This window comes from Paenibacillus sp. sgz302115 (assembly GCF_056120445.1).
Genome location: NZ_JBVYOK010000015.1, coordinates 113,944 through 171,614, shown reverse-complemented (window position 1 = coordinate 171,614; position 57,671 = coordinate 113,944). Strand labels below are relative to the sequence as shown.

Annotated in this window: 46 protein-coding genes and 2 tRNA genes (1 of these 48 running past the window's edge); 17 read left to right on the top strand and 31 right to left on the bottom strand. The window is 52.2% G+C overall.

Annotated elements, in window-relative coordinates; all coding sequences use genetic code 11:
* Window positions 1-79: 79 nt before the first annotated feature.
* Both AC0LWN_RS24020 and AC0LWN_RS24015 read right to left on the bottom strand, forming a co-directional pair.
* Complete coding sequence (locus AC0LWN_RS24020; RefSeq protein WP_474669813.1) at window positions 80-862, bottom strand: ABC transporter permease; 783 nt, start codon at window positions 860-862, stop codon at window positions 80-82.
* Window positions 859-1,638, bottom strand: a complete 780-nt coding sequence (locus tag AC0LWN_RS24015) for an ABC transporter ATP-binding protein (protein ID WP_474669811.1) — start codon at window positions 1,636-1,638, stop codon at window positions 859-861. The genes AC0LWN_RS24020 and AC0LWN_RS24015 overlap by 4 nt, the downstream gene beginning before the upstream one ends.
* 136 nt (window positions 1,639-1,774) lie before the next feature.
* On the opposite strand from AC0LWN_RS24015, the gene AC0LWN_RS24010 reads away from it, so the two are divergent.
* A complete protein-coding gene (locus AC0LWN_RS24010; RefSeq protein ID WP_474669809.1) occupies window positions 1,775-2,668 on the top strand; it encodes a LysR family transcriptional regulator in 894 nt (297 codons plus the stop codon).
* A gap of 84 nt (window positions 2,669-2,752) precedes the next feature.
* Here AC0LWN_RS24010 and AC0LWN_RS24005 read toward each other — a convergent pair whose 3' ends face one another.
* A complete protein-coding gene (locus AC0LWN_RS24005) occupies window positions 2,753-3,871 on the bottom strand; it encodes a threonine aldolase family protein (RefSeq protein WP_474669807.1) in 1,119 nt (372 codons plus the stop codon).
* Window positions 3,872-4,062: 191 nt separating this feature from the next.
* Here AC0LWN_RS24005 and udk point away from each other — a divergent pair, with 191 nt between their 5' ends.
* The 9 genes from udk (at window position 4,063) to AC0LWN_RS23960 (ending at window position 14,084) form a co-directional block, all read left to right on the top strand.
* A complete protein-coding gene (gene udk / locus AC0LWN_RS24000; protein ID WP_458966450.1) occupies window positions 4,063-4,698 on the top strand; it encodes a uridine kinase in 636 nt (211 codons plus the stop codon).
* A gap of 218 nt (window positions 4,699-4,916) precedes the next feature.
* Window positions 4,917-6,611, top strand: coding sequence for an SWIM zinc finger family protein (locus AC0LWN_RS23995; RefSeq protein ID WP_474669805.1), 1,695 nt, complete (start codon window positions 4,917-4,919; stop codon window positions 6,609-6,611).
* A 62-nt stretch (window positions 6,612-6,673) separates the two neighbouring features.
* Window positions 6,674-6,985, top strand: coding sequence for a hypothetical protein (locus tag AC0LWN_RS23990; RefSeq protein WP_474669803.1), 312 nt, complete (start codon window positions 6,674-6,676; stop codon window positions 6,983-6,985).
* 358 nt (window positions 6,986-7,343) lie between these two features.
* Window positions 7,344-8,201 (top strand): carbohydrate ABC transporter permease, encoded by an 858-nt coding sequence (locus tag AC0LWN_RS23985; RefSeq protein WP_458966495.1) that lies wholly within the window; start codon window positions 7,344-7,346, stop codon window positions 8,199-8,201.
* The gene (locus tag AC0LWN_RS23980; protein WP_474669801.1) at window positions 8,198-9,076 is read left to right on the top strand and encodes a carbohydrate ABC transporter permease; all 879 of its coding nucleotides are present in this window, start codon (window positions 8,198-8,200) and stop codon (window positions 9,074-9,076) included. The genes AC0LWN_RS23985 and AC0LWN_RS23980 overlap by 4 nt, the downstream gene beginning before the upstream one ends.
* Window positions 9,077-9,142: 66 nt before the next feature.
* Window positions 9,143-10,528 (top strand): ABC transporter substrate-binding protein, encoded by a 1,386-nt coding sequence (locus AC0LWN_RS23975; protein WP_474669799.1) that lies wholly within the window; start codon window positions 9,143-9,145, stop codon window positions 10,526-10,528.
* An 88-nt stretch (window positions 10,529-10,616) separates the two neighbouring features.
* Entirely contained in the window at window positions 10,617-11,612 is a 996-nt protein-coding gene (locus tag AC0LWN_RS23970; protein WP_474669797.1) for a LacI family DNA-binding transcriptional regulator, read from the top strand.
* A gap of 135 nt (window positions 11,613-11,747) precedes the next feature.
* Complete coding sequence (locus AC0LWN_RS23965; RefSeq protein ID WP_474669795.1) at window positions 11,748-12,743, top strand: N-acetylglucosamine kinase; 996 nt, start codon at window positions 11,748-11,750, stop codon at window positions 12,741-12,743.
* 6 nt (window positions 12,744-12,749) lie between these two features.
* Complete coding sequence (locus AC0LWN_RS23960; RefSeq protein WP_474669793.1) at window positions 12,750-14,084, top strand: 6-phospho-beta-glucosidase; 1,335 nt, start codon at window positions 12,750-12,752, stop codon at window positions 14,082-14,084.
* A 142-nt stretch (window positions 14,085-14,226) separates the two neighbouring features.
* Here the strand turns inward: AC0LWN_RS23960 and AC0LWN_RS23955 are convergent, their stop codons facing one another.
* The 3 genes from AC0LWN_RS23955 to AC0LWN_RS23945 form a co-directional block, all read right to left on the bottom strand.
* Entirely contained in the window at window positions 14,227-14,460 is a 234-nt protein-coding gene (locus AC0LWN_RS23955; protein WP_474669791.1) for a coiled-coil domain-containing protein, read from the bottom strand.
* A gap of 269 nt (window positions 14,461-14,729) precedes the next feature.
* The gene (locus AC0LWN_RS23950) at window positions 14,730-15,326 is read right to left on the bottom strand and encodes a hypothetical protein (protein WP_474669789.1); all 597 of its coding nucleotides are present in this window, start codon (window positions 15,324-15,326) and stop codon (window positions 14,730-14,732) included.
* An 89-nt stretch (window positions 15,327-15,415) separates the two neighbouring features.
* Window positions 15,416-16,234 carry an AraC family transcriptional regulator gene (locus tag AC0LWN_RS23945; RefSeq protein ID WP_474669787.1) on the bottom strand — a complete coding sequence of 273 codons (819 nt, stop codon included), beginning with the start codon at window positions 16,232-16,234 and terminating at the stop codon, window positions 15,416-15,418.
* Window positions 16,235-16,357: 123 nt separating this feature from the next.
* Here AC0LWN_RS23945 and AC0LWN_RS23940 point away from each other — a divergent pair, with 123 nt between their 5' ends.
* Window positions 16,358-17,644 (top strand): Gfo/Idh/MocA family protein, encoded by a 1,287-nt coding sequence (locus tag AC0LWN_RS23940; RefSeq protein WP_474669785.1) that lies wholly within the window; start codon window positions 16,358-16,360, stop codon window positions 17,642-17,644.
* A gap of 112 nt (window positions 17,645-17,756) precedes the next feature.
* Here AC0LWN_RS23940 and AC0LWN_RS23935 read toward each other — a convergent pair whose 3' ends face one another.
* The gene (locus AC0LWN_RS23935; RefSeq protein ID WP_474669783.1) at window positions 17,757-18,296 is read right to left on the bottom strand and encodes a PadR family transcriptional regulator; all 540 of its coding nucleotides are present in this window, start codon (window positions 18,294-18,296) and stop codon (window positions 17,757-17,759) included.
* 219 nt (window positions 18,297-18,515) lie between these two features.
* On the opposite strand from AC0LWN_RS23935, the gene AC0LWN_RS23930 reads away from it, so the two are divergent.
* Window positions 18,516-19,706, top strand: a complete 1,191-nt coding sequence (locus tag AC0LWN_RS23930) for an MFS transporter (RefSeq protein WP_474669781.1) — start codon at window positions 18,516-18,518, stop codon at window positions 19,704-19,706.
* Window positions 19,707-19,789: 83 nt separating this feature from the next.
* Here the strand turns inward: AC0LWN_RS23930 and AC0LWN_RS23925 are convergent, their stop codons facing one another.
* The 11 genes from AC0LWN_RS23925 to iolC form a co-directional block, all read right to left on the bottom strand.
* Complete coding sequence (locus AC0LWN_RS23925) at window positions 19,790-21,181, bottom strand: MATE family efflux transporter (protein WP_474669779.1); 1,392 nt, start codon at window positions 21,179-21,181, stop codon at window positions 19,790-19,792.
* 61 nt (window positions 21,182-21,242) lie between these two features.
* On the bottom strand, window positions 21,243-22,979 hold the full coding sequence (locus AC0LWN_RS23920; RefSeq protein WP_474669777.1) for a hypothetical protein: 1,737 nt from the start codon (window positions 22,977-22,979) through the stop codon (window positions 21,243-21,245).
* A 49-nt stretch (window positions 22,980-23,028) separates the two neighbouring features.
* Window positions 23,029-23,691: a hypothetical protein gene (locus AC0LWN_RS23915; RefSeq protein ID WP_474669775.1), complete on the bottom strand. Its 663-nt coding sequence runs from the start codon at window positions 23,689-23,691 to the stop codon at window positions 23,029-23,031.
* Window positions 23,692-23,723: 32 nt separating this feature from the next.
* Window positions 23,724-24,596 (bottom strand): carbohydrate ABC transporter permease, encoded by an 873-nt coding sequence (locus AC0LWN_RS23910; RefSeq protein WP_458966468.1) that lies wholly within the window; start codon window positions 24,594-24,596, stop codon window positions 23,724-23,726.
* 24 nt (window positions 24,597-24,620) lie between these two features.
* Window positions 24,621-25,523 carry an ABC transporter permease gene (locus AC0LWN_RS23905; RefSeq protein ID WP_474669772.1) on the bottom strand — a complete coding sequence of 301 codons (903 nt, stop codon included), beginning with the start codon at window positions 25,521-25,523 and terminating at the stop codon, window positions 24,621-24,623.
* Window positions 25,524-25,599: 76 nt separating this feature from the next.
* The gene (locus AC0LWN_RS23900) at window positions 25,600-27,213 is read right to left on the bottom strand and encodes an extracellular solute-binding protein (protein WP_474669770.1); all 1,614 of its coding nucleotides are present in this window, start codon (window positions 27,211-27,213) and stop codon (window positions 25,600-25,602) included.
* Window positions 27,214-27,606: 393 nt separating this feature from the next.
* The gene (locus AC0LWN_RS23895; protein ID WP_474669768.1) at window positions 27,607-29,859 is read right to left on the bottom strand and encodes a helix-turn-helix domain-containing protein; all 2,253 of its coding nucleotides are present in this window, start codon (window positions 29,857-29,859) and stop codon (window positions 27,607-27,609) included.
* Window positions 29,860-30,167: 308 nt separating this feature from the next.
* Window positions 30,168-31,064: a myo-inosose-2 dehydratase gene (iolE, locus tag AC0LWN_RS23890; RefSeq protein WP_474669835.1), complete on the bottom strand. Its 897-nt coding sequence runs from the start codon at window positions 31,062-31,064 to the stop codon at window positions 30,168-30,170.
* 87 nt (window positions 31,065-31,151) lie between these two features.
* The gene (gene iolD / locus AC0LWN_RS23885) at window positions 31,152-33,098 is read right to left on the bottom strand and encodes a 3D-(3,5/4)-trihydroxycyclohexane-1,2-dione acylhydrolase (decyclizing) (RefSeq protein ID WP_474669766.1); all 1,947 of its coding nucleotides are present in this window, start codon (window positions 33,096-33,098) and stop codon (window positions 31,152-31,154) included.
* 20 nt (window positions 33,099-33,118) lie between these two features.
* Window positions 33,119-34,579, bottom strand: a complete 1,461-nt coding sequence (locus AC0LWN_RS23880) for a CoA-acylating methylmalonate-semialdehyde dehydrogenase (protein ID WP_474669764.1) — start codon at window positions 34,577-34,579, stop codon at window positions 33,119-33,121.
* Between the two features lie 45 nt (window positions 34,580-34,624).
* Window positions 34,625-35,635, bottom strand: coding sequence for a 5-dehydro-2-deoxygluconokinase (gene iolC / locus AC0LWN_RS23875; RefSeq protein WP_474669762.1), 1,011 nt, complete (start codon window positions 35,633-35,635; stop codon window positions 34,625-34,627).
* A 474-nt stretch (window positions 35,636-36,109) separates the two neighbouring features.
* Here iolC and AC0LWN_RS23870 point away from each other — a divergent pair, with 474 nt between their 5' ends.
* Entirely contained in the window at window positions 36,110-37,489 is a 1,380-nt protein-coding gene (locus AC0LWN_RS23870; protein ID WP_474669760.1) for a DJ-1/PfpI family protein, read from the top strand.
* 88 nt (window positions 37,490-37,577) lie between these two features.
* Here the strand turns inward: AC0LWN_RS23870 and AC0LWN_RS23865 are convergent, their stop codons facing one another.
* The 5 genes from AC0LWN_RS23865 to AC0LWN_RS23845 form a co-directional block, all read right to left on the bottom strand.
* Complete coding sequence (locus AC0LWN_RS23865; protein WP_474669758.1) at window positions 37,578-38,582, bottom strand: LacI family DNA-binding transcriptional regulator; 1,005 nt, start codon at window positions 38,580-38,582, stop codon at window positions 37,578-37,580.
* 688 nt (window positions 38,583-39,270) lie between these two features.
* Complete coding sequence (gene iolB, locus AC0LWN_RS23860; protein WP_474669756.1) at window positions 39,271-40,101, bottom strand: 5-deoxy-glucuronate isomerase; 831 nt, start codon at window positions 40,099-40,101, stop codon at window positions 39,271-39,273.
* A 67-nt stretch (window positions 40,102-40,168) separates the two neighbouring features.
* Window positions 40,169-41,188 (bottom strand): inositol 2-dehydrogenase, encoded by a 1,020-nt coding sequence (gene iolG / locus AC0LWN_RS23855; protein ID WP_474669754.1) that lies wholly within the window; start codon window positions 41,186-41,188, stop codon window positions 40,169-40,171.
* Window positions 41,189-41,579: 391 nt separating this feature from the next.
* Window positions 41,580-42,695, bottom strand: a complete 1,116-nt coding sequence (locus AC0LWN_RS23850; protein WP_474669752.1) for a glycoside hydrolase family 88/105 protein — start codon at window positions 42,693-42,695, stop codon at window positions 41,580-41,582.
* Window positions 42,696-42,735: 40 nt separating this feature from the next.
* A complete protein-coding gene (locus AC0LWN_RS23845; RefSeq protein WP_474669750.1) occupies window positions 42,736-45,876 on the bottom strand; it encodes an alpha-mannosidase in 3,141 nt (1,046 codons plus the stop codon).
* Window positions 45,877-46,040: 164 nt separating this feature from the next.
* On the opposite strand from AC0LWN_RS23845, the gene AC0LWN_RS23840 reads away from it, so the two are divergent.
* Window positions 46,041-46,952: a helix-turn-helix transcriptional regulator gene (locus AC0LWN_RS23840; protein WP_474669748.1), complete on the top strand. Its 912-nt coding sequence runs from the start codon at window positions 46,041-46,043 to the stop codon at window positions 46,950-46,952.
* Window positions 46,953-47,022: 70 nt separating this feature from the next.
* Here AC0LWN_RS23840 and AC0LWN_RS23835 read toward each other — a convergent pair whose 3' ends face one another.
* From AC0LWN_RS23835 to AC0LWN_RS23815, 5 genes are all read right to left on the bottom strand, one after another.
* Complete coding sequence (locus AC0LWN_RS23835) at window positions 47,023-47,622, bottom strand: permease (protein ID WP_474669746.1); 600 nt, start codon at window positions 47,620-47,622, stop codon at window positions 47,023-47,025.
* A gap of 19 nt (window positions 47,623-47,641) precedes the next feature.
* The gene (locus AC0LWN_RS23830) at window positions 47,642-48,271 is read right to left on the bottom strand and encodes a TetR/AcrR family transcriptional regulator (protein ID WP_474669744.1); all 630 of its coding nucleotides are present in this window, start codon (window positions 48,269-48,271) and stop codon (window positions 47,642-47,644) included.
* Window positions 48,272-48,474: 203 nt separating this feature from the next.
* A tRNA-Leu gene (locus AC0LWN_RS23825) sits at window positions 48,475-48,558 on the bottom strand.
* Window positions 48,559-48,754: 196 nt separating this feature from the next.
* Window positions 48,755-49,411 (bottom strand): response regulator transcription factor, encoded by a 657-nt coding sequence (locus AC0LWN_RS23820; RefSeq protein ID WP_474669742.1) that lies wholly within the window; start codon window positions 49,409-49,411, stop codon window positions 48,755-48,757.
* Window positions 49,389-49,649 carry a sensor histidine kinase gene (locus AC0LWN_RS23815; protein ID WP_474669833.1) on the bottom strand — a complete coding sequence of 87 codons (261 nt, stop codon included), beginning with the start codon at window positions 49,647-49,649 and terminating at the stop codon, window positions 49,389-49,391. The genes AC0LWN_RS23820 and AC0LWN_RS23815 overlap by 23 nt, the downstream gene beginning before the upstream one ends.
* Window positions 49,650-49,787: 138 nt before the next feature.
* Here AC0LWN_RS23815 and AC0LWN_RS23810 point away from each other — a divergent pair, with 138 nt between their 5' ends.
* Window positions 49,788-50,888, top strand: a complete 1,101-nt coding sequence (locus AC0LWN_RS23810) for a site-2 protease family protein (RefSeq protein WP_474669740.1) — start codon at window positions 49,788-49,790, stop codon at window positions 50,886-50,888.
* A 95-nt stretch (window positions 50,889-50,983) separates the two neighbouring features.
* Window positions 50,984-54,238: a type 2 lanthipeptide synthetase LanM family protein gene (locus tag AC0LWN_RS23805; RefSeq protein ID WP_474669738.1), complete on the top strand. Its 3,255-nt coding sequence runs from the start codon at window positions 50,984-50,986 to the stop codon at window positions 54,236-54,238.
* Window positions 54,239-54,403: 165 nt separating this feature from the next.
* On the opposite strand, the gene AC0LWN_RS23800 is transcribed toward AC0LWN_RS23805, so the two are convergent.
* Window positions 54,404-54,487 (bottom strand) — tRNA-Leu (locus AC0LWN_RS23800).
* A 216-nt stretch (window positions 54,488-54,703) separates the two neighbouring features.
* Here AC0LWN_RS23800 and AC0LWN_RS23795 point away from each other — a divergent pair.
* Window positions 54,704-56,491, top strand: a complete 1,788-nt coding sequence (locus tag AC0LWN_RS23795) for a helix-turn-helix domain-containing protein (RefSeq protein ID WP_474669736.1) — start codon at window positions 54,704-54,706, stop codon at window positions 56,489-56,491.
* A gap of 119 nt (window positions 56,492-56,610) precedes the next feature.
* Here AC0LWN_RS23795 and AC0LWN_RS23790 read toward each other — a convergent pair whose 3' ends face one another.
* A complete protein-coding gene (locus AC0LWN_RS23790; protein ID WP_474669734.1) occupies window positions 56,611-57,516 on the bottom strand; it encodes a helix-turn-helix domain-containing protein in 906 nt (301 codons plus the stop codon).
* A 119-nt stretch (window positions 57,517-57,635) separates the two neighbouring features.
* A protein-coding gene (locus AC0LWN_RS23785; protein WP_474669732.1) for an S-layer homology domain-containing protein crosses the window boundary here: on the bottom strand, window positions 57,636-57,671 show its 3' portion. 3,804 nt of this gene lie beyond the right edge of the window; 36 of the gene's 3,840 nt are visible here — the last part of the coding sequence; its start codon lies beyond the right edge, outside the window; the stop codon is at window positions 57,636-57,638.

Sequence of the window (57,671 nt, the reverse complement as noted above, 5' to 3'; positions counted from 1 at the left end):
TCGGAAGATGTGAGAAGCTAAATGGCCGACTCCAACTGAAGACTTGAATTCGCCCGATGCAATGGGTACAGGAGCAGACCTAGCCTTTATAGCTGTCTCTCCAGCCCAGCAATCTACGCTCCAGCAGCCGTACCATTGAATCGGTCAGCTTGCCGACAGCGGCAAAGATGAAGATGCCTACAAAGACAACCCCTGTCCTCATAAAGGAACGGGCATCCTGAATCAGGTAACCCACACCTTGATCAGCACCCATCAGTTCCGCGACCACAAGGCATAGCCACGCCGTGCTGAGTGACAAGCGAAGGCCAAGCAGAATCTGGGGAAGCGCCGATGGAAGGACAAGCCTCCTGATCAAGCTGTAGCGGCTGAACTCCAGCACCTTGGCGACATCGAACAATTTGGAATCCACCGTGCGAACACCAAGGAAGGTATTCACATAGAGCGGGAAGAAGGCCCCCATAGCAATCAGCAGCACTTTGGATAATTCCCCGAAGCCGAACCACAGAATAAAAAGTGGCGTGATGGCTAGCAGAGGAACGGTGCGCAGCATTTGAACTGTAGGATCAAGGTATTCCTCAGCGCGCCGGAATAATCCGACGAATAGTCCGAGCACCAGACCTAACGCTCCCCCGATCAGGAAGCCGAGCAACGCCCGAACGACGCTGACCCGCAAATGATGCAGCAGCTCACCCGAGCGCAGCAGGTCGGCGAAATCCTTAAAGATCGACCAGGGAGAGGGAAAAAGCTGCTCCGACACCCAACCAAGCTGCGACAACAACTGCCAGATGGCGAGAATGAAAACAGGAAGAAACAATCCACGTATAAATAATCTCTGTCTGTTCGTCTTGCGGTCTGTATTCATATTTCCCAGCCGGCCTCCCTGCTGCTGTACGGATGATGCTCCAGTGCCCGCAGCACAAGGGTGCGAAGCTCCTGGAAGGATGTGCTTAGACGATTCCTCGGGTGAGGAAGATCGACTGGCAATACATGCTTGATTCTTCCCGGCTGGGCATCCATCACAACGATACGGTTGGACAGGAATACAGCTTCATCAATGTCATGCGTAACGAGCAGCATCGTTGTCCGGTTGGTATGCCAAATGTCGAGGAGAGCTTCCTGCATATGGGTTCTTGTAAAAGCATCCAGTGCGCCGAAGGGTTCATCCAGCAGCAGTACCTTGGGATTGCGCAGCAGCGTACGGGCAATAGCCACCCGCTGGGCCATACCGCCCGAAATCTGCTTTGGGTATGCCTTTTCGAAGCCCTGAAGCCGTACCAGTTCAATCATGGAATCTACCTTCCGCCTGATCTCCGTCTTCTTCAGCGACAGGTCTGCGGCAATATTCTCTTCAACGGTCTGCCAAGGGAAGAGACGATGCTCCTGAAAGATGACGCCCTTATTCTGGCTCGGCCCTGTGATTGGCTCGCCGCTGAGCAGCAAGGTTCCGGCATCCTTGGATTCTAATCCGGCCACGATTTTAAGCAGAGTGCTTTTACCGCAGCCGCTTGGCCCAATGACCGTGAAGAATTCGCCAGGCTCTACATAAATATTAATATCTGACAGGACAAGCTTAGGCTGTCCCTCATGAACATAGGATTTGTTGACTTTCTGGATGTCGAGAGCTCCTGCTGCTGACATCAACACCACCTTCATTTCTCCGATAAGCTTAGTAGGCAATAAAGTTATTATTATTAACACATATAAAGCGGTGTGATGTAAAATACGTAATATCTATGCTTGCATAAGTGACATTTATCACACCGGAGGGATTGCCGTGCGTCTGGAACAGTTAAAATACATCATCGAGGTCGCTCACTGTGGTTCCATTACGGTAGCTGCCGACAAGCTCCATGTGTCGCAGCCGAATATCAGCCATGCCATCTCTTCATTGGAGCAGGAGCTTGGAGCGGTAATCTTCAATCGGACGCGGGCGGGTAGCGAGCTTACGGAGATTGGCGCAAGTATTATTGAACATGCTGAAGAGATTATGAATCAGGTTGATGCTCTGAAGAATACGGCCCGTAACCACGGTTCACTGATTGAGGGGACAATGACCATCGGAGCCATCTCTGGAATATGCACCAGCTTCCTTCCACGGACGCTGTCAGTCTTCAAGTCAAAATATCCTAATGTGGAGCTGGTCATTCAGGAAGGCCATTCCGGTGAAATTGAGGAGGGAGTTATTCAAGGCAAGCTCGATCTTGGGCTGGTTGGTATTCCTGGCGAGTATGAATTCAAGCATTTGCATGCCCATCAATTCATGGTAGGCAAGATTCTGGCCTGTGTGGGTGCAAGTTCACCCCTGGCCGCGAAGGATAAAGTTTCCTTTCACGACATCGTGAAGCATCCGGTAATTGCATCTTCAGATCATATGCGCAAGGAGCTTCGGAAGTACGGCACACCCAAGGAGGTATATTTGTCCAATTGGTCGGAAGCATCGAAGCATGTTATTGCAGAGGGAATGGCGACTTGCTTTTATCTCGATGTATCCTTGAAGAATGACCCTTACGTGAAAACAGGGCAGATCATCCCCATTCCGGTGAAGGAAGACCCTGAGGTGAAGCTGTACTGGCTGCATTCCCGGAAGAAGCTGTCTGTGGCCGGCGAAGCTTTTATCCGTGAATTCCTGATTCAGGTCAATCAGTTCAACCGGTGGAAATCCATATAGGAACAGCATGCGCCCAGATTTAATGTGTCTGTTAAAAGCTCAAAAAGCGGCACATCCATCGCGCCGCTTCTTGATTCTTCGCGTTCAAGCCTCGCTCAGCAATCTATCCAGCAGCCCGAACGCCGCTTCCAGCTCGGACTTGGCAATACTGCCGTATAAATCGCCAATATTCAATTCATAAGAGCACGAGAACTCGCCGGTCTCCTTCAGCCGCGGGGTCAGCCCTACGCCCGTTTCTTCGGTGACCCGGATTAGAATCGGCTCCACCTGCTGCCTGGGCAGGGCAAAATACACATGGAACATGTTAGACACCGGAACCTCCGGCAGAGTGCTTACGTTAGGACAGCCGTTGAACCGGGACGCAAGCTCCTTGGCCTCCGCATAATATTGCCCCATCTTGCCCGCTCTCATCTGATAATAGTACCGGGCGGGGATAATATATGGATACAGGCTGATCAGGTCGCCGCCGTGCCGTCTTTTCCAAATCTTCGATTCCCCGGTAAAATCCTCGCTCCCCGCAAGAATAGCTCCGGCGATCCCGCCAATGCCTTTATAAAAAGAAACATATACGCTGTCGAACAGGCTGCAGACCTCAGCGGCGGTTTTGCCGTAATACGGCAGCACCTCGAATATACGCGCACCGTCCAGATGCAGCATGATGCCCTGCTCACGGCAATACTCTGAAATCGCTTCAAGCTCCGCATATTCCGGCAGTTGTCCGCCAATCTCGCGCTGCGGCAGCTCCAGCAGGAGACAGGCAACGCCTGTACCCATATTCTTCACATCGTCCAGGGAAATCAGGCTGTCTTTATCGGCAAGCAGGAGCGGCTCCAGATGATGCAGCTCTTTTAGCCCATCCTGCTCGTGGATTTCCAAGTGGCACAAGGGATGGTACGCCACACGCCTGCTGCCCTTGCGGTCACTCCAGATTCTAAGCGCAATCTGCTGCGCCATCGTGCCGCTGGGGAAAAACACCGCCGCTTCCTTGCCCAGCACCTCCGCCATTTCAGCCTGAAACTCCTCGATCAGCTTACCCGTGCCGTACATATCACTGCCTAGGCCGTCCTCTACTCCGGCAAAAGCCTCTTTTAGCACCCTTATGTCCCGTTTACCGTGACCGGCCAGTTGTATAGAAGCAGCACTGTAAGCTTCAGCTAAGGTTTTGCTGTTATCCGTTACTGTCTCTGTTTTCGTCTGATCCATTGGCACAATTCTCCTCTCAAACCAAGCGTTCTCTGAATTAATCTTTACAAATTATATCATTTCGCCCCAAATTCCTGCTTTTTTCTAAAGTTCACGTTTTGTTCCTCTAATCCAAGGTGAAAATAATTGACCGCTGTGCTACAATATTGGAATTGCAAAGGCAATTGCTTAGGGAGGTTTATTACAACACCATGCTTATTATTGGTATCGCCGGCGGGACCGGTTCTGGCAAAACGACAGTAGCACGCTCCGTCATCGACCGTCTGGGAACAGATAAAGTGACGTTCATATCTCAGGATAACTACTATAAAGACCATTCGCATCTCAGCCTGGAGGAACGTGGAGCGATCAATTACGATCACCCGCTTGCTTTTGACACCGAGCTGCTGATTGAGCATTTGAATTGTCTCAAAACCGGACAAGCCGCTTATGCCCCGGTGTATGATTTTACCGTTCATGCCCGCTTTACGGACAAAACGGTGGAGCTTCAGCCCAACAACATCGTCATTGTTGAAGGACTGCATGTCCTCTCCGATGAAATGCTTCGCGCGCAGCTCAATATTAAGGTTTTTGTCGATACCGACCCGGATGTGCGCATCCTGCGGCGTGTGCTGCGGGACATTGAGGAACGCGGACGGACCATCCGGTCGATCCACACGCAATATTTGACTACGGTCAAACCGATGCACGAGGCATTCATTGAACCGTCCAAAAAATACGCAGACCTCATCATCCCTGAAGGCGGACAGAATGAAGTTGGCATTCAGCTATTGTCCGTGCTCACCGAGAAATACTTGTCGGGCGACCAGCAGTGGACTGGAAAGTAAAGGTTAAGATTTATAAAGGCTGCCGGGACTTCTCGGTGGCTTTTTTTGTATGAACCACCTTTGATATAATTGGGGCAAAATATTATCGAAAGAAATGTGCAGAAAAAGCCATTCATGAATGGCTGCAAAAAGAGAATTTGGATTACAGTACCTTGAACGAAAAGTACATCTCTCTGCATCCTTGATTCCCCTTACACGAATAGGAGTGAACGGCTAATATGAACCTCCGTAATCTTGGCAAAAGTATTAGCAGCGTGATCATAAAAAGAGGGCAGGACTACCTGCTCTCCGGCCATGTAGAGTCTGTACGCGAGCTAAAGCCCGGACTCTACCGGGCAAAAGTCGCAGGAAGCGAGCTTTACGAAGTGGTTGTCCAGCTTGGGGAGCAGGATAAGATTCTTTCCTCATCATGTACTTGTCCGTACGATATGGATGCTGTCTGCAAGCATCAGGCGGCGGTGCTGATGTATCTGAGGGATCATATGGCAGAGGACGCTATCCCTGATGCAACCGAATCCGCCCCGGCCGCGAGCCTGCAGCAAATACTGGAAGCGAAGGACAAAAGCGAGCTGATCTCGCTGCTGTTAGCCTTGGCACTGGACTCGGAGCAGACGGAACAGCGAATTCGCATTTACTTTTCTGGTGCGGAGAACAGCGCTGGGCTTGAAGACTATAGGAGTCTGATCCGCTCTTATATTAACCAGTATGCCGGCAGAGACGGGTTTGTTGGTTGGGGAAAAGTAGACAGAGCCGTGCAGGGTGCAGAACTTGCCGCTGCCAAAGCGGTTCAGGCCTTCGAAGAAAATGAGCCGCTCCAGGCGGTTCGAATTAACCTGTGCATTCTCGAAGAAATGCTGGAGTTGCTACAAGCCTCCGATGACTCGGATGGTATCGTGGTCGGCATGATAGAGGACAGCCTGGACCGTATCTATGAGATTGCCCAGCTTGGAGAGGAGTTGTCGCCTAAGGAAGCGGAGAACTTGTTTCAACTGCTGATGGACATGACGCAACACCCGGAAATGGACGGCTGGTCTGACTGGCAGCTTGTCCTACTCCGGTGTTCTGCCGAACTGGCCGTTACGAGCCGCCAGGAGGCAGAGTGGGAAGCATTAGCTGATAAATTGAGCAAAGGGAAGGATTCAAATAGCTGGAGTGCTCAGCATTTTGCGGCCCGTTTGGGGGAAATTCGTTTGGAGCGGCTGCAGAAGCATGCCAGTGAGCAGGAATATCAGGTTTATTTGCACAGTCACCTGCACTTCAAAAGCTTCCGGGAACAGGCCATCACCCAGGCAATGGATGCCGCCCGATATGATGAGGCGATTCGTCTAGCCCAAGAAGGGGAAGCCCAGGATGCAAAGAACCGTTTGCCGGGACTCGTCCACAAGTGGGAGCAGCTGCGATATGAAGCCTATAGGCTGTCAGGAGATACACTGTCCCAGCGTGAACTTGGTCTGGAGCTGCTCTGTGGCGGGGAATTGTCTTACTACCCTGCTGTTAAATCTGCTTATCCTGCTGCGGAGTGGCCACCCATCTATAATGTGATATTGGACAGATTGGAGCAAAACCACAACCCATGGGATAATGTGTACACGAAGCTCTTGATCCAGGAGAAGGAATTCGACCGCCTGCTGCGTTATGTGCAGAAGCACCCTCGTGAAGTCGAAGAATATTATCCGCACCTGGTTCCTGACTATCTGCAGGAGGTGACCGGCATCTTTCTCACCTATATTGAACAGTCGGCTGACCAAGCCTCTGCACGCAAGCAATATCAGCAGGTCTGCCGGACCATCAAAAAACTCCGAAAAGTAGCCGGTTCCGCCGCTGCCGAACCTATCGTACATTCACTGCTGGCCGCATACCCCAAACGGTCAGCTTTTAAGGACGAGCTGACCAAGCTGCTGGAGAGCTTTTAAGCAGCTTGGTGTGCAAGGTTAAAGCGATAACATGCCCTCAGCGCACTCGAAAGCACGGCCACGTGGCGGGAACAACGGCATTTCTGCTTGTTCCCACCACTTCCGGCCTCGATGCTCCTAACAACGGCATTTCTGCCGTTGTTTCCGCCACTTCCGGCCTCGGCGCTCCCAACAACGGCATTTCTGCTGTTGTTTCCGCCACTTCCGACCTCGATGCTCCTAACAACAGCATTTCTGCCGTTGTTTCCGCCACTTCCGGCCTCGATGCTCCTAACAACGGCATTTTTGCCGTTGTTCCCGCCACTTCCGGCCTCAGCGCTCCCAACAACGGCATTTCTGCGGTTGTTGTTCCAGAAGTCCCCTTTAGCGGCTGACAGGATGCTTAAATTCAACGCAAGCTCACGGCACCTATATGGCACATTACATAACACAAAATACCATTTTTCTCTAAATTGTCTTCACAAAAAAACTGCTTTAGTAACAACACGTCATATTTTCTTACTGGTAGCGCTTTATTTTATGAATTTAGGGTTGATTATTTCCTCCCCATCCTCTATGATAATCTCAACAGGTTGCTCATAAAGTTTAAGCGATTAAACTTTAGTTTCCACGAACCCTTATTTTAAGTATCACAAAATATTTGTTTGTCCCAAAAATTAAAGCGCTTATACTTTTAACAAGAAGGGTTGTGTGTCTGTGATTAAGAGTGAAGGCCGGCGGCAGACTTTTTACATGTATATGTTCATTTCTCCTTGGCTAATCGGGTTTCTTATCTTCGCCCTGTACCCCATTCTTTCGTCGCTCTACTACAGCTTCACCGATTATGACATTATCCACCCGCCCAGGTTCATCGGTCTCGCCAATTACACAGAGATGTTTCATAATGAGCTGTTCTGGAAATCGGTCACGGTCACGCTAAAATATACCTTCATCAGTGTACCCATCCAGCTCCTGCTGGCACTTGGCTTCGCACTGCTGCTGCACCAGACCATTCCGCTGAGAGGCTTCTTCCGTACCGCGATGTATTTTCCCAGCATGGTGTCCGGGGTGGCGATGTCGCTCCTCTGGTACTGGATTTTCAACCCGCAGATCGGCCTCTTCAACTACATGCTCTCCTGGTTCGGCATTCACGGCCCGGCCTGGCTGATGAACCCGGATACTGCGCTGTACGCCTTGATCATCATGTCCTTCTGGACCGCCGGTTCAGGCATGATCCTTTTCCTGGCCGGACTGCAGGGTGTGCCTGCAAGTCTAGTCGAAGCCGCCAATCTCGACGGAGCCGGACGGTTCCGGATTTTTCTGAATATCACGCTGCCCATGATCTCGCCTGTGCTGCTGTTCCAGCTCATTATGGGCCTGATCGACTCTTTCCAGGTCTTTACCCAGGCGTTTGTCATGACCCAAGGCGGTCCCAATTACTCCACCTGGTTCTACGTCTACAATCTCTATACCAGCGCCTTTAAGGAATACCGCGCCGGATACTCCTCCGCCCTCGCTTGGGTGCTGCTGATCGTTGTTATGTTATGCACGGCCATTATTATGAAGCTGTCGAACCGTTATGTTCATTACGAAGGAGGCGGACACCGATGAGCACCGTCAAAATGACAAACGTCACTGCTGCCGCTTCCGCACACCGCCGAAAAATGGATCCCGTAAAAGCAGCCAGCTTCATCACCTTGCTGATTACTACCTTCCTTATGCTGCTGCCGCTGTTCTTCATGGTCTCCACCTCGCTGAAATCGAAGCGCGAAATGCTGAAGTTCCCGCCGACCTTTCTGCCGGAGAGCTGGGCGTGGAGCAATTACAGAGATATTTTTGAAACGCTGCAGTTCGGCACTCTGTACAAGAACAGCCTGATTATCGCCGTGTTCACCGTCATTGGCACCCTGATCTCCTCGGCACTGGTCGCTTACGGGTTCGCCCGGTTTAAGGGCAGAGGCAACCGCTTCCTGTTCATCCTGCTGCTGAGCACAATGATGCTGCCCTATCCGGCGATCATGATTCCGCAGTTTGTGCTCTTCTCCCACTTGAACTGGATCGACACCTTCCTGCCGCTGATCGTGCCTGCATTCTTCGGCTCGGCGTACAATATCTTCCTGCTGCGGCAGTTCTTCTCCACCTTGCCCGAAGAATTGTTCGATGCCGGTCGGATCGACGGCTGCGGCGAGCTGCGGATATGGTGGACCATCGCCCTGCCGCTGTCCGGGCCGGCACTGGCGACCGTGGCGATCTTTGCTTTTATCTATAGCTGGAACGACCTGCTTACACCGGTGCTCTACTTAAGCTCATCGGACAAATTCACGCTTCCCGTCGGCATGGCCTCACTTACCTCATCGCGCTTTCGTATTCCGCCGTGGCATCTCTTGATGGTCGCTTCCGTTCTGGCGATGCTTCCTATCGTAACGCTGTTCGCCATCGCCCAGAAGCAGTTCGTGGAAGGCATCGTACTGACAGGCATCAAGTAATATCCGCCCTAATCCGGCGGTTCATTCCAGAAATAATATCACTTGAAATCATGGAGGGATTGACTGATGAACAACAACCGTAAGAGGAAAATATCCGCGCTGCTCCTTGCAGCAAGCCTCACAGTGGCGGCATTATCCGGCTGCAGCGGAGGCAAATCGGCAGGCGACGTCGCCACGGGGAACAATGGGGCTTCCGGAAACAGCGGCTCGGGAGAACCGGTGACGATTACGCACTACACCATTGATTCCGAGGACCGGACCTTCATTGAGAAGCTGATTCCCGACTTCGAGAAGGAGCACCCGAACATCAAGGTGAAGGTGGAAAAAGCGCCCTATGAGCAGTTTGACAGCAAGCTCCAGACCCTGATTGCCGGGGGCAAATCCCCCGATGTGACCAGCCATTACGGGTATGGCGGCTTCGCTGAATATTACAACAAAGGCATGCTGCTGGACTTGACCGACCTGATCAAGGAGGACGGCTTCAAGCCGGAGGACTACCATATCCCGGACAATCTGATGAAAATCTACACCGTCAAGGACCGTACCTACGGCATTCCGGTCAATATGTATGTAACCTTGATGCTGTACAACAAAGACATGTTCGATGCCGCGAAGCTTCCCTATCCGCCAAGCGATTACGAAGACAAGAGCTGGACCTTTGACAAAATGGTGGAAGAGGCCAAGAAAATGACCGTCGTCTCTGACGACATTGCCAAAACCCAGTACGGCGTGGACTTCACCTGGGCCGAGCGCGATATGCGGCCGCTGTATTTTGGAGCTGAGCCTTATTCTGCGGATACCTGGACGAATGGCGGCGTGCCTTCCGAGACCTATTTTGACTCTCCCAAGGTGATTGCCGCTTACCAGAAGCTCTTCGATCTGATCTTCAAGGATAAGGTCTCTCCTACCTCTGAGTGGAGCAAAAGCGTAGCGGGACAGAACGGCGATCCCTTCGTCGCAGGCAAAATCGGCATGTCCATCGGCGGCTCCTGGAACCTTGCGGGCGCTAATGACTTTCCCTTCAACATCGGCGTAGCCGCTGTGCCGTGGGGTGGCAATGACAAGGTGCGCAGCACGCTGTTCGTCGATCCGCTGCTGATTCTGAAGGATTCCAAGCATCCGAAGGAAGCTTTTGAATGGATCAAATATTTGATGACCACTGAGGTTCAGGAGAAATCCATTGATCTGAGCGGCGGCAATCCGCCGGTGAACACCGAAGCTGCAGAGGTCTATTACAAGCATTTTGACGGCATTGATCCGGCAGATGTGAAAAAGGTCTATGAAGGCGCGGTTAAATATGGCTATGAATCCTACAATCACCTGATCACCAACTACTCGCAGATCAATGACATGTTCATCAACGAGCTGCAACCGGTCGAGACCGGACACAAGACGCTGGAAGAGGTGATGCCGGTGATTCAGCAGAAAGTGACCGAGATTATTAAAAGATAAGCCCATACGTTTAGCGGATATCCGGCAAGCCCTGTATACTGAAGGTAGAGTACAAGGTTCGGAAAATCCGACGCAAGGAGCGCCTACGATGAAAGTGAGTATTTTTGATGTAGCCAAAAAATCGGGATTATCCGTTGTCACGGTATCCCGGGTCATAAACGGAGCTGGCTCGGTGCGCGAGAAGAACCGCCAGAAGGTGCTGGAGGCGATAAAAGAGCTGGATTACCGCCCCAACGCGGCGGCCCGCAGCCTGGCCAGCGGCAGGACCGGTATCATCGGCCTGATTGTAACCACGCTGCAGGATTCCTTCTTCGATGCAGTGGTCAAAGAGCTGAATGAGTTGCTTGCGCTGCACGGATATTTCCTGGCGATTTCCGTCTCTACCGGGATCGGCTCGGACGAGAGCCACTATCTGATCCAGGAGGACCGGGTAGACGGCCTGATTCTGCTCTCGCCGATGAAAGAGGACAATTATATCGTGGAGCTGAAGCGGCGCGGCATTCCTTACGTGCTGATCGACAATCAGCAGCCGGGGAATGACAGCTATTCCATTACCGTCGATAATTTCAAGGGCGGGTATGCCGCCGCCAGCCATCTGCTGGAGCTGGGGCATACCTCAATCGCCCATCTCTGCGGTCAGGAGATGTTCCGCAGCACAAGGGAGCGCCGGGGAGGTTTCCTGAAGGCGTTGGAGGAAAAAGGCCTTGCGCCGTTTGAAATCGTTCACGGCGATTTCGAAATCGCCAAAGGCTACGACACCGCGCGGCGCTGGCTGTCAGAGGGCAAGCTGCCCACTGCCGTATTTGCCGGCGATGACAACATCGCCCTCGGCGTGATCAATGCCCTGATGGAGGCCGGAGTACGCGTGCCGGATGATGTGGCCGTCATCGGCTATGACGACCACATCATCGCTTCCCAGCTTCGCCCCCATCTGACGACCCTGCGCCAGCCAGCTGACAAAATCGGTGTGGCCGCCGCCGACATGCTGCTGAAGCGCATCAGCGGAACTATGAAGCGCGGGGGAGGAATCCGGATTGACCCGGAGCTGATTGTGCGTGAGTCCACCACTGCTCGACAGAGCTAAATATTAACTATGAGACTAAGCGCATGCTGTGATACTTGGCGTGAGCTACAAAACTAAGCGTATGCTTTTCGAAGTGAGTTTTGTACGAAGTGACTCAGGATGTGTAAGCTCACAAAACTTTAGGAGTGACGACCATTGACTTACTACTTGGGGCTCGATGGCGGAGGAAGCAAAACCTACGCCCTGCTCTGCGATGAGCACGGCAATGTGCTCGGCAAGGGCAGGAGCGGGAACGGGAACCACCAGACAGGGGCCGTGAATGCCACAGCTAACATCCGAGCCGCCGCCTTCGCGGCGCTGGCGGAAGCCGGACTCCAGCTTGGCGATCTTAGCCATGCTTACCTGGGACTCGCCGGCGCCGACCGCAAGACGGATTACGATATCCTGCATCCGCTGATCCGCGGCATCGGCTTCACCCGGTACACGATCAGCGGCGACCCGATGATCGGCTTGCGGGCGGGGACGGACCGCCCGTACGGCGTGGCCCTGATCTGCGGCACCGGTACGAATGCCGCAGGGCGCAGCCGCGAAGGCCAGCATTACCAATGCGGCGGCTTCGACTACATGTACGGCGATTTCGGCGGCGGCGGGGCGCTGAACATTGAGGTGTTCCGCACCGTGCTCCGGGCCTGGGACGGGCGCGAGGCGCCCACGCTGCTTACTGAGCCGCTGCTGAAGCTGCTCGGCTATGCGCGGGTGGAGGACATGTACAATGATTTCCTTGACCATGGAAAATCCGTGCCGCTGGATGCCGCCCGCCTGCTGTTCCCGGCGGCGGCTGAAGGCGATGCCGCCGCGCTTGCCATTCTGGAGCGCCAGGGCGTGGAGCTGGGCAAGGCCGCAGTGGCAGTCATTCACAGGCTGGGCATGGAGAACGAGACCTTTGACGTGGTTCTTGCCGGAAGCCTGCTTACCCGGGGCGACCGGGGCTGGATCCGCAGCCCCATTGAACAGGCTGTACATAATGCAGCCCCGGGTGCTTCCGTTGTCACCTTGGCTACAGAGCCTGTTGTCGGCGCCGTCTGGTCGGCCCTGGAGCAGGACGGCATCACCGTGACAGCAGATATTCATGAGAAGATGCGTGTGTTTCAGGATTTCGAAGCAATTCCCATCTCAACCAGACAGGAGTGATTTATCTTGGCAGCTAATCAAGGTCTTAAAATCGCCGTAATCGGCGGCGGCTCTTCCTATACCCCGGAGCTTATCGAAGGTTTCATTCTTCATCATAAGGAGCTTCCCGTCCGCGAGCTGTGGCTTGTGGACATCGAGCCTGGCCTGCGCAAGCTGAACATCGTCGGCAGCCTCGCTAAGCGGATGGTCGAGAAATCCGGGCTTCCTATCGAGGTCCACCTCACGACAGACCGCCGCAAGGCTATTGAAGGCGCGGATTTCGTCAGCACGCAGATTCGTGTCGGCATGCTGGATGCCCGCGCGCGCGACGAGTCGATTCCCCTGAAATACGGCGTGATCGGACAAGAAACAACCGGTCCCGGCGGCATGCTGAAGGCGCTACGCACGATTCCTGTAATCCTGGACATTTGTCGGGATATTGAGGAGCTGGCCCCGGATGCCTGGCTGCTCAATTTCACCAATCCGGCGGGCATGGTTACCGAAGCTGTTCTGAGATATTCGAACGTGAAAAGCATCGGACTGTGCAACGCCCCCATCGGCTTGATCAAGCAAGTGTCGGCCAAATATAACGCCGCGCCTGACCGGATCTATGCCGAATTCGTCGGCCTGAACCATCTGCACTGGATCACCCGCATTGATGTGGAAGGCGAAGACAAGCTGGATGAAATGCTGGCCGATACCGCCGGCTACAGCGCGAAAAATGTGCCTGCCCGGGAGTGGAACCCCGAGTTCCTGCAATCCCTGCACGCCCTGCCCTCCTACTATCTGAAATATTTCTATATGACCGATGCCATGCTTGCCGAGCAATTGGAGTCGTTCAAGCAAGGCGGCAACCGCGCCGAGGTAGTCAAACGCGTAGAGGAAGAGCTGTTCGAAATCTACAGCAATCTTGAGCTAAGCGAGAAGCCGAAGCAGCTTGAGCAGCGCGGCGGGGCCTTTTATTCCGAGGCTGCAGTCAACCTGATGCGCTCGCTCTACAATGGCACGAACGACATCCAGACGCTGAACGTTGCGAACCGCGGCATTCTCGGCTTCCTGCCGGACGATGCCAGCATTGAAGTCAACTGCGTTGTAACCAAGACAGGGCCGCTTCCGCTTCCGCTGACCAAGGTTCCGCCGATGGCCAAGGGACTGATCCATGCCGTCAAAACCTACGAGCAGCTAGCCATCGACGCCGCCGTAACCGGAGACCGCAGATTGGCTATCCAGGCGCTGGCGCACCATCCGCTTGTACCTTCTGTAGAGGTAGCCATAGCAATGCTGGACGAAATGCTGGAGGCGAACAAGGAGTATTTGCCGAACTTTTTTACCAAAGAGGCCGCCGCCGCGCCGGTGAAATAGGTTTTGAATAACAGAAGAGCCTGCTCATCCGCAGACGATAATTACGGATAGGGCAGGCTTTCTCTTTACTTGATTAACGTATGGTGTACCGGTAGGTTTGGCCTTCAATCCTTACCTCCGCATACAGCGGTTTGACACCAGTCTACTTGGCAAAAAACGTCTTAGTGATCGTATACTCCGCAATTCCGTCGATGGTAAGCGGCTGGCCTTTCACAATGGCTTTGTCCGAGGCGTCCTGCTTCAGCTTGTCATTCTCTTCCTTGAGCTGCTTGTTCTCTTCCTGAAGCTTGCTGATCTCAGCCTTCAGCTTCTCTGTGTTCTCTCCTGTGGAGCTTGAATTCCCCGAAGAGCATCCGGCCACGGATACCGCCAGCAAAGCAGCAGCCACCTAGGGATAGACAAAATGTGGTGTTCTGGAACGACACAGTACTGTTGAACACTATCTGCCAGACAACTGTATTTGCTGCAGTTAAAAGGCACGATACCCCTTATTTTTCAACGATAATTGTATTGTGTACATTTAAAAATAAACAAATGGCCTTCTTTTTCAAAATGATGACAATTTAAATGTATGAAGTGCAATTAGCCCTCCGACAGCGTGAATATAGCACCTTTTAATTGTATGAAATGCAGTTCATATCAAATCTAACTAGCGGTATCAGGAAGGATCTCCTTCAGGTCCTCCGGTTCAAGAATGCGGCTGAGGTTGGCCGGGCTATCCGGGGAACCGTATTCTATGTCCTTAACAACCCAGGCATTATCCTTTTTCTCATAATTCACGGTGACTGTCCCTTGGACTAGCCGGTGTTCACTCAGCGCCTTCCCTTTGGGGAATTCCACCAGATATATGAAGCGGTCGAGCTGCTCTACATCCGCACTTGTGGATTGCCCGGGGGTAAGTCCATCGAAAACCTCTTTTTGCAGCAGCTTATCCAGCCGCCATTGATCGAGAAGCCTTAGGGATTGGTCATAGACAGTAATCAGCCGGCTCTGATCCGGCAGGTTCCGAATTTCATAGGTGTAGGGCTTCCCTGTCCGGATAATCGCCGGTTTGCCGAGTTGCTTCTCGATTTCCGTACTGCTTATCGCTATAGACATCGCAATTCGCAGGGAGTACGGAAGATTGTCCGGCACAGTAACGGAGACAGGGGCCGGGGAATTTGACGGAGACGAATTTCCAGCAAATGAACAGCCGCTCAGAAACATAACAGCAACAGCCAGCGTGAACATGACTCTTTTCATAATCCACCGCCTTATAAAGGAATGTAGCTCCGTTCTTAACTACCTGCAGTGTAATCCTTGACCCCGGCGCATCACCATAACACAGCTCACTACTCCCGGTTCTGCTTGCGGTACTGCAGCGGCGAGCGCCCGGTGATGCTTTTGAACATTCTGCCGAAATGGGCGATGCTCTCGAACCCCGTCTCCCGGGAAATCCGGGCTATCCTCCAATCCGTCTCCTTAAGCAGAACTTTTGTCTCCCGGATGCGGACATAATTCAGATACTCAACTATCGTAAACCCCGTCGTCTGCTTGAACGTCCGGCACAGATACGGGGTGCTAATGAAGAAATGCTCGGCAATCCCGCCAAGCGTCAGTTTCTCGCTATAGTGCGCATCCAGATACTCAATAATATCGTACACTCTACGCTGCCCCTCACTTTGTTCAGGGTTTACCACCGAAGGCTTCGCCCCCCGGATACGGTCCAGCCGGATCAAGAGCTGAAGCAGCAGCGTCTGCAAGTAGAGCCTGCTCCAAAGGTGATTATCCCGCTGCTCGCGCAGCATAGCCTGGAACAGGTCAGCAAGCTCCCCTTGCTCATGTGCGGTTGGCCGAAGCAGAAAGCTCTCTCCCGCAAATACCCTCATCCAGTCCATATCCATTCCGGCCACCGGCCTCAGGAACCGGTCATCGAAGCTGATCAGAATCCGCTCATGCGGCGAACGGTTGCGGCTGTTCGTGCGGTGCAGCTCATTTTTATTGATAAACACTAGATCCCCCGCCTGCAGCGCATAAATCCGGTTATGAATGTAATAATGCCGCTCCCCGGACAGCAAATAATAGATTTCATAGAAATCATGAAAATGGTCGGTATCCATATTGAAGTTCCCGGTCCGCCTGATCTGCTCCACCTCAAATATTGAATCCATCCCGCGCCTCCAAATAAGGTTAATATACGCATACTTTACTCTAAATCAGACTAATCCCCGTTCACTTTTAACATTTTCTATACTATAAAATAGAAACAAATCCAAGTAAATGGAGTGATCCCCTTGTCCAAAAAGAAGTATGCCATCGTCGGCATCGGCGGCCGGGCAGAATTTTACTACGGCGAACTTGTTACCGCTTACAGAGAAACCTCTGAGCTGGTGGCCTTCTGCGATGTCAATCAGACCCGGATGAATTATGCCAACCAGATGCTGAAGGATAAATACAGCTATCGTGAAGTGCCTACCTATAAAGCCGAGGATTTCGACCGGATGATTGCCGAGACTAAACCTGACTTTGTACTGGTAGCCACCATTGACCGGACACACCACAAGTATATTATCCGCGCTATGGAGCTGGGCTGTGATGTCATTTCCGAGAAGCCGATGACCATTGATGAGGAGAAATGCCGTGACATCTTCGAGGCCATTGAGCGTACCGGCAAGAATCTGCGCGTCACCTTCAACTACCGCTATGCTCCGCATAATACGAAGATCCGCGAGATCATTATGGACGGCGTGCTGGGCGAAATCCTGTCCGTCAATTTCGAGTGGCTGCTGAACACCCAACACGGAGCGGATTATTTCCGCAGATGGCACCGGGACAAACGGAACAGCGGCGGACTGCTGGTGCATAAATCGACGCATCACTTCGACCTCATGAACTTCTGGCTGGCTTCGCAGCCGGATACCGTGTTCGCTATGGGCGATCTGCGGTTCTATGGCAAGGAGAATGCTGAGAAGCGGGGAATCACGGAATTTTACCAGCGCGCTTATGGCAGCAAGGCGGCCGAGAATGATCCCTTTGCCCTCCATCTGGACCGCAATGAAACCCTGAAGCGCATGTACCTGGATGCCGAGCATGAGGACGGATATCAGCGGGACCAGAGCGTCTTCGGCGACAACATCAGCATCGAGGACACAATGAGTGTAATGGTCAAATACAAGAACAAGACGGTCATGAACTATTCGCTGAACGCTTATATGCCGTGGGAAGGCTTCATTATCGTCTTCAATGGCACGCAGGGCCGGATGGAGGTTCGCATCACTGAACAATCCTACGTCAATTCCGGCGGCAAAAAAGAAAATGAAGGCGCACTGGAAGCGGTCAATATTACCATCTATCCGCATTTTCAGGAGCCTTACCGCGTTCAGCTTGAGAGCGCCGCAGGCGGACACGGCGGAGGGGATCCGGTGCTGCTGCGCGACATTTTTGATAAAAAACAGGAGGACCGCTTCAACCGCGCTGCCTCCCACAAGGACGGCGCCATGTCGATCATGACCGGCATTGCCGCCAACCGCTCCATGCGCACAGGACAGCCGGTGAAGGTTGACGATTTGTGGCGGATGTAGCTTTTTAATATAGAGGACTTATACAAGAACAGGCGTGTTTTCCAGTCAAAGACCGGAGAGCACGCCTTATTATTATATTCGTCCGCTCCCGGCGGACAGATTTCGTTACCGGTTACACCAGATCGCTCAACAAGTCCTGCTTCAGCTTCTGTAAAAACTGCAGCTGCACTTCGCATTGCTCATACATATTTTCAAAGATCAACAGCACATTCTTTGAAATTTCAGTATACTTCTCCTTTTCCTTTTGCCCTGCTTTCATTTCATCATAAATATTTTGAATCGCCTGCTGCTGTACCTCCAGTGCTTCAATGATTTCTTCCTTCGGCGCTTCGTCTATGAACGTAAGGACGGTGTACAGGGCGGATGGAAAAACAACCGAAGCCTTCTTGAACGAACTGATCAGCATGCTATTAAATTCATCCTTACCCTTAGGTGTGATGGAATAAATGGCTTTTGAACGGTTGCCTGTTTGCTCAATCTTTTCCAGACGGACTAACCCATCCTTTTCGAGCTTTCTCAGTGCATGGTAAATAGATGCAGGCTGCACATATGCCCATTTATCTGTTTTAGCAGAGGCCATCGCCTGCTGGATTTCATAGCCGGACATCGGCCCATATTTTAATAACAGCCCAAGAACCATTACGTTTGTCATGATCTTCGCTCCACTCAAATAATAAAATCATAATATTAAAACTATAGTATCCATCTACAACATTAAATACTATATGTGAACCTGCCATCTGTAAAGATCATCAATGTAAAACTCTTCCTTTACACAATATGGGTTAGTTGCTACAATACAATCGTAAAACCAATACTATAATTTTAGTATTATACTTTTAGTATTCACTTGGGAGGATGGAAATTATTTATGAACACGATTACCAAATCACAGCAAAAGGCAGCTCTGTTAGTTGTCGGTATAGCGATTTTTCTGGATATGCTGATTTATGGACTGGTGGTGCCCATTCTTCCTAAATATGCTAGCGCTCTTGGGGCATCCCAGACAGAAATCGGTTTGCTTTTTGGAAGCTACGCTCTCGCACTCTTCATCGCAACGCCTATATTTGGAGCTTTATCAGACCGGATTGGACGGCGCGCCCCCATGCTATGGGGATTGCTTGGCTTGGCTGCAGCTACACTATTGTTTGCATTTGCCGAACAATATTGGATGCTTATAGTTGCGAGAGCCTTGCAAGGACTTGCCGCCGCCATTACCTGGACATCGGGATTAGCCATACTTGCTGATCTGTACCCTTCCGAAGAACGCGGCAAAGCCATGGGGCTTGCCTTGTCAGGACAGGCGGCAGGAATCCTGCTTGGGCCTAGCTTAGGGGGCTGGATGTACCAGTTAGGCGGCTACAAGCTTCCTTTCCTGTTCGCAGCAGTTCTTGCCATTGCCGACGGGATGCTTAGAGTCTTTCTATTACGAGATTTACCAGAGAAAAAATCGGACACTTTTCGCTCATCCTTCGGCTTGCTTCGGAATCGGAGCCTTCTGCTGCTCAGCGGTGTTGTTGTTATTGGTGCAGCTATACCCAGCGTACTGGAGCCGACTCTCCCGCTGCATTTGCAGGAGAAGTTCAACGCCGAACCGGGCTTTATCGGAATGTTATTCGCTATCCCTACATTATCCTACGGACTCGCTACCCCTTGGATCGGCAAGCTATCCGGCACAATTGGGTATAAAAAAGCGATGTTAATCGGACTTGCAATAGTCTCCATAAGCCTGCCGCTCGCAGCCCTGCCAAACTCCATGTGGATACAGGCAGCTTCATTAGCACTTTTGGGAATCAGTATGGGTATAGTCCTTGCACCTTCTCTTCCCGCACTCGCAGACATTTCGGAACAAAGCGGAATATCTTCATATGGAATGACCTTTGCCCTCTATAACACCGCCTATTCGTTAGGAATGATTCTGGGACCCGTAACCAGCAGCATGCTGACCGATGCCATCGGGCTAAAGCTTTCCTATCTCGCGATTGGCTGTGTTGCACTTGTGTACATGCTCATCATGCTTCCAAGTGTCCGAAGAACTGAAGGGGTTCGCAAGTCTGATTAAAATACAAATGACCCGTAAGAGGGCCACTTTTTTCAAAGTTCCTATCTTACGGGTCACAGCTCACAGTACATAATATCCTTGCCCTAAATAACGCGGTGCTGATACCATTTCTCCCCAAGAAAACGCCGGAGGAAAATAAAGCCGCGCACACCCCATTCACAGTTCATCGCCAGCCACACCCCGATAATGCCCATGTGGAGCACAATGCCGAGAATGTAGCCCAGCACCACGCGGAACAGCCACATAGAGAGCATGGAGACCATAGAGGTGTACTTGGAATCGCCCGCTGCTCTAAGCGCGGAAGGCGTAATGAAGCTTACCGACCACAGCGGAATCTGGGCAATTGAATTGATCAGAAAGACAATGAAGATGTCCCTGAGAATCTCAGCGGGAGGATGGAACAGCGACACCAACGGATTGTACAGCGGGAAGATCAGCAGCGCCATCAGCACAAAGGAGGCCGAAGACAGCCACAGAAACGATTTGACAAATTTGCGCGCATCCTTCGTATTCCGGCTCCCCATACATTGGCCGACGACCGTAATGAGGGTCAGTGACAGAGCATTTGCGGGAATCTGCATAACCCCGGCGAGCGCGGAGCAGATCGCATTCGTGGCAATCGCATAAGTGCCAAGACTGACAATGAAGATTTGCGTCAGGATTTTACCGCCATTGAAGAACATCTGCTCCGCCGCAAACGGCAGGCCGATGAACATGATTCTTTTGAGCATCGACCAGTTCAGAACCAGCAGATCACGAATCTTCACATGCAGGCTGCTGTCGAGCTTGAACAAATAGATCAGCGAGCAAATCGCCGCCAAATACCGGGAGACATTGATCGCAATAGTCATTCCGAGCACACCCATGTGCAGCCCGTTGATAAATACAAAGTTTAAGAGTACATATGAGAAGTTCATAATCAGCGAGAGTATCAGTGATACGCGGGTCCTTCCGATGCCGCGCAGCGCGCCGCACACCGCCTCCATCACGGCGATTCCCAAATAGGACAGGCTGCTGCCTATCAGATACGTGCGGGCATTCGCCATGACCTCAGGGGAAGCCGCGCCGAACAATATATTTAACAGCGGACCATGCAGGATGATCCCAAACATTCCAATGGCAAAAGCCATCAAAGACACAGACGATACCGCTCCCGCGGTTGCTTTGGACACCATGAGGTCGTTGCCGCTCCCCTTGTACTGGGCTACAACAACGGTTCCGCCAGTTGAAACAGCAATGAACACACTGATCAGAAAAATATTCAGCGAATCAATCATGTTCACCGCACTGACTGCCGCCACCCCGGACGAGCTGATCATCGCCGTATTCACAACGTTCAGCCCCACTACAAAGGCCTGGTCTACCAGAAGGGGAATAAATAAAGCTATAATCTGACGGTAGTCAATAGATTCTCCGGAAAAATACTTGTCGAGAAACAGGCGGCCCTGCTTCACATTCACCTTGGGCTCTAGCATAAGTTCACTTCTTTATATTAGAATTTAGGGCCCCGTTATTCTAACATATGAGGTGCATAAGTCAAGAAGGAGATAATTTAATTGTGAACGTCTTGTCGAATGGAGTCACCAGGTTGACCAGCACCGCCTTGCAGTTATTCTGCAGCTTGGCCTCGCGCACCCCGGCAGCCAGATGGCCCATCTCGCCTCCCGTCAATTCAATCCACTCCTCACCGCATGTATAGCGGAGGTTGCCGCCGCTCCAGAGATAAGAGTCCTCTTCTGCAGCCTGCAGCTCTCCAGAGGTGAAGCTTCCCTCCCGGCCAAAAATGAAGGAGACCTGGGTCATAACTTCCCCCGGTTCTTCGCTATGCAGCCGTATTGTCCAGTCCTCGCCTATGTGCTGCACCTCCGCCTGTACGCGGAATGTCTGTTCATGCGTAAGCAAACGGCTCTGGTGCGGAAGCAAATACCAAGGGCTGACCGGTGTTTCAGATGTCTGCGGAAGGAGTGCTCCTTCAACCGGACCGTAGTAGCCCTTCTTCTGCTCTCCCGTCAGGCGGTATCCTTCGGGCAGCTTGGTCATCTCCTGCATCGGCACATATCCCGGATAAAAGTAAGACGCCACCTGAACGGCCAGCAATCTTACGGAACCGTGACGCAGCGCAAAGAAAGAAGGTGTCTCCGTGATCAGCGTGACACTGGTGTCGCCGTCCCGGTAGCGGACAACAGGCGCTCCGAAATCGGTGTGCAGCCGGCTGTGATAGATTTTCCCGTTATGGCCGGCAGCCTCCATCTGCTGCAAATAGCCGTGCCGCAGGAAATATTCGTTCAGCATTTTCTCATATTTCACAGGAAGGGCCGCCTCTGCCTTAAGCGGCTGCTGAAGCTCCGGCTCCAGCAGCATCCGTACCAGCACGTTGACGGAGCAGACGCCCGGATTCTCAAGCGCGCGGCTGGCCCATTCAGCCATGCCCGCGAACATATCATCCTTATCGGAGCGGGCCAGGATAGCATAAGGCAAATAATACGGAGCCAGATCGTGAAAGCTTCCCAGATCCTGCCGCCCGGAATACTCGGTAACAATCTCGCCCGAAGGATGGACCAGATAGACCATCATGCGCAAATTCTGACGAACCGGTTCCAGCAGCCCCCGCCGATTCAGCAGACGGGCGGCATGAATCAGCATAATGTCGCTGACTGCACTGTAAATGCCGTTGCTTCGCTCCGTCCATTCCCCGTCCGGCGTAATGTCCATTCCTTCCGCGAGCCACTGATCCGCACGCTGAACAGCCGCTTCCAGCCCGAACAGCTCATGCAGAAACCCTAGCGCGGCGCACAGCACCCAGCGGTGATTCGGCGTGTGGCAGCCCCCCGTAAGCATGACGGGAATGGTGCGCTCAAGAAACAGCCGCATATTGTCTATTACCGGCTGCAGCGGCTGCCAGTCCTGACCCGCCAGCAATTGGTACAACTGAGCGTAGCCCACAACGACAAAGGCCGTATCCGGCGGAGAATGAAAGTTCGTCCAGCCCGGGGAGATGGAGCCGTCCTCATGCTGTGCGCGCAGTACGAATTCCGTCGCCAGCAGCAGCCGCGCAAGCAGCTCCTCATCCCGGTAATACGCAGAATCCGGGTTGACCAGGGCCGCCCCCCAATAACACATCTCGGTCGGGGTGCCTGTCGTGTGATTGACCCAGGCAATGCCCGTTCCGGGACCAATCGTTCCCCCATAATAGCGGCTCTGCGGGTCGAGCACCTGCCGGGATAGTCCTTCCGCTACTGCTCTGTCATTACTGTCCACCAGTTGCTTGTACATTGTAAATCCCTCCAAATAAACATTCTGCGCCGCTAGGCGGGTCCAAGGCCTACAGGCGTTCCAGCTCTTTCCCCACACGCTCAGGGATTTCCGCTAACAGTTCGCTCCAGGAAACGAAAAGGTCCTCCCGGTCCGCATATTCCCAGCTCCCGTAGGACAAGGATGGCGTGAACCGGCAGGTCTGCAAAAACGCGCGGACCCGTCGATTAATCTCATCGTCCGTCGCCAGAATTCCATCCAGAAAGTGGCCGTAAATCAGGCCATCCGCCCCTGCCTCCTCCTGCGTGCAGGAGCTGAATCCCGGCAGCAGCTCAAATAGTTCGGGAAGCGGGGAAAGGGCATGCTTGCCGGGCTGGACAAAAAGTCCAGCACGTGTTCCGCTCAGGTTGGTGCGGCCGCGCAGCAGCCCTTTCAGGTATTTACCGTGAAAGCTGGCTTCGACATCCGCCACCTCTCCATTCCTGCCGATGTACACCCACACATGCTCCAGATCATATAGATGCTGAATATCATAATCGTAGTAAATGGCGTATTCCACAACGGCCTCCACCTCAGGGCGGTTCACCGCCAGGCGGCGCCGGAAGGACGGAGAGTCCCCGTCCTGACGCAGCACCGTTATCCCGAAGCGAACCGGGAAGAATGGCTCGTTATGATCGAAAAATAAGCGCGGAGCATACCTGGCAGCCAGCTTGCGGTCCGCATCATTCAGCATACCTGTGTTCTCCTTTCTTTACGCCATGCAGCTCAGCCTTTGACGGCACCAAGCATGACACCGCTGACAAAATACTTCTGCAGCCACGGGTAGACGGCAAGGATTGGTACTGTAGCGAAGATAACGGTGGCCGCCTTAAGACTCTCCGGTGTCAGTGCGGTCCGGCTCGCCCCTTCCAGCTGCGTCAATTCAGAGACCATATTGTTCTGCACCATCTGGAACAGCTTAAGCTGAAGCGGATACAGCTCCGGACTGTTGATATACATCAGGGAATCCTGGAAGCCATTCCACCGTCCCACGGCATAGAAGAGAGCGAGCGTAGCCATGACAGGCATGGATAACGGCACCACAATGCGCAGCAGGGTGTGGAAATGGGAGCTGCCATCAATTTCAGCCGATTCCTCCAGGCTGGGCGGAATATTATTGAAGAAGGAAATGAGAATAATAAGGTTAAAAGGGCTGACGAGGCCAGGAAGAATAAGCGACCAGACCGTATCAATCATTTTCAAATCGCGGATCAGCAAATATTCAGGAATGATACCGCCGCTGAAAAACATGGTGATGACAATAATGTACATAAAAAACTTGCGGCCCTTCAGATTACTTTTCGTCAATGGATAGGCAGCTGCAATGGTGAAGAGCATACATAGCACAGTTGTGGCTATCGTCAGAATAACGGTGTAGATCAGCGAGTGAATCATGGCATTATTGGAAAACACCTGGATGTATGCGTTCCAGTTCACTTCAATGGGAAAAAGCGTCACTTCGCCGGATGTAATGGCCCGGTTCGAGCTAAGTGACACTGCAATAATGTGTAAAAACGGGGCCAGACAGAACAAAACGAATACGGCCACAAATGTAATATTAACGGTATCGAATATACGGTTAGAGGTACGTTCACTCATAGCACTCCGTCTCCTTTCTGTTTATCATAAAATACCGTTGCCGGTTACTTTTTTCGAAATATAGTTGGAACCTAGAATGAACACCAGACCCACCACCGCCTGGAACAATCCGATTACGGTAGCCAGCGTATATTGCCCGGATTCCAGACCGATCCGGTACACAAAGGTGCTGAGCACATCGGAGTATTCACGGACTGTTGTATTACCGATAACATAGGGACGGTCAAAGCCGATGCTGACCATTTTCCCGAGATTGAGAATAAGCAGTGTAATGATGGTTGGCTTGATGCTCGGAAGCGTAATGTAGCGGATTTTCTTGAGCCTTGTAGCTCCATCCACTTCGGCAGCTTCAAACAGCTCCCTGTTGACACCCGTTAACGCTGCCAGATAGAGAATGGTTCCCCAACCGGCACTTTGCCAGACACCTGTGAAGAGATACGTGATCAGCCACGGATTTTTTTCCGTTAGAAACGGAACAGGGTTCAGTCCCAGACCTACCAGAACTTCGTTCACCATACCGGACTGGTTGCCAAACAACTGGTATACAATCCCCCCAATGATCACCCAGGAAATAAAGTGGGGAATGTACAATAGAGTCTGTGATACTTTTTTAAACCATACCGACTTGATTTCATACAGCATAATGGCGAGTATGATCGGAGCCGGGAAAGAGACCAGCAAATCAAGAAAATTCAGCATAAAGGTATTGCGCAGGGTGGTGTAGAACTCCCTCATTCCAAAGACCTGGCGGAAGGCGTCAAAGCCAATCCACTCACTGCCCCCGATCCCCTGAAACAGATTGAAATCCTTGAATGCAATCTGCACACCATACATCGGACCGTAACGGAAGATCACGAAATAAGTAATAGGCAGCGCAAGCAGCGCGTATAGTTGCCAATACCGTTTGAAGTATGACGCTTTGCTCAAGTTGGTTTCCTCCTATCTTAGAAAAACCGGGTGGAGCGGCATTGCACCTCCCCCCCCCGGCTCTCACTTTATTTGTTTATTTTGCCGGAAGCTCCTTAACTGCCTTATCCAGTTCTTCTTTCAGCTTAGCTCCGCCTAAAGACATGAAATCCTTCATTTCCTGCTCGTAAACCGCATCGAACTGATCGGGTTTAGCCATCGTTGTTTTTACAATGATCACATCGAGCTTATCTGTAAGTGTAGTGCCATATTGCGCTTCCCCTTCAATCGGCTTGCCGAAGACGATCGGGCCTACAGTGTCCGTGTTAGCGATAGCGATCGACTGCTTCAGCATTTCCTGATTGTTTTTCGGGAAGCCCATCACCCATGCTTTTTCATTGGTTGCCTGGTCGCCGATGTTCTTGCCGTTGGAGATGATCGCCATGTCGCCGCCATTGAACAGACGATCGGCAAATTCTTGAGGGACATTTTCTTTGACCACCGGAATTCCATCGACCATATCATAGTTTTCTCCTTCAACCCCATTGTATATATCAATAAGGTTATTGCCTGTGGCCATCCAATCCAGATATTTAATCGCTTCTACGGCGCGCTTGCTGCTCTTTGGAATCATGATGTACATACCGTTAGAGGCATAGCGGGATTTAATGTGTTTGTTGTCAACCTTGGCATTCGTGTACACGTCTACCGGTGTGACCTTGCTTCCCGGCACATTTTTGTGGAGATTATCCATAGTGCCTTCTGCATAGAACTGGGCATCCACATCTTCCGACCAATAGCCGGTGTTGCCGTTCTGGACATCCTTGCCCAATTGGGCCTTATCCTTATCCAGACCGAAATCCTTGCTGATCAGCCCTTCATTGTAGAGCTTGTTCAGGAACTGCATTGCATCCTTGAAGCCCTCATGAAGCGGCAGCTCATACCGCTGGCTGTAAGTCAGATCGCCGCTGATTGGCTTAATGAAGGAGTAGATCAGCGTTTCATATTGAGCCGGAGCAAGCGCCATGCCCATTGGGATGTTTTTGCTACCGAGCTTGCCAGGGTCTTTCTCTTTAAACGCTTTCAAAGTTGTGTACAGCTCATCGGTCGTCTTTGGCACAGGCAAGCCCAGTTTATCCAGCCAATCCTGACGGATGTAGGAGCTGTAACGGCCCGTGATCGCACGTTTGCCCGGGATGGAGAACTGCTTGCCATCAAGCAGTCCGAATGCCAGCGTTTCGTCGCCGATAAACTTCTTCAGGTTCGGACCATACTCATCGAGGAGTTTTCCTACATCGGTCAGACCGCCCTGCTGGGCATAGCGGTAAAATACGCTCGAATCATAAGTAAATACGATATCCGGCACATCGCTGTCACTCGCCATCAGCACGTTCAGCTTCGTAACTTCCTCAGAGCGCTGAATCGGTACATACTGAACATCAATGTTGTTCGGATCGCCGAAATTTTTCTGCACCAGCTTGGATAAAAAGTTGTTAGTAATGGTTTGAGGCGCCGGGCTGTTGCCCCGGTCGAATATTTCCACTTTGAGCGTGACGCGCTTAGCGCTGTCCCCTTCTGCTGACGAACCACCGTTTGCTGTGTTGTTCTTAGAATCGGAGGAGCAGCCGGCCAGCAGGGATACCCCCATTACCGCAGTTAATCCGACCCCGATTGCTTTCTTCAGAACTCCTTTGTGTACGTTCACTGTCATTTTTCCATCTCCTTCGCCTCTGCAGGCTTTTTTAATGGTGACTTCATGATTCCCCCAACCTTAAACCTGTGTAACACTGAAGCTGCATCCCTCTCACGTAAGCGTTACCAATGTACGACTTGGCCGCTTGTTGTTCCGGGGATGCCCACAGTATTCCATGAATTTCGGCAGTTTGACAATAAACCCGTTTCGGATGCTCCCCTGGCCGTTAATTCAGACTTCCTGTTTATCCATACAACCATTTTCGTGCAATAAACCGCTTTCAAAATTGCCAAAAATAAAGACCGCATCCGTGTTTGCACCTCCTGACGGAGGCTGGCGAGCAAGGATTGCGATCCTGGAATAATTAGCACAAGCTCAGTTGTTGACGCTTTATCTAAAAAGCCATGCTGCTCATGTTCTGGAGTTCAGGCGTCCGCGCTTCAAAGAGCGGTAATCGCCCGGCGTAATGCCGGCGACCCGTTTAAATACCCTTCCGAACGAAATAGCATTGGCATAACCAACTTTGAGCGCTATATCCTGCACCGAATAGTCCGTCTCCAACAGCAAGTGCTCGGCTTCCTTCATCCGCAGCTCCGTAAGGAAGTCCACAAATTTCATATTAAATTCCGTTTTAAAAAGATAGCTGGCATATTTGCCGGATACCTGAAACCGGTCGCTTAAATGCTTCAGGGAAAGATCGGGATTGGCAAAATTCTCTTCAATATAGTTCTTGATCTCGTTGACCATCGCCCTGTAGCTTTTGGTTTCACTGACGGAGACATAGGTACGGAATAAATCGGTCAAATATTCAAATAGAATACCCTTCATTTCATCAATGGATTCGGCTTCTTCCAGCAGTTTTAGCCGTATCGAGGTATTCTCCGCCGACAGCTCATCCTGCAGCTGCTCCGACATCACAGCCACTTCACGGCTCAGCATTTGCAGCATGGCCTGGATTAGAGAGCGAATATCGTCATCCTGCAGAAAATCGCGTTCAAACGCTTCAAAAATCTCTTCCAGCCGTTCCCGCCACTGGCTGCTCGACATCCGAAACTGCTTGACGAACTCGGCAATCATCTGTAAATACTTATAAGTCTCAAGCAGCGGCTGACGCGCCTCTACGCCTTCCGCCAAAGCGATATCTTCGTGCATCAAGAGCTTGTGCTGCATCACATTCTCCGCTGCTGCATAGGAATCCCGGATCGCACCCGGACCCGTCGCCACCGGTCCGATGCCAAAGCTGAGGGAGATACGCAAATTCTGCTCTACCCACGCACGGCATTCCTCGGCGAATATGCGGATTTTCTCGGTCATCTTCTCATCAGTTCCGGTTGCCAAGAAGAGAATCGCTGCCCGGTCGGTGCCGATCCACTCCGCCCAGCCCTGCAAATCAGCCCCCCGCGCCAATTCCTGAAAGACATTCATCAGGGCAAACTTGAGCGTGTTCTGGTCTCCCCTTGTGTAGCGCTCCTGAAAAACCTCCTCATAGCGGTTAATTTCGCTGAGCACAACCGTAAACCGGGATGAGGAGTTAGCACCGGAGAGCGGCGACAGCTCCTCCATCCGCTGGACGATATTGTCCGTCCGCTCGCTGCGCAGCAGATCGGTGAATAGCTTGCTGCGCTGGAGCAGCAGGTTCTCCCTGCTCTTCTTGTCATAATCCGTCAAATTGTTGATCAAATCCTCCAGTACCCCGTCAATGAGCTTCATTTCGTCCGGCCTGTTGGTGGAATTGTCCATCGTTCGAATTTGATGGCCTTCAATCCGGTTCATAATCACCTGAATCGGCTTGTAGTTGCGCCGGGTCACATATATGAGGTAAAGAACCGCGCACACGACGGTGCCGAACGCAACCGCCACCCAGAGATAGGAGATCACAGAAACCCAACTGAACAGATTGCCCGTCTTGATCCCGCTGGAGAACTCCCAGCCAAGCCTTTCCAGATACAGGGTGTTCAGCAGCTTGCCGTTCTCTGCCCCTTCGCTGTCCGAATGCGCCTGATAAATAATCTTTCCATCTCTTCCGGCAATAGTAAGGTAGGACAATTGTTCGTTGACCATGCTATCGACAATCTGTTCAATCCCGCTCATTTTAATATTGATGACAAGCACACCCTGTGAGCCGAAGGGCAGAGGCATGCTTTTATTTATGGTAAGCACACGCACAGACGTGCGCTGAATGAACTCATCCTTGTATTCCCTGACGGGCTGCCAGCCTTCCGGCAAAGAGCCGGAGGCAATACGCTTAATCCAGTCCTCGTCTATAAATCCTGAAAGGTCTTTTAAACCAGTTTCTGTTAAAACGCTTTCATTTCTCTTGTCATATAAATAAATGGATTGAATGTAAGGTGATTTGTCGGTCAGGTTGCGCAGGCTCTGGGCAATTGCATATATTGCCCCCGTATCTGTCTGGCCTTCATCATTGAAATAACGCTTATACATATCGCTGCTTTCGGCAGTGTCCAGCACCGACAGTTCGACTTCCTTGATCGTACGGTCCACGTTATCCACGAGATAGCTGGCAGTGATGCGATCCGCCTTCTTGGTCTCCATTCGTGAAATATCGTTGATAAACACAAAAGAGGCAAAGATCAGTATCGTTACAGTAAGCAAAAAAATAGGAAAGTACGACAGCAGCAAGCGGTGATACCAGGTACGGAACAATAGACAACCCCCTCAATACAACCGTTAGAATACCAGGCCGCAGTCCGGCCGTTGACGCAAGCGCTGTTCACAGAGAATTGGCAGCGCCTTCATGAACAATTATACTTCCGAATTGCAATTATAGCACATGCGGCCTGAACCCGGTCAACGAAGCAACAAAAACGGTGCCATCCAATTTTTACATCCCGCCTCAACCCATCCCAACCTGTCCCTGTACATGAAAAAAGGCGGGGTGCACACAGCCGTGCAACCCCGCATACACACCGCCCGGGCAGCCGCCAAGCGGCGAATAACTGCCCACCTGCGGTTTACAAACCGCTGATTTCCTTGATATAGCGGCGCGCCTTGATCGCATATTCCAATGGATCGGCAAGCGCCGGATCTTGCTCCGCTTCCACTACGAACCATCCCGTATAGGAGTGCCGGGCCAATTCGGCAAAAATCTCTGCAAATGCGATGCAGCCGTCACCGGGCACGGTGAACGCTCCCGCTTTTACAGCCTGCAAGAAGCTAAGCCCTTCCCGCTTGACACGCTCGACAACCTCCGGCCGGATATCCTTCAAGTGCACATGCTTAATCCGGGGTAAATGGAAGCGCAGCACCTCCAGCGGATTCTCGCCGGCAAAGGCCAGATGCCCGGTATCGAACAGCAGGGATACCTCACCCGGGTCTGTAAGCTCCATCAGCCGGGCAATTTCAACCGCACTCTGCACTCCGGTCCCCATATGGTGGTGATACACAAGCGTCATATCCTTCTCGGCAGCCAATCTGCCCAGCCCGCCCAGTCCTTCCGCAAGAGCAGTCCATTCCGCTTCCGTGAACACAGGCTTACTGGCAAACAGCGGCGTATCCATTTGCCCTTGAATGCTCCGCCCCTGCTCTGAAACCACAATCACCTTGGCCCCCATCGCATGCAAAAAATCACGGTGCGCACAAAAGGCCGCAGCGGTCTCCTCATATGGGCGGACCGTCAGATACGCGCTGAACCAGGCGCTGGCAATCTCAAGTCCTCTAAGCTCCAAAGCCTTATGCAGCCGGTCCGGGTCGCGCGGATACTTGTTGCCTACCTCGCTTCCCTGAAACCCGGCCAGTGCCATCTCACTGATACACTGCTCAAAGGTATTATCCCGTCCAAGCTCAGGCATATCGTCATTGGTCCAGGCGATAGGAGCTATCGCCAGCTTGACCGCATGTTCTTTGAACATCATCGTCTACCCCTCCGTTGTCACCATACGGCAGGCGCGGGCCTGCCGCTGCATTGTTGCATTCATACTTCGTCAGCCCGGGCTGTCTCAGTAGCTGCGCGCCTTCTCCAGTTGCCCGCGCTTCTGCTCATAGGCGGCTTGCACCGCTTCGCTGCCGGACACTTCCGGTACCCCGACATGCCACCAGGCTCCATAGCCATGAGTCATTGTCTTTGGCAGCACCTTGATGTCGATCAGCGTGGACCGCTCCTGCTTCCGGGCTTCCTCCAAGGCGCTGTAGAGCTGCTCCGCCGTTGCCGCACGGAAGGTCTTAACACCATAGCCGGCAGCACTGGCTGCATAGTCGATGCGCATCAGTTCGCCGCTAAGCTGCCCTTCCGGGCTGCGGTGGCGGAATTCTGTGCCCAGACTGTTCAAGCCTTGCTCCATCTGCAGATTGTTGATGCAGCCGAAGCCCGCATTGTCCAGCAGAATGACGTTGATCTTCTTGTTCTCCTGAAGGCTTGTTACCAGCTCCGAATGCAGCATTTGATAGCTGCCGTCGCCTACCAGCGCGTATACCTCCCGTTCCGGTTCCGCCAGCTTCACGCCGAGCGCACCGGAGATTTCATAGCCCATGCACGAAAATCCGTATTCCATATGGTAGGTATCCGGCACAGCCGAATTCCACATCCGCTGCATATCGCCTGGCAGGCTACCTGCGGCCCCAATGACAATGGCGTCCTTCGGAATGTACTCATTGAGAATGCCGAGTACCCGTGTTTGCGTCAGTGAAGTATTCAGCACCGCCGCATATTCCGGGAGCTTCTCATCGAGATGTCCGGCAATCTCCGGCACAAAGGAGCCTTCAGCTCCCTTATTCCCGGTATACTCTACGCCGGCCAGACGCTTTCTTTCCGCTTCCCACGCCGCCTTGGCCGATACGATTTCATCCGTATAAGCAGAGCGGTAGCCGCGCTCCTCCAGGGCCGCAGACAGCGCTTTCAGGCCTTCGGCGGCATCGCACACCACTGCGAGCGCATCCAGCTTGGCCGCATGATAAGCAGACGCGTTGATCGTCAGGAACTCCACCTCAGGGTGTGCGAATAGACTCTTCGAGCCTGTGGTGAAATCCGTAAACCGGGTGCCCACACCGATTACCAGGTCTGCTTCTGCGGCCAGGCTATTCGCGCTGCCGTTGCCGGTGACACCTATGCCGCCGAGATTGTAGGCGCAGTCGCTTGCCACCGCGCTTTTGCCTGCTTGCGTTTCACCGAACGGGATGGCGAATCTCTCTGCAAAAGCACGCAGGTCCGCTCCGGCATCCGCATACCGGACTCCGCCCCCACAGACCAGCAGTGGCTTCTGTTTGCCGGCAATCAGGTCAGCCGCTGCGGCAATTTCGTCCGGCCGGGGAAGGCGGGAAGCGACCCGGTGAACGCGCTTGCGGAAGAAATCAAGCGGGTAGTCCCAGGCCTCTCCCTGCACATCCTGCGGCAGCGCGATTGTAACCGCCCCTGTGTCGGCCTGATCGGTCAGCACACGCATCGCGTTCAGTAGTGCTGTCATCAATTGCTCCGGCCGGTAAATCCGGTCCCAATATTTGCTCACTGCCTTGAAGGCATCATTGACCGTAATCGACAGGTTATGAGTATGCTCCATTTGCTGCAGCACCGGATCGGGCTGGCGGGTAGCAAACGTGTCGCCGGGCAGCAGCAGCACGGGAATCTGATTAGCCGTCGCGGTTGCGGCGGCTGTCAGCATATTGGCCGAGCCCGGCCCCACCGAAGCGGTGCAGGCCATGATCCGCCGCCTGCGGCTCTGCTTGGCGAAAGCGGTCGCCGCATGAACCATCCCCTGCTCATTCCTTCCCTGGTAGACCGTTAGCGCTCCCGAAGCCTCCTGCAGCGCCTGCCCCAAGCCGAGCACATTCCCGTGGCCGAAGACAGTGAATATGCCGTGTACGAACCGCTCCGGCCCGCCGCCAAAGTCCACATACTGCTGCTCCAGGAATTTCACCAGTGCCTGCGCCGTCGTTAATCTGATCCTATCCACATGAATTCCTCCTCCATGCCTTACTGCCAGCGGGCAGTAACGACTTTTTTACGTGTGTAAAATTCAACCCCGTCGCTTCCATTCGCATGAAGATCGCCGTAGAAGGAATCCTTCCAGCCGGAGAAGGGGAAGAAGGCCATCGGTGCCGGCACGCCGACATTCACACCAAGCATGCCTGACTCGATATGCTCCCGGAAATAGCGCACTTTGCCGCCGTCGTTCGTAAAGATGCACGCACCATTGGCAAACCGCGACGCATTAGCAATCTCGACTGCCTCTTCCACACCCTTAACGCGAATTACCGACAGAACAGGCGCGAAGATTTCCTCCTGCCAGATTTTCATGGCTTGGGTCACTCCGTCAAACACCGTCGGTCCGATAAAATAACCCTGTCCCTGCGCAGCGGCATCCGCCCGGCCGTCCCTGAGCAATTTCGCACCCTCGGCCACGCCCTGTTCAATATAAGCCGCCGTTCTCTCCTTATGGCCTTGACGGATAACCGGCCCAAGAAACGTATCATCTTCCAGGCCGTTGCCGATTTTCATCCGGTCGCATTCACGCAGCAGGATCGAGATCAGCTCATCCGCTACCTCTTCCTGAACCGTTACCACGGAGCAAGCCATGCAGCGCTCCCCGGCAGAGCCGAAGGCTGCGTTAACAATCTGCGTTGCCGAAGCCTCAAGGTTCGCGTCCGACAGCACGATGGAATGGTTCTTCGCTCCCGCGAGAGCCTGAACCCTTTTCAAATTCGCAGTTCCCTTCTTGTACACATATTCGGCTACCGGCTGCGAGCCTACAAAGGAAATCGCCTTCACATCGGGATGCTCCAGCAGGCCATTTACAACATCATGCGCACCATTAACCACATTGAGTACTCCCTTAGGCAGACCAGCTTCCTCCAGCAGCTCCGCAAGACGCGCCGCCAGCAGCGGTGTCCGTTCAGAGGGCTTCAGCACAAAGGTATTGCCGCAGGCAATGGCGAGCGGGAACATCCAGCAAGGCACCATCATCGGAAAATTAAACGGCGTGATGCCGCCAACAACACCGATAGGGTAGCGGTACATCCCGGACTCAATGCCTGTTGCGATGTCCGGCAGCTGTCTTCCCATCATCAGCGTCGGCACACCGGTTGCGAATTCCACACACTCGATGCCGCGCTGCACCTCGCCGTAAGCCTCTTTGAAGCTTTTCCCATTCTCCAGCGTAATGGTCTTGGCCAGCTCATCCCAATGGTCCACCAAAAGCTGTTGGTATTTGAACAAAATTCGCGCTCTGCGCGGCACTGGCGTTTTGGACCATCCTTCAAAAGCTGCTTTCGCCGCCGCTACCGCCCGGTCTACATCAGCTCTGCTTGACAGCGGCACTCTAGCCAGCTCCTCACCTGAAGCCGGATTATATACCGCCTCCGTCAGCTCCGTAGCCGCTGCCACCCATTGCCCGTCTATATAGTTGTTCAGCACTTGTACCGTCTGCTGTCCCATCCTGTCCACTCCTTTGGCTCTAATGTTATGTTGCTGTTGCTGCACTTACTCTGCGCCTGCGAAGATTTCCTCATTGGTGCTTAAAAACGTGTCCAATTCCTCCAGGGTCGGCATGGCATCCGAGCAGCTATGGCGGGAGATGACGATGGAGGCCGACGCACTGCCACGCCGCATAGCCTCGCTGACGCTGTCGCCCCGCATCAGACTATGAATGAAGGCCGATGCATAAGAATCTCCGGCGCCAAACGTCTTCAGGACCTTAGCCGGGAAAATACCGCTGCGGTGCTTCTGCCCGTCCGCCGTGTAGGAGATGGAGCCGCTTCCGCCATGCTTGATGACAACCATCTTCGCCCGGTGCGAGAACCAGCGGCTGGCCGTTGCTTCGTCGTCTGCACCAGTCACATTGTACAGATTCTCCATCATATCGAATTCCTCGCGGGTGCCGATGATGCAGTCGCATTTCTCAGCAGCCAGGTTATAATAAACCGCCGTCTCTGCGGCTGATTTCCAGGTATAAGGGCGGTAATCCAGATCGAAAAATACAGTAACATTATGCTTGCGGGCAAATTCCAGCGCCAGAAATACCGCCTCGCGGGAGGGGCTTTGCGCAAGGGCAGTCCCTGAGATAAGCAGTGCTTTGGATTTGCGGATGTAATCCTCGGAAATCTCATTCGTATCCAGCAGCAGATCGGCCACATGGTCCCGGTACATCAGGATACTGCATTCCTGAGGGCTCTTTATTTCCGTAAAAGCAAGCCCGGTCACCGCTCCGGTCCGGTCAACGGTCACCTGGCTGTCGTCAATATGATTGTTCTGCAGATAGGTGCGGATAAAACGGCCCATCTGATCATCGGCAATCTTGCCGATGAAGCCGGTGCGCATGCCCAGCCGCGCCGTTCCGATCACAATATTGGCAGGAGAACCGCCGACATATTTGGTAAACGTCATCGTCTCTTCCATAGGTCTTCCGGTTTCATTGGCATTGAGGTCAATACAGAGCCTGCCGACGGCGATTAAATCCAGCGGCCGGGCGGGATCGAACTGTAAACCGTTCATAGTGACGCCTCCTTGAAAAGTTCCGTGAAAAGGATGAATCAGGAAAAATGGATTGAAATAAAATGGTGCACAATAATCATCGGGGGGAGGGTAAGCGCTTAACCTAATTTTCCCCTTAAGTATAGTTTAGAAGTGCAGGTTTGGCAATCCCAAATTTGAAGCGCTGTCATCATTGTTGCACGCCTGCCTGCCCGGATTTGCAAAGGACAGAGGTCTCTTTGATTTTTAGGGTGCCGCTAGAATGAGAAGCGTTAGTTCTTCAGTAGTCTCAATACAAGTTGCGCCTTTGTCACCGTTTTATTAAAAATATAGCCCTATCGAGTCATGCTAAAAAAAGAGAACAGACTAAGGTCCAGTGACCGCTCCAACTTTTGTCGAGCTCCTCTTCCGAACCACAGACTGATGATAGGCTCATTTTGTTTTGTTAAATTTTTATGGGTAAGCAATCTATATTAACTGGAAGGAGCAAAACAATTGAAGACTATATTACGCATCATTATCTATCTCATCGTTTTTGTCATCGTCGTAGGGGGGACAGGTGCGGTGGGGTACATCAATACAATGAATGCCGGAATGTCGGTTTACGATAAAGCCGCCCCTGCATTGACGGATGTGCAGGTACCGAAATATGACGTGAACAAACCGACAGTGGCTGTGCTGCTGGCGAACGAAGTGACGGAAGTATTTGATTTTCTCGTCCCGTACGAAATGTTTACGATGACTGAAGCTTACAATGTGTACGGTGTTGCCCCCGATCGCGAAATTAAATCACTAACCGGCGGACTCGATGTCGTCCCGCATTATTCGTTTGACGAAATGGATACGATGCTCGGCAAAAGCCCGGACATTATCGTCATTCCGTTTATGCCGATTTTGGACGAGAAAAAATATGCACCTGTCCGTGAATGGATCCGGAAACACTCGGGCGCAAAGACGACATTGATCTCCATTTGCAACGGGGCTGAAAATCTGGCGGATACCGGCTTGCTGAACGGTAAATCGGCCGCGACGCACTGGGGGGACATCAACCGGCTCATTAAAAAATATCCGGAAATCCAGTGGGTGAAAGATCAGCGCTACATCTCGCAAGGCAATATCGTATCTTCTGCCGGTCTGACATCAGGGATTGATGCTACGCTGTACGTCATCTCCCAGAAGTTGGGTGAGGCGGCGGCGAAGAAAGTGGCGAAAGAGATGAACTATCCCTCTTACGATTACGTGACAAACCCGCAAATGAAACCGTTCGTTGCCGGGTTGAGCGATATAACATACGTACTGAACAACGCTTATCAATGGAACAAAGTAAAGGCGGGCGTGCTGCTATATAACGGCGCCGATGAACTGGATTTGGCCGCCGCATTCGATACGTTCGCCGCTTCCGGTACGACGTCGACGTTAACTGTCTCCAATGCGAACGAACCGATCCTAACGAAACACGGCCTGACCCTGGTCGCGCGTTATCAGATAAAAAACGTGCCTAATCTGGCGAAAATGATTGTCGTCGGTGCCGATGCCGAGTCTGCGGCCGCCGAAGACATCAACCAATGGAAGAACAGCAGCAACAGCGCGAAACTGTTGTTCTTACACCGCGACGCGGCGGATCGGTTTGCAATGGATCCCACATTCGAGGATTTGGCCGGGCAAGAGGATGTTCAGACGGCTAAATTTGCCGCTAAGCGGCTCGAATATCGCGCCACCGACCACCTAAAGCTGGAAGGCAGCTCCTTTTCTTTTGAAGCGTTTGGCATACCGGTTTTGCTCGGCGTCCTGTCCTTGCTCATCGCTTTTTTCATCGATCGGCGCTTCATCCGCAGGAAAAAAGGAGCATCCACTGATATAAGCGCATCGAGATAGTGCTGTTAGTGACGACTCCTTGAATGACTTTCAATAACAATTTGGATTAAAAAGCCATACGACCGGGGCAGCTGCAGTTAAAGACTCATCATACCGGACCTGTGGAATGACGGACAACCAGTTCAGGCATCAGCATAATCTTGCGTTTCGGACTATCCGGGTTGTCAATGGATTGGTTCAGCAGAATCATAGCCTGCTCCGTCATCTCGCGCAGGGGCTGGGCAATGCTGGTTAAGGTAGGATGACAAATATCAGCCAGCATCGTATTGTCAAACCCCACTACGGACAGATCGCGGGGAATGGACAGACCTGCGCTGCGCGCCTCTTTCAATACCCCGATAGCGAGCAGGTCGTTGCAGGCGAACACCGCTGTCGGCCGCTCTGCCTCCGGCTGGCCCAGCATCGCCGCAGCCGCTTTCCGGCCGTTCTCCAATGTGGCCGAAGTATGCGTGATATTAGCCGGGTTGTCAAAAGGGACACCCGCCGCCTTCAGCGCATCCAGGAAGCCTTCAGCACGCAGCTTGCTCCCAGGCAAATTGTCGGAGATGATACCCAATTTGCGATGTCCCAAGGACAGCAAGTATTCCGTGGCCTGGTAGCCGCCTTTATAATCATCCACCGTGACGGAGTTGCACTCCATCATACGGATATCAGCCGAGAACAGCACAAGCGGCACATGATCAGCCAGCAGACGGCGGATCATGTCCAGGTTCCCGGTATGAGAGGCAATGATTAGGCCGTCCACCCGTTTGCGCAGGAGCAGCGAGATGTATCTGGCCGCCTTCTCATCGTTCCGGTCCGTGCTGCACACGATTAAGTCGCTCCCCTGTTCCTGGGCGTAATCCTCAATGCTGCGGGCTGCCTCCGCAAAAAAGGGATTGGCGATATCGGGAATCATCAGCCCGATTGTTCCTGTCCGGCGGCTCGTCAGCGCAGAGGCCACCAGACTCGGCTGGTAATTCAGCTCCTCCATGATACGGTTCACCTTCTGCCGTGTCTTGTCGCTGATCCTCCCGCTCTTGTTCAGCACCTTGGACACCGTAGCGATGGAGACTCCCGCTTCCCGTGCCACATCATATATCGTAGGTTTCATCGTTAGTAAGCCCGCCTTTGCGTTCATGCAATCTTATATCTATTATAAGTTGAACTTTAGATTTTCATATTAGGGTACTGGTCGTAACTGCGGGGAATGTTTGGACTTCCGGCCGCTGTTGTCTGCAGATTTCTTGATTTATACCGCTCTTCGCGGTTGAAATCCGCAGACAGCTTGTGCTTACGATGCCAGCTTTCCTACGGAAAGCTCTCAGGCGGACGCTACCGCTCCGTAAGTATCCAAACTTCCCCTCCGCACTCCTACCTTTTTATGATTTTTTTAAGTTCAACTTATTTAGATTATAGGGAACTCGCCAGACGGTGTCTATGAAGCTGTGCCGGGGAGTTGTCCAAACCTAAGAACAGAGAAAACAAGGAAAACCGTTAAGTTGGCTAGCTTGATCTGAAATAACGGCAGAATTGCCGTTGTTAGAGTAAGACTGCCCGGTTCGGTCTGAAATAACGGCAGAATTGCCGTTGTTGGAGCAAGACTACCCGGTTTGATCTGAAATAACAGCAGAATTGCCGTTGTTAGAGTAAGATTACCGGGTTCGGCCTGAAATAACGGCAGAATTGCCGTTCTTAGAACGAGGAGGGGGAGTGGGGAAATCCACCTCAGTTATTCAACTAAATTCTGCGCAAAAAGGGGCCTCCGCCATTCCGGAAGCCCCTCTTCTGTCTGCCCTTGATTATTCCTGCTTATCCGGGCGGCGCTGCTGCGCCCCGAATAGCCATTCATGCTCCGGGTCGTTATGGAAGACCCAGGTACGGACCGGGCCTGCCATCACGTTTAAATAATAAGAATCGTAGCCCGGCGGGGCGGATACCGGATGGTAGCCTTCCGGAACAAGCACAATGCTGCGGTCCGCCACGGCCATCGTTTCGTCAAGGCTTCTGTCGTCATTGTATACCCGCTGCACCACAAAGCCGTGGGCGGGATTTACCCGGTGATAATACGTCTCTTCCAGATAGGACTCTGCCGGCAGATTATCCTGGTCATGCTTGTGCGGAGGATAGCTGGACCAGTTGCCCCCTCCCGTGCGCACCTCAACCACCAACAGGCTCTCGGCTTCACTCTGCTCGGGAAGAATGTTGACCACCCGCCGCGACATGCTGCCAGAGCCGCGGTCCTCGGCCACTGCATCGGACGGAGCGATCAGCCGCGGGGCATATTTGCCTGTTGCCGGAGCAAGACAGACGGCAAGCTCCAGTTCCGTCAGCGCGCTAACCTCATATTGCCCTCCTGCCGGAACGTACACCGCATACGGCGGCATATCCTCAAACACGGACATGCGTTCACCGATGCCGGCGAAAACTATACCATCTATCTTTACGTCCGCCTTGCCCGCCAGCAGCACCAGGCAGACCTCGTTCCCTTCCGCGCTGCGGGTAAGCAGCTCCCCAGCTTGCAACTGATATACTTCAAAACCTACATATTTCCACCCGGCGCTCTCCTTGCTTACGGCCGCCACCAGTCCATCCTTACCGGGTGCTCCGGCCTTAATGACTAAATCGGGCATCTTCACCGGCCTCCTCTGCCTTTATATTTGCATCCGCTTACAAAACCTGTATTGCCGGCGATATTCTCTATACGGCACCATGAGACAGCTTGACCGGAAGCCCGGTGCGGTGCGATTCCTTTGCCGCTTCGGCAAGGCGCTCCGCCTGCTGCCCGTCAATACCGCTGCAGATGATAGGCTCCTGCAAGCGAACCGCCTGGGCAAACGCAGCTACCTCATCTGTAAAGGCCTGGTTGTACCGCTCCAGGAAGAAATGCAGCGGCTGATCACGCGTGACCGATGCCGCAGTGGAAACCTCCACCGTGGTCGGACGGCAGTTGTCGGCGGTTGCCGACCCGTGGGAGCCGAACACCTCTACCCGCTGATCATAGCCGTAGACGGCCTTCCGGCTGTTATCAATCACGCAGATCGCGCCGCTGGCGAAGGTCAGCGTAATCACAGCCGTGTCCACATCTTCACAGCGTCCGAACATCGGATCGACCAGATTGGCGCCCCGGGTGTACACTTCAACTACTTCCTCACCCATCAGGTAGCGGGCCATATCAAAATCGTGAATCGTCATATCCATGAACATTCCGCCGGAAGAGCGCACATAAGCCTCGCCGGGAGGCTGCGGATCACGCGACGTGATCTTCACAACATGCGGCTTGCCCAGTTCTCCTGACTGAACCAGCTGCTTGAGCTTGCGGAAGCTCGGGTCCATCCGGCGGTTGAAGCCGACCTGAAGCAATACGCCTTCTTCCTTAACAATCTCCAGCGCCCGGCTGGTCTGTGCGGATGACAGGCTGATCGGCTTCTCGCAGAAAATATTCTTTTTGGCGCGGGCAGCCTGTTCAATCCAGTATGCATGGGTATCCGTCGGTGTGCAGATGAATACCGCTTCGATCTCAGGGTCATTCAGCAGATCTTCCCCATTTACAAATACAGAGCCCATGTTCCGGCTTTCCGCCCAGGCCAGCAATTCCTCGCCTACTACAGCCTCTGCGATTGATTTTAGTTTAAAAGACGGCATCACACGCAGATTATCCGCATGAAGGCGGCCGATTCTGCCTGCGCCGATGATGCCTACTACGATTGGATTTACCATTTTCGCTTATCCTCCTTGGAGGGTAAGCGCTTAACCTCTCCCGAGATCAGTATACTCCAAGTACCGCCATGGCGACAAGCAAATCTTACCCTTGCCTTCAAAATTTCAGGAATAAATAACTAAGGTGGAATTTCTCCCCTTCATTCCGATGAGTGACCTCCCCCCGGAGGGTTAGCGGGAAAAACTCCACTTATTTCCTTCTAAAATCACTGATTGGGTGAAAATGGAGAGAATTAAGTCTACTTTTTCCATCTAATCACCAAAAAATCGATGAAATTCGCAAATTAGGTTTCCTTTTTCCACTTCATCCAATCTCGCAGTTCATTTCGTAAGCGATTGCCCTGACGGCAACGCCGATCTTCTTGCCACCGGATAACTGTCTAACGCGGGTTCAACAGTGCTGTAACGCTTCTCCGAGCGCAACCAGAGCCATTGCTTGCCCATAGGCCATAGGGGCAATAATGATCCCCTTATAATCCTCTTTGGCAGCCCCGATTGGTGTGCCGCCGGATACGCCCAGCACTGTACCCTCACCGTCAATTCTACCCAGTACAGCCTGTATTGCTCTCATAGCCTGCTCTGCATACGCCTCCGGCAGCAGTCCTCTGCGCACACCATTCAGAATGCCAGCCGCGATAGCCGCCGAGCCGGATGTCTCAGTGTAGCTCTCCGGGTCATCCAGCAGCGTATGCCACAGCCCATCCCCGCTCTGGCAGGCCAATAAGGCCTCCGCCTGTGCCTGCAGGGTCTGCTGCAGATAAGTGAAGACTCCGCTCTCCAGATACGGGCGCATCAGCTCCAGGTATTCCGGCAGACCGAGCGCGAACCAGCCGTTGCCGCGGCACCAGAAGGCTTCGCTGAAATTATGACGGCCGCCAAAATGCCAGCCGTGGAAGAACAGCCCTGTCTTTTTATCATACAAGTATTTGATATGCAGCAGCAGTTGGTGCAGCGACGCTTGCCGCCACTCGGAATTGTCGTATTTCACCCCCATCTTCGCCGTGAACAAAATAGCCATAAACAGCGTATCAATCCAGATTTCATTTTCATGCAGCGTAATTTCATGTTTGCTTGCCCCCGTGGTGACATGCTGATACCCAAGCTCTATCGTCCGCGGCAGGCCATTCATCAGCCAATCGGCCCATTCAAGGCTCAGTTTCTCCGCATCCTCCAGTTCCATCAGCGACAACAGCGGGGCAGTTGTATTAATGTTCCGGCTTGGCAGCCCCTTCTCCAGTTGCCGGTCCATCCACGGCTTCGCATAATCCCGATAGCGGTTGTCCCCGAAATGCCGCTCAAGCTTCTGCAGACCATATAACCCCACGCCCTGCGGCCAGTCCCATTCCTCCATGCCGAAGTCACGGGCAAAATATCCCCGCCGTCCCGCATCCTCCCCCAAGCTCTGCAATTCTGCTTCGTTGTCCGGCCGCTCCAGCTTCAGCAGCTTATCTGTCACTAGGCTCAGCTTCTCCATGATTTCGGCCTTGTTCACCAGGCATTTATTCATCTATTGTTCCGCCCCTCTTCCGCTGTATGTTGGTCTTCTCTCACTTCTGTCTCTTCCCCATATCTATTCTAAAAGTCTTGATTTCATAAGGCTTAATCTGAAATGCCAACTCATCCTTCCGCCACTCTCCCTGCGGCTCCTCCAGCAAATTGCATTCCTGCCATGACGTCATTGGATAGGCGCTCTTCACGCGGACCCGGGTCTGGGAACCAGCGTATTCATGCAAGCGCAGCACTACATGGCTGCCATCTTCCGAACGCTTAATCGCATCGACCAGCACGTGGCTACCCTCGATGGCGAATAACGCCTCACCCTTTAATTCTCCCGATACGGTGCGCAGAGGATTATTAAGCTCCCAAGCCTCCTGCACCACTCCTCCATCCACAAAATCACCTGTATGCGGATAAAGCGCATAAGTGAAGACATGCCGGCCCTGATCCTGCTCTGGATCTGGATGAACCGCCGATTTCAGCAGCGTCAGCCGCAGCACGCTATCCTTGATGTCATAGCCGTATTTGCAATCGTTGAGCAGGGCTACGCCATACCCTCTCTCGCTGACATCGGCCCACTGGTGGGCTACCGATTCAAAGCGGGCATAATCCCAGCTTGTGTTCCAATGGGTTGGCCGTTTAACATTGCCGAATTGAATATCGTAAGTAGCTTCCACAGCATGGATATCAACCGGGAAGGCCGCCTTCAGCAATTGATTATGCCCATGCCAGTCGATCTCTGTTTTGAAGTCAATTCTGGCCGTATCACGGTAGAACACAATCTGCTGGGTAATCGTCGAGGCATGATATGTCCAGTCCATGCGCAGGACAGCTCTAAGCGGACCATTCTCTACTAGAGCGCATTCGGCAAGCTGCGAGATTTCCGTCATTTTCTCCTGGTAAAAAATATCAATGTCCCAGGCTTCAAAATCCAGCGGCTTATCCTCAAATACTTGAAGCACATTGCCACGCTTCCCCGGCGCCAAAAGCTCGCGGCCGTTCCGGCGGTCGTACATCGAGGTGAAATGGCCCTGTTCATTCCAGACCACCTCATACAACGGTGTTGTCAGGCGGTTGCTACCGACTTCCGCAAGCGGTGCTTCCCCAGCCATTCCGGTCTTATCCTGTTCTCCTCGTCCAAATTGCAATACCGCCGTGCCAAGTGCAGGCAAGGAAGGAACAAATACCAGCCAGCCGCCGTCTGCCGTCCGCTGCTGCTCCAAGAGCTGTCCGGCCGCATCATGAATGACAGCAGCATCCGCAGCCTCGCCCGGCAGCTCGACATAACGCGGGCGATCCCAGATTGAGCTGTTCAGCAGCGTGAAGTATTCTTGCTCTCCGGTACCCAGTCCGGCTTCGCTGCAGCCATTAATTAATGCCAGCGACCGCGCCTCCCCTTCCGCATATTCAAGGTCGCTGTCTTCGTACACCTCTTTAATCGACGAGCCGGGAATAATATCGTGGAACTGGTTGCGCAGCAGGATCTCCCATATACCGCGCAGCTCTTCCGCCGGATAACTGGTTTCCAGGTCGCCGCGTCTCACACCGGTCAGCGTGTAGAGCCACTCTGCATCCCGCAGCAGCAATTCCAATCGCCGGTTATATTTTTTGTTACGGGCTTGCGAGGTGTAGGTCCCCCGGTGGCATTCGAAGTATAACTCGCCGTTCCATGTATGCACGTATGCTTCAGAATTCTCAATACGTTCATGCAGCCCGTCAAAGTACTCTCCTGCGCCGCCCATATTTAGCTTTGGAATCCCCGGAAGCTTGTCAAACCGCCGTCTTAGCTCCAACATTTCCCGCGTCGGCCCGCCGCCCCCGTCGCCCCAGCCATAGGTAAACAGCAGGTTATCGTTGATTTCCTTGTCCTGATAGGAATTCCAGATTCCCCGCAGCAATGCGGCAGTCATCCGGCCGTTATACGTGTACGCATCCCCGTTCTTCTCCGAGGTTGTGATGAAATGCGTCAAAATCTCGGAGCCGTCAATCCCCCGCCACCAGAAGGTGTCATGCGGCATCCGGTTGAACTGGTTCCAGCTGATTTTGGTTGTCATAAATGTGGAAATGCCCGACTTGCGCAAAATCTGCGGCAGCGCCCAGCTATAACCGAACACATCCGGCAGCCATAAATACTTGCTGTCGATCCCGAACTGTTCGCGGAAGTAGCGTTTACCCGCCACAATCTGGCGGACCAGGGATTCGCCGGACGGGATATTGCAATCCGCCTCCAGCCACATGGCCCCTTCCGCTTCCCAGCGGCCTTCCTTGATTTTGTCCGAGATCCGCCCGAACAGTTCGGGATAATCCCCCTCCAGATAGTCGTACAATTGCGGCTGTGTCTGCAGGAACTGATATTCCGGGAACTCCTCCATGAGCCGCAGTACGGTAGAGAAGGACCGCGCAATTTTCTCCCGTGTATGCTTTAGCCGCCACAGCCATGCGACATCTATGTGGGTATGGCCAACGGCGGTAATCGTTACATCAAAGGTTTTGGGCATGGCATCCACAGCATGGTTCAGGCTGGCGCCTGCCCGGTACAGCGAAATCCGGTGCGCCTCCGAGCCGGGCTCCGACCAGTCAATTTCCCGGAACGCATCATTCAGCGCCTTTTTCAGCCATTGCTTCTCCGGCTGGTCGCCGCCCAGATAGCGGTAAGTGTCCAGCGCCGCCTGCGACAGATAACACAAATCATCAATCGTTTCATCCAGATAACCAATCATCGCCTCGCTGATCCGGTGCTCCTGGATAACGGGCTTACCCCCACCCTCCAGGCCGGACCACAGCCGGAAGACCAGCTCCACCGTCTGCCCGCTTAGTTCCTCGCCAAAAATAACCTCCCTATGGTTGGTATCAACGCCTTGATATGCCACACCGTTCACAAACAGCAGCGATTCAAACCCGGAGTTGTTGAAGCTCCCCGACTTGCCAAAGTCAAACCTTCCGGCGATCTTGAAGCCCGCTTTGCTTGCGGGCAGCGCCACTACGGCACGCAGCCAAACATAACGGTCACGCCCGCGCCAGTGATCATTTATCTTGATTTTGCCATCAAAAGAAACAGCCTCCGGATATACCCCGTTAGCCCCTTCCTCATCCTCCGCGAGCTCCAGCTCCTCAAGCTCCAGTACCTTGCAATACCTGTACTTCCCAATTTCGGCCTGACGTTTGATTAGCTTTTCTTCTGTCAAAAACATTCTCTCCACCCCTTGTATCCGCTTTCATATCGCCACTATAGCAAATCTCCCCGCTCAAAAACTACGTTATATTTGCTGTATTGACCCTCCTACATTGCAAATCTTGCTTTTCTGGACGTATGACGTATAATGAGGTGGATATTACAGACCAGGGTGGTGAGCATATGCTTGAAAGCGATTTATTGTATGAGCAAGGGTATAGCGTAAGCATCAACACTCCGGCGGATTCTCTTTTTTATTATTTTGATTATGATGAGCGGTCTCACAATATCAATATGGAGTTTCAGCATTTCCATGATTTTTACGAGATTCATATTTTGCTTGATTCCAGAGCAACTCATATCATCGAAGGAAATGTGCATGCCCTTAAGCAATACGATATCGTTCTGCTTCGTCCCTATCGGCTGCATAAGACACAATATCCGGTAGGCCCGCCGCATAAGCGGCTGATCATCAACTTCGCCATGCCCAAAAATATACCGGGTTTCGAAACCGCTTACAATAATATGTTTCTCCCCTTTGGGGAAGAAGTGCCGATCTACCGTCTAAACAACGAGCCGCGCAGTGCCGTGTTTGAGCCTCTTAACAAGATTTTCACCCTGTCACACGGCGCTTCCACTCTGAATTCTGTACTGATCCACAGCCTGTTCCAGCAATTTCTGTGCGCGCTGTACCAGCAGCGGGACAAGAACTGCTATGTTCTCGAAGAAATCGGCAATTCAATGATGCAAAAAATATATTCGATCACCGCATACGTTCACAGCCATTACAGCGGTGAGTTATCCCTTGACTCCATCTCCAGGGATTTTTATATCAGCCCTTATTATTTATCGCACCAATTTAAAGCGGTTACCGGTTTTACACTGACCGAGTATATCCAAATGACCCGTGTGCGCAATGCCCAGCAGCTATTGATTTACAGTCGGGTGAAGATTTCCGTGATCGCTGAGCAGTGCGGCTTCAACAGCTTCTCGCAGTTCAACCGCGTCTTCAATAAGCTTAGCGGCATGTCGCCATCCGAGTTCCGCAAGCAGCAGGCCTCGTCGGGCTCCGCTTCAGCTCTGCTGTCTTATTGAGTCAGAACTATGAAAAAGCCCGTAGCGGATGCGGGCTCTTGACTGTCCGATAAGATTCTGACCGGTATGATTACAAGCCGAAGTAATCCGTAGTGAAGCATAGCAGCAAGAACAACGCCATTGCGCCTCCGGCCAGATAAGCCCTTGTTCGGCTTGCAGCTTTAGCCTGGGGATCTGCCGCCCTGCTTCGCCCGGCCCGTGCCAGCACTAAGCGGAAATAGAGGAGAGCTCCGGCTACGATGAGGACTGCTTCAAATACGGCGCTAAAGGCGGGCAGCTCCCACAGACTGAAGCCAAGCAGCGGCAGGCCGCCAAGGTTGCCTGGCAGGATCGGCATATCGCTGCGGTGGACAATCAGATCGAGAAGCCAGTGGCTAAAGGAGAGAGCGCCAATAACAACACCGCTCCGCTTGCCCCACTGCCACCACGCCAGCAGAGCCGCCGCCAGCGACAGGACAAGCGCCCCAACCAGGGAATGGGTATACACGGCGTGAATAATCTGTTCGCCATAACCGCCATTGCCAATCGGCTCTATGGACTCGGCCCCAATCAGCAGCATTGGCAAAAATGCAATATCCAGCAGCTGCGTGCTTACCAGAAGAGCCCACACCGGAATTTGCGGCTCCTTGGCCTTCACAGCGGCCGCCAGCCCAAAATGTCCTGCAAACATTTTATCCGCCCCTTTTCCATCAATTTTCTGTATCAAGCTGAATGGCAAAGCCCTGCAGCAATGCTTCAAAGGCATGGTCGAATGTGTCCGAAAGCCTGTTCATAATGGATTCCAGCGATTCCTCCGACTGGGCGTAAGTGCCGACGATGCCGCGCAGCATATAATAATAGATGCGGGAGCAACGGAGCAGACTCTCCCCTTCTCCAACCTCAAGATACGCCTGCAAAACGCCCGAAAAGGTGGCAAACATCCGGTTTCGCAGCTGATTAATCGCAAGCTGGGGCTGCGGGTCATCGACTCTGACAGACTCCAGCTCAAAAAAAACAGTGTACATGCTGCGATGCTCCAGACAGAAATGAATAAAAAGGCGGTTAATCTGCTGCAATTTCTCGCTAGGTGTCAAATTGTCCGTTTGTGCCGCCTCAATTAATAGTGCATGTAGCTGCTCCAGGGGCTCCATGGACAAAGCGTGCAGCAACGCCTCCTTATCCTCGAAGTAGAGGTAAATCGTAGTATGGGAGCATTGGGCTTCCTTGGCGATTTCCCTGATCGTTACACTTTCATAGCCCCGCGCCGCAAATAATCTTCCGGCAGCCTGCACGATTGATCGCTTCGTTTTTTCAGAGCGCAGGTCATGCTTCGTTGCCATGTCACTCACCCTTCGCAATTTTTATAACCATTGGTTACTAACCAGTGGTTATATATTATCATAATCTGAATCCAACTGTAAACAGGAGAACGGAAGCTCGGGGGGCCAGCTGAGCCACGAGAAGTCGAACAAGTACGTCTATAACCAACATAAAAAAGGTTCGCAATTGCCTAAGCAACTGCGAACCTTTTTTATTAATATGATGCGGTCGAGAGGACTCGAACCTCCACGGTATTGCTACCACACGGACCTGAACCGTGCGCGTCTGCCAATTCCGCCACGACCGCAAAATAATTTTGCAACGCAAGAAGTAATATATCATGAATTTCTGGATTGGGCAAGATAAAATTTTTATGTAGCGGTTAAATTAGCTGGCAGCACGCTGCTCTTAAAAGACAACTTATAACGAATCACAATCTGAAAAAGAACCTATTCTCCCCAGATTACTGAGAGGATAGGTTCCTTCACAACATCGGAGGATTCTCAGAAGCTTTCTGTTCTAATTAATTGCAACCGCTTGGCCTCTACAATCGCCTCTGAACGCGAATGTACATTCAGCTTCTCAAAAACTCTTGTCAGACTGTACTCGACCGTTCTTTGACTCATTAACAATTTGCTTGCAATCTCCTTATTGCTCTTTCCACTGGCTACTTCTTGCAAAATTTCCTGCTCTCTCTGGCTAATTGAAATATCCTCAGGAAGCTGATTTTCCTTGTTTACGGCAACTTTGACTTCGTTTCTGCGCAATTGGCGCAATAAAGACACCGGAATAACTGCTTCATCTCTCAATGCACAGCGGATCGTATTCAGCAGTTGCTCCTTGGAAGCCGCTTTGGAGATAAAACCGGTCACACCAGACTCGATCAAAAGATTATAGTGTACGCTTATTTCATATCCGGTATAAATAACAATCCTGGATTCGTTGTTTTTTTGGATAGCTCTCTTCGTGAATTCCAATCCGGTAATGGTCGGCATATTAAGATCGCACAAAATGATGTCAAATTCCTGTTGCTCCATGATTTGAAGAGCTTCCATTGCTGATAATACAAACACAACTTCAATATCTGGCTCCTGCTCCAGCATATTTTTGGTTCCTTCACCAACTGAAGGATGATCATCAACTAGCAAAATATGAATCATCTTCTTCCTTCCTTCCATTCTGTGTATCCATAAAAGCCTTCAGCGGCAGCGTAATGCAAACTTGAAACCCTTTTCCCTCCTCAGAGTAGAACTCGCATGTTCCTCCCAGACTGGTGATACGCTCTTTTATGCCGGACAGTCCCATATGGAGGAACGACTCCTGCATATTCGCAATATCCATTCCAACCCCATTGTCTTCATAGGTGAAATAGATTGTATCTCCTTGCTCTAAGGAAATTATTCACAATCAAGCCTAATAAATAAGCATTCCCTCAAGTGTACAGCCGTTAATAGCTGTACACTTTGCTTTTATAGCTGGAAAATTTTATGATTTGGATAAACGGATCTATACTGCATACAGAAAGCTGGTGTTTCCATGAAAATGAAGAGATTGTTTGCGCCGCTGCCGCTTCTTCTTACTGTAAGCCTGCTGTGTATTCTCACAGCTATACTGTTCCCTCCCGCTGGCAAAGCGATTTATTATGCGGCCATTATCTTCTCCGCTCTCCTGCTATCCATTCTCACCCATGAATCAGGCCATTTGCTGACTGGCATCGTCTATGGATTGAAGCCGCTGGAAATGATTGTCGGACCGTTTCGCCTGAACTTCAATGGGCGTTTCCCCCGGCTGACCCAGAACCATAACTGGCTGAGCTTTGGTGGAACGATGCGCTTTGCCGCAAGCTCAGAAGATCTGAAAGACATGGCGTTCAAATGGTCAAGGATATCTCTTGGTGGCCCTGCCGCCAGCCTGCTTCTTAGCTTGCTGATTCTGATCCTTGGCCAATCTTTACATATATGGACTGAGTTGCTGTTCTGGATCAGCCTAGCTATCGGCACTGCCACCCTTATTCCTTTCAGCAATGGGGCAAGCCATTCTGACGGCAAGCTGTTCAGCATCTTGATCAAGAAATCGGCACGAGCCGATCTGTTGATGACAAGCGTTATTCTCCAGAAGGATTATCTTTCAGAGCGTCCTCCAGGCAACTGGAATGCCCTGGTCATCACTGCAGCCGCCCGGCTTCTGGACAGCTTACCTGAAAGGACAGCCTGGCAATTGGCGGAGGAGTCTGAGCTACGGCTGTTTCTCTATTATTACTTTGCCGACAAGCAGCAACTGGACAAGGCTCTGGCATACATCCGGCCTATTGCTTTGTCTGCGCATCCATCCGGTCAAGTACCGGCCACCCGCCATATGATTGACAGTTTCTACGCAGGCCACCTCCTCTTGCACCAGCCATTCGGAGACACTTCCCGTTCGGAAGCAGAGAGCTTGATCAATTCATTATCCAAGCAGGAACCTTACAGCTACCACAAGGCCTGGGCAGCCATGCTGGCTACACAGGGAAAGCAGGCAGAAGCTGCAGAACATTTGTCCCAGGCCAGGTTGCTGCTGGACCGTTGGTTCAGACCATTCGGCACCTACCAATTTGAACAAAGCGTATTAGTGCAAATAGAGAACCGCCTGCAATTGTAATCCCAGGCGTCCCCAAAAAGTGCCTTTTTGCGAAGTACCGACTGAACACTGATACTGCTAACATTAAGGCATTAAGAAGACTGGGAGGAAAAAAGATGCCATCAGTAATCACCAAATCCAGCTCGCCTGAGCTTAACAGCCGGAATGCTGCATCGCTTTTTTTAAAGGAACGCGAGCCTCTTCTTGGATTACAATTCAAATCTTCACCCCCAATTGAAGGGCTAAGTGTCAATTCTGTCATTGAGCAGTGGAAAAACGATTCTCTCCTGCTGGATGACAAGCAGTTCCAGAACAGAGTGGCTGCGGATCATTGGACAGAAGAAACCTTCGGTGAACTCCTTATGGCAAAGATTGATCCGAAGAAGCTTCCGGTTGCTCTGCCTGATACTTGCACTGATTGGGTCGGAGTTTCGGAATTGGAAGAGGCACTAGAGCTGAACCGTTCAATCCCGCTGCAAGGCCCGGCTACGCTGAAGCTTATCTCGGCATTCCGTCCGTTTCTGCTCTGGGCTGCGAAGAAATGGGATCAATCCGTTGCGGGGATGGAGGATATCGAGAGGTTCGTGAACACGGATGCTGTTCGTGAAAAGCTGCTCAATGAGCTGGCCGAATGTCTTCTGCAGAGCGGAGCGCGGACTCTGGTGCTTGAACTGCATGTGGCCAAAAAGCTTGAGGAGCTGGAGGGAGATACACCCGAGGAACGTTTTCAAAGCTTTGTTGCAAAGAAATTATGCCGGACTGCCGACTTGGAATTTATTTATGGCGAATATCCGATGCTTGCCCGCATGCTCATGATCCGGACCCGATTCATTGTTGATGCTGTGCTTGAAGCGATTGTCCGCTTTAAGGCTGACCATGCTGAAATCTTGGATGCATTGGCACTTTCAGCAAGCAGCGGCAGACTTCTATCATTCTCAGCCGGGATGGGTGATGCCCATCAGCAGGGACGTTCCGTCATGCGGCTTCGTCTGGAATCGGGCGAGGAACTGATGTATAAACCGAAACCGCTGGGAGCCTCCTTCCACTTTAGCAAACTGCTCGAATGGATGAATACGCAGGGGTTCTCTCCCGCTTTTCAGCCGCTTCTCGTGCTGGATAAAGGCGCTTACGGATGGGAGGAGTGCATCGCTGTCAAGAGCTGTAGCTCCATATCCGAGGTAACCCGCTTCTATCAACGCCTGGGAGGATTATTAGCTATTTTGTATAGTACCCACGGCACCGATTTCCATATGGAGAATGTGATTGCCCGGGGGGAGCACCCTGTCCCTATCGATTTGGAAACCTTATTCCATAACGCTCCCGCACTGAATTTCCCCGATACGGCTGATGTCGAAGCCAAGAAAAAAGTAGTCGATTCCGTTATCGGCACCGGGCTCCTTCCCTTGCTGCTTTATCAGAATGAAGAAGGCTTTGGCATCGAAATGAGCGGTATGGGGGGAGACGGCGGACAACTTCTGCCCTTCCCCATCCTGCAGGTTGAGAATGATGATACGGATGAGATGCGGTTCGTTCGTAAAGCGAAAAAATCTGGTTCTTCCAGCAACAGGCCAAAATTAGGCAACCAGAATACTCTTGCAAGTGACTTTGTGGATGATATTGTACTTGGCTTCCGGCAAGCCTGTTCAATTATGCGTCAGAATCTGCCGCAAGTGCTAAATGAGACAGATGGTCCGCTGGCAGCGTTCAAGAATGATACCATCCGCATTATTCTTAGGCCTACGCAATTTTACGCCAACTTCCTTATGGAATCTCATCATCCCAACTATACCAAGGACGCTATGGATAGAGAAAAACTGCTGGACCGACTCTGGTATACCGTTCTGGATACACGTGCAATCTCTTCTGAACGGGAAGATCTGCTCTTCGGAGACATTCCCTATTTCACATCAACGCCTACTTCCCGCGATCTGTTTGACAGCCGTGGCAAGCGAATTCCAGATTTCTTTCCAACGACCAGCTTTGAACGGGTCATTCAGCGTATCATGGCTTTGGACGAGACGGAACAAGAACGCCAGGCTGGCTGGATTGTTTCCTCTATCCTTGGATCTGCTGAATGGACTTCCTCCAGACCCCTATGTTGCGGCACATCTTCTTCCCTGACAATCAACTCTGCCGGAGAAACTGCCACACAAGTGAACTTCGATCAGGAGGAAATACCTTCCACCTACCTAGGACATGCCGTTGAAATCGGAGAGTATTTGCTGGAACAGGCGATCTTCAGCAAAGGCCGCTCGGATGCGTCATGGATTGATGTAGGAATGAACTACCGGGGACAATGGCATGTATCGGCAATGAAAGGGGGCTTGTACGATGGTACGGCGGGGCCTGCCCTTTTCCTAGCTTATCTCGCCTCCATAACGGGACGACAGGACTACGCGGAAGTCGCCCGGCTGGCTATGCAGACTTCACTGGCTTCACTCCCCTACCATTCCAATTTCAGCTCAGCCTTCTATGGTCAGGCATCCATTCTCTATACACTGTCACATTTTATGAAGCTTGGTATGGCTGACTCTTCATGGGGGGATCGTCAGAAGATGCTTATTAACCACTTAGGTACGATCACAGCTAATGACCAGTGCTATGATGTACTTGGAGGTTCTGCCGGGGTTATTCTCGTACTGCTTCAAGTCTATAGACGATTTGGAGTCGAGCAGGCGCTTAATGTCGCTGTCGATTATGGAAATCACCTGCTTGCCCACTCGGTTTCTACGGACAGCGGCATCGCCTGGCCTTCCCTCCTGAAGACACAGCAGCCCTTGGGAGGATTTGCACATGGAGCGGCGGGAATCGCTTCAGCTCTCGAACTCATTTGGCAAGAAACCGGAATAGATACATTTCACGAGCATGCGGAAGCTGCACTTTCCTTTGAGCGGTCACTATTCTCTCGGGAGCATGGTAACTGGGCAGACCTGCGAAAAGACGGGGCTTCGACCTACCAATCTAAATATTGGTGCCACGGTTCGGCAGGGATCGGCTTGGGAAGGCTGCTCATGCTTGAGTCATCCGGTATAGACAGCCGAGTGCTGCTCAATGAAATAGACACCGCAATTCAAGCCACTTTGAACGGCGGAATTGGGGCAAGCCACTGCCTTTGCCACGGAGATATGGGCAATAGTGAACTGCTGCTGCTGTCAGGTACAAAATTAGGACGTCCCGATCAAGTCAGAACAGCACATCTTATAGCAAATCAAATGATCAGCGAAAAGAAACAACAAGGAGCATACCGTACCGGAATTCCCCGCGGGTTAAAAACACCGGGCTTTTTCCTGGGGTACTCGGGAATTGGCTACCAGTTATTGCGGCTGGCCGACCACAACCAGGTCCCATCGGTATTGTCTCTGGAGATTTAAGCTGGAATCGCAAATGATTCTCGGCTCTGCCGTCCTCTGAAAGAGGTGGCGTCCGTTTCTCCAGAAAGATAAGGATTAATTGTAGCGTGAAACATATAAATTCTTATCTTTTAAAAAAGGTTCGCAATTGCCTAAGCAACTGCGAACCTTTTTTTATTAAAATGATGCGGTCGAGAGGACTCGAACCTCCACGGTATTGCTACCACACGGACCTGAACCGTGCGCGTCTGCCAATTCCGCCACGACCGCAAAATAATTTTGCAAAGCAGGAAGTAATATAACACGATTCCGCCGGAAGAGCAAGAGGTTTTCATAAAGAAATCTATTTCAATAACAGAGCCGGCACCGCATACTCAACTCACGGTTGAATATTTAATCTTTTCTCCATCCTACAATCCATGTTCTTTCCTCAGGGCCGAATTATAATAAACTTACGACGTCGAATTAAAAATAGGGAGATATACAATGATCAACAGCGAACAAGTAGGCAAGCGTATTGCCAGCTTCCGCAAGGCCAAAAAACTGTCCCAGGAGCAGCTAGCCGAACAGTTGAATGTCAGCGCTCAGGCCATATCCAAATGGGAAACCGGCAAAGCCCTGCCCGAAACTGCCAACCTTCCGCAGCTCGCCCGTGTGCTGGGCCATTCCATTGATCATATTTTGCAGCCCCAGGAACTGATTGTACTTCAGGCCATTTATACGGATGGTCAGGTGGAGCATGATGTCACTCATTTCGTGAACCAATTCGTTACCGGCAGCGCACTAAGCCTAACCGTCAGCGAGCTAACGTTCCCCCAATTCATCGAGAGCGAACGGCTGAAGCTGCTGCTCGTTAAATACGAGACCCCTTCCGGGATCAGATCAGCCTACGCGCTAAGCGGCCAGTTGCTCACCCTTGATATTCATTCCAAAGGTCATGCTTTATGCAACAGCGGGCTCGACATTGTGTTTGCCGCCTACGGCAATGAACGGGCGAACGTCAGTGTTTTGTATAAGCTGAAGCATTATGCATTTTTTCAGTGGAAGGAGTTCACTGCGAGTCATGAGCTTTTTCCCAGCCTAATTGACAATAGCGGCAACGATTATCTGCTGCTCCTCTATTTGAATGCAGAAGGTATTCATGCCGTAAGCTGCGCCGAAGGCGAGCAGATTCACTATAGCGCAGACGGGACCCGGCTGTTTCAAAGTGATTCTCCCCTAAAAAAATATATTGTAGAGGGCGTAGACCGCCTGGGCTTCGGCAGGGGAATGGACTGCTCCTGGGCAGGAGCGATGTATTCGTCTCTGGCCGCCAGTGGAATAGATACCACCTATGAGCAGATTATGGGAGTGTCGGGGGCGTGCTGGAGAATTGCTTTTACACCTATATGGGATTACAGCTCAGCGGATGCTCTTGTCGCCTACGACTACTCTGCCCCGGCTTGCACCGCCTTCGGGCTTACAGCTAGTTGGGCCGACAGATTACAGCCTGAGGAACGCAAATTGGCGAAACACCACCTCATGGACAGCATCCGTAAGCACCAGCTGCCGATAGCCATAAATCTGCGGGTCGCTCCCGAGTGGGGTGTGATCACGGGTTATTTGGATGATGGGCGCACCCTGCTGTGCCGCAGCTACTTCGACGACGAAACCTATAGCGATCTTCAGGACAATTCAGAGTTTCTGGAAGATATGAAGATCAGCAAAGGCTATTTGTATGTGGATCATTGGCCTTACAGGCTTGCTCATTTCAGCAGTCAAGAGAATCAACCGTCAGCACAGGAGAATCTGTATGGTTCGCTCCGCGTAAAAGTAGAATCAATGAATGCGGCAGAGCGCAACGGCTATTGGCTGGGGTACAGAGCGATAGAGGGCTGGAGTGAAAGCTTGCTTGACCACTCATGGTACATGGCCGCAGATGACGAAGCTTTCGCGCGCAGGATGGGAGTGAACCACTTTTGTATGATGGCATTGGCAGATGCCCGTAGAAGCGCCGCCGCATACTTATCAGAGTCACTACCGCTGCTGGACCACCCGCTGGCCTATCAAGCGCTGTCGGAGCTGGCCGAAGTCTATGGGCAAATCTCTGCCTTGCTTGCAGATTTCTACGGGAGCATGACCGATCCGGCTTCACTCTCAGGAAGCGCTTCTCCTAAGCAGCTATGGACCGTGGAACAGCGGGAACGGCAGGCCGGGCAGTTGCAATTGCTTGCCGCCTTGGAGCATCAAGGGGATGTGCTTGCACAGACGGTGCTGGAGAACCGGGAACATTAACAGCATCAGCCTGCTAAAAGAAAAGCGAAAAGGCTGCCGAGACCTTCCCGACAGCCTGAAGACACCTTGCGGGGTGTCTTTTTCTTCGAGGCGATTTTCACTTGTTGCCCCTACCACTCTTACCCGAGCTTCTTCACCGGCCGCAGCACGGCATAGCCGTAGCCCTCCGGAAAATGGCGCTGGTAATCCTGCTTCGTATCCTCATCCCAGATGTAGCCCATAGTCTTGGGGTCGTAGTTCCAGGCCACTTCTTCGACCGTCCGCATCACTTCGCCATTGTCCTTCAAATAATCAAACGGCGGATGAAAAAAGACCAGATACTCCGATTCCGGGATATCCCTGGCCTCCATTCCCTCAGGGATTTCACCAGCATAGTCCGCCGCCACAGGGATACCGTACAGGTAGCCCTTTTGTCCGTTCTGGTAGAACCAGCCCGCCGTCTGGCCGATTTGACCGGGAAGCGTATGGTGCGACATACTCTCCAGCGTTCCCGACACCTCGTCGCAATCATGGCCATGCTCCCAGAACTGGCCGTAATTGTCCACGTCCGCATCCCAGATCCCTATGAATTTATGGGCCGGTATACGCTCAATCTTGATCTCCGCTTCCTGTAAATGTACCTGTCTCATTTTATCCCGCTCCTTGATCAGATAGTGATAAGGGGAGAACACTTCAGCGCGAATCGCCAGCGGAATGGGCCGGGGCGCCTTGCGGTAGGCACGGGGTGTAATCTGAAAAGCCTTCACAAACGCCCGCGAGAACGCCTCCTGTGAGGAGAAACCGAACTTCACCGCAATATCCAGAATCCGGGCATCCGTATCACGCAGCTCTAGCGCGGCGCGGCTGATCCTGCGCATCCAGGCATAATCCCGCAAAGTCACTCCGGTCAGCGAGTGAAACTGCTTCGTGCAATAGTACGGCGAGTAGCCAAGCTGCTCGGACATTTTCAAAAGCGAAGGCACAGCGGCAAGATCCCCTTCGATCCAATCCACCATAAGCTGAACCATTTCATTCCATTCGTACACGCTATGTTCTCTCCTTTCCCTATTGATCTTAGCAGAGGGAATTCCTGGAGTTTTGACTTGAATTGCAGTGCCCTAACCAAAAAGGACACCCTAAGGTATCCTTTTCGGTTAGGCATAATTTAGTTAACTGTGATGATTAATAGATCACTAGCTTC

Excerpts from the sequence above, each read along its gene's own strand:
- AC0LWN_RS24020 (WP_474669813.1), bottom strand. The coding sequence starts at position 862 with ATGAATACAGACCGCAAGACGAACAGACAGAGATTATTTATACGTGGA.
- AC0LWN_RS24015 (WP_474669811.1), bottom strand. The coding sequence starts at position 1,638 with ATGTCAGCAGCAGGAGCTCTCGACATCCAGAAAGTCAACAAATCCTAT.
- AC0LWN_RS24005 (WP_474669807.1), bottom strand. The coding sequence starts at position 3,871 with ATGGATCAGACGAAAACAGAGACAGTAACGGATAACAGCAAAACCTTA.
- udk (WP_458966450.1), top strand. The coding sequence starts at position 4,063 with ATGCTTATTATTGGTATCGCCGGCGGGACCGGTTCTGGCAAAACGACA.
- AC0LWN_RS23995 (WP_474669805.1), top strand. The coding sequence starts at position 4,917 with ATGAACCTCCGTAATCTTGGCAAAAGTATTAGCAGCGTGATCATAAAA.
- AC0LWN_RS23985 (WP_458966495.1), top strand. The coding sequence starts at position 7,344 with ATGTATATGTTCATTTCTCCTTGGCTAATCGGGTTTCTTATCTTCGCC.
- AC0LWN_RS23980 (WP_474669801.1), top strand. The coding sequence starts at position 8,198 with ATGAGCACCGTCAAAATGACAAACGTCACTGCTGCCGCTTCCGCACAC.
- AC0LWN_RS23975 (WP_474669799.1), top strand. The coding sequence starts at position 9,143 with ATGAACAACAACCGTAAGAGGAAAATATCCGCGCTGCTCCTTGCAGCA.
- AC0LWN_RS23970 (WP_474669797.1), top strand. The coding sequence starts at position 10,617 with ATGAAAGTGAGTATTTTTGATGTAGCCAAAAAATCGGGATTATCCGTT.
- AC0LWN_RS23950 (WP_474669789.1), bottom strand. The coding sequence starts at position 15,326 with ATGAAAAGAGTCATGTTCACGCTGGCTGTTGCTGTTATGTTTCTGAGC.
- AC0LWN_RS23945 (WP_474669787.1), bottom strand. The coding sequence starts at position 16,234 with ATGGATTCAATATTTGAGGTGGAGCAGATCAGGCGGACCGGGAACTTC.
- AC0LWN_RS23935 (WP_474669783.1), bottom strand. The coding sequence starts at position 18,296 with ATGACAAACGTAATGGTTCTTGGGCTGTTATTAAAATATGGGCCGATG.
- AC0LWN_RS23930 (WP_474669781.1), top strand. The coding sequence starts at position 18,516 with ATGAACACGATTACCAAATCACAGCAAAAGGCAGCTCTGTTAGTTGTC.
- AC0LWN_RS23925 (WP_474669779.1), bottom strand. The coding sequence starts at position 21,181 with ATGCTAGAGCCCAAGGTGAATGTGAAGCAGGGCCGCCTGTTTCTCGAC.
- AC0LWN_RS23920 (WP_474669777.1), bottom strand. The coding sequence starts at position 22,979 with ATGTACAAGCAACTGGTGGACAGTAATGACAGAGCAGTAGCGGAAGGA.
- AC0LWN_RS23915 (WP_474669775.1), bottom strand. The coding sequence starts at position 23,691 with ATGCTGAATGATGCGGACCGCAAGCTGGCTGCCAGGTATGCTCCGCGC.
- AC0LWN_RS23910 (WP_458966468.1), bottom strand. The coding sequence starts at position 24,596 with ATGAGTGAACGTACCTCTAACCGTATATTCGATACCGTTAATATTACA.
- AC0LWN_RS23900 (WP_474669770.1), bottom strand. The coding sequence starts at position 27,213 with ATGACAGTGAACGTACACAAAGGAGTTCTGAAGAAAGCAATCGGGGTC.
- iolE (WP_474669835.1), bottom strand. The coding sequence starts at position 31,064 with ATGTTCAAAGAACATGCGGTCAAGCTGGCGATAGCTCCTATCGCCTGG.
- AC0LWN_RS23880 (WP_474669764.1), bottom strand. The coding sequence starts at position 34,579 with ATGGGACAGCAGACGGTACAAGTGCTGAACAACTATATAGACGGGCAA.
- iolC (WP_474669762.1), bottom strand. The coding sequence starts at position 35,635 with ATGAACGGTTTACAGTTCGATCCCGCCCGGCCGCTGGATTTAATCGCC.
- AC0LWN_RS23865 (WP_474669758.1), bottom strand. The coding sequence starts at position 38,582 with ATGAAACCTACGATATATGATGTGGCACGGGAAGCGGGAGTCTCCATC.
- iolB (WP_474669756.1), bottom strand. The coding sequence starts at position 40,101 with ATGCCCGATTTAGTCATTAAGGCCGGAGCACCCGGTAAGGATGGACTG.
- iolG (WP_474669754.1), bottom strand. The coding sequence starts at position 41,188 with ATGGTAAATCCAATCGTAGTAGGCATCATCGGCGCAGGCAGAATCGGC.
- AC0LWN_RS23850 (WP_474669752.1), bottom strand. The coding sequence starts at position 42,695 with ATGAATAAATGCCTGGTGAACAAGGCCGAAATCATGGAGAAGCTGAGC.
- AC0LWN_RS23845 (WP_474669750.1), bottom strand. The coding sequence starts at position 45,876 with ATGTTTTTGACAGAAGAAAAGCTAATCAAACGTCAGGCCGAAATTGGG.
- AC0LWN_RS23840 (WP_474669748.1), top strand. The coding sequence starts at position 46,041 with ATGCTTGAAAGCGATTTATTGTATGAGCAAGGGTATAGCGTAAGCATC.
- AC0LWN_RS23835 (WP_474669746.1), bottom strand. The coding sequence starts at position 47,622 with ATGTTTGCAGGACATTTTGGGCTGGCGGCCGCTGTGAAGGCCAAGGAG.
- AC0LWN_RS23830 (WP_474669744.1), bottom strand. The coding sequence starts at position 48,271 with ATGGCAACGAAGCATGACCTGCGCTCTGAAAAAACGAAGCGATCAATC.
- AC0LWN_RS23820 (WP_474669742.1), bottom strand. The coding sequence starts at position 49,411 with ATGATTCATATTTTGCTAGTTGATGATCATCCTTCAGTTGGTGAAGGA.
- AC0LWN_RS23810 (WP_474669740.1), top strand. The coding sequence starts at position 49,788 with ATGAAAATGAAGAGATTGTTTGCGCCGCTGCCGCTTCTTCTTACTGTA.
- AC0LWN_RS23805 (WP_474669738.1), top strand. The coding sequence starts at position 50,984 with ATGCCATCAGTAATCACCAAATCCAGCTCGCCTGAGCTTAACAGCCGG.
- AC0LWN_RS23795 (WP_474669736.1), top strand. The coding sequence starts at position 54,704 with ATGATCAACAGCGAACAAGTAGGCAAGCGTATTGCCAGCTTCCGCAAG.